Origin of the sequence: Acinetobacter radioresistens DSM 6976 = NBRC 102413 = CIP 103788, from assembly GCF_006757745.1 — a bacterium.
GTDB classification, from domain to species: domain Bacteria; phylum Pseudomonadota; class Gammaproteobacteria; order Pseudomonadales; family Moraxellaceae; genus Acinetobacter; species Acinetobacter radioresistens.
The window spans coordinates 2,761,068-2,818,738 of the sequence record NZ_AP019740.1 but is presented as its reverse complement, the minus strand read 5'-3'; the positions used below and the strand labels follow the sequence as shown (position 1 = coordinate 2,818,738).

Genomic DNA, 57,671 nt, shown 5'->3' with positions numbered 1-57,671 from the left:
TTTGTACTTACAGTATTTGAAGAGATGAATGCAGCACAGGCAGGTGAACTGGTGCCAGTACTTGAGCATCTGGGCAATGCACATTTGCCAGTTGCGGTGCCCTTAAAACAGGCTGAAGCTGCAATTGGCCAGATTGCCGGAAAGCCTGCCCAGATTGCACCACGACTGGTAGGAGAGCACCCTATACCGGCCAATACTGCCCAGACAGCTGAGGTTGCCAGAGCACAGGCAAAATTGCATGTCGCTTTACAGGATTTTGATTTTGAGCGCCAGAGCTACCGTAATCATAGTTACTGGAGTCAGGTTGCTGCTGAACTAAGGCCCGACATGGATGTACAAGACCAGCTTTTACTGGATAGTGTATTTCAGCAGTTTGAAATATTCCAGGCCAAATACCCGCAGCGCCCGCTTGGCTTCATTCATTCCGATCTGTTTCGTGACAATACCTTATTCGAGGGTGACACTTTAAAGGGAATTCTAGACTTTTATGAACTAAACCATGATGAATTGCTGTTTGATATTGCCATTACGATTAATGATTTCTGTAGCGATTATCCGGCGGTGAAACTTGATCAGATACGGGTACGAGCATATCTGGAAAACTATCAGACTGTGCGTATGCTGACAGAAGATGAAAGAGCCTGTCTGCCGGTTTATCTGACCATGGCAGCCTGCCGTTTCTGGTTAATGCGTCTGCAAGTAGCACAGAAGAATGCGCAGGAACAGCGAGGTGGAGAGGATATCTTGCAAAAAGACCCGCTAGAAATGCGTAATATGCTACAAAATCGTCTGGCACTTATCGGGAAGTAAGGCAAATGATGCGCGATCAGGGGCGACTGGTAGAGTGGTTTGATGAAAAAGACTATGGATTTATTCAACCCAATGAGCCTAATAAAGGACGGGTATTTTTACATATAAAGGATTTTGCCCGACCTGGACCCCGGCCAATTATTGGTTGTGCACTGGAATACTTGGTTATTCTGGATGCACAGGGCCGCTATCGTGCTCAGCAGGTGACCTATCTCACAGCTGCACAGGCCCGTAAAAAACCAGCCCGGCAGCAGACACGTTCACAATCTAAAAAAGCTTTGCAGCCCTTTCAGCTTCTGATCGCAGTCTATTTTATAATGTTGGGTATAGTGACTGCGAGTGGTCTTATAAATGGACTGCTTTTATTATTTACTATGCTCATGAATGTAGCAACTTACTGGTTTTATGCTCAGGATAAAGAAGCAGCACAGGCCGGACGGCGCCGTATATCTGAGCAGACTCTACATATATTATCCTTTCTGGGAGGGTGGCCTGCTGCCTGGTTAGCCCAACAGAAACTGCGACATAAAACACAAAAACAACCTTTTCGAAAAATATATTGGATTACTATAGTTCTAAATATCCTGTTGGTTTTATGGCTGATTTCTCCCTTGAATCCCTATTGATTCAAATTCATACTTAAAAAAGGAAAAATAAATGAATTCTGGTACTGTCATGAATGACTCAAGACGCAGTCTGACTTTCAGTCTGTATATTCTTTATATTCTGGCGATTTTCACAGCTGGTTTGCTAGCTGTAGTGGCGCTAGTGATCAATTATGTTAAACAAGACCAGATGCGCGGCAGTATTTATGAAAGTCATTTTACTTGGCAGATTCGGACATTCTGGTGGTATCTGATTTGGAATATTGTGGCTTTTATTCCTTTTATCTTTTTGCTGTTTACAGATAATAATGCCGATGCTTTTGCCTCAGTTCTGCTACTTGCCTCAGGTTTTTGTGTAGGAGTAATCGGGTTAGCATGGCTATGGATTGTATACCGTGCTATTAAAGGTTTATTACGTTTAAATGAAAATAAAGCCATGTATGAATGATTTTAAATTAATTTCAAAAGCCTGAAACATCAGGCTTTTTTATTATTTAAAGTATTTAAATCTTCAGTAACAGGCTCTATATCTTTTGAATTTAAAAACTTAGGTCGCCATTCACTTATGATAATGCTCAGAACGACCAAAGCACCGCCTATTAAAGCTAATGGCGCCAGACGCTCACCTGCCAGCCGGCCAAATAGGCTGGCCCAGATGGGTTCTCCTGCATAGATAATTGCCGCACGGGATGACTCTACATAACGCTGTGCCCAATTCATGACTAGTTGAATAATTGCACTGCTTATTCCTAAACCAAAAGCTGCTACTGCAAGCTGCCAGGAAAATACCGGGATACTGTGCTCTCCCAGAAATGGCATACTCATAAAACTTAACACCGAAGTAAAAACCAGCTGAATAACTGTTACCCGCCGCAAATCTACCTTTCCTGCAAAATAGCCGATCAGGATAATTTCCAGTGCAATGGCGATAGCACCAAATAATGTGAGCGCCTGTCCAAAACTAAAAGAGATCTGCGTAAAACCATTACCAGTCAAGAGTACCAATCCGCTAAAGGCCAGAATGACACCTATCCAGGTCATGATATGTGGTGTTTTGCGAAAAATAATCCAGAGTAAAAATGGAACAAGCGGAACATATACTGCCGTAAGAAATGCTGACTCACTGCTACTAATAGTATGTAAACCAATAGTCTGCGTACCATATCCAATCGCAATGGTGCAGCCAATTAGGAAGCCTGCTAACAACTCTCGCAGATTGAGGCCACGCATAATTCTCCAGGATAGCAGCAGCACCGCCAGAGCTGCGGCTGCAAACCGGCAGCCTACAAAAAACATTGGTGAACTATAATTCAGAGCAAACTGGACTGTCAGGAAAGTTCCACCCCAGATCACTGTTATCAGAATCAGGGCAAATTGTGGCAGCAGCGAAGAGGAAGCGAGTTTGGATAAATTTGCAGTATTCATTACATCTGGCTTGGTTTTAAGGCCTGCTTATATTGCGATAAGCCTGCACCAGATACAACCTTTGCTAGTTTCCAGTTAAACCCTATTCATAAGCAGATATTATATTTTTACTCTGTTTTACTTGCTGCTCATTTATAAAGCGGCAGTACACTATAAAAAGAGGTTTCAGTTAATATAAAAAAGAGGCCAGATGGCCTCTTTAAATCTGGCTGTATATTTACAGCACTACAGGCGATTGCTCGTCAAGAAGCAATTGTGCTTCACGCAGACTGAGCGTACCTTCATAGATTGCACGACCGGTGATTGCACCTAAGATGCCTGGCTGGTCTTTCAGCATACGGATATCTTCCATATTGGTTACGCCACCAGAAGCAATAACAGGTAACCCCGAGTACTGGGCCAAGGCTACGGTCTGCTCAATATTTACACCTTGCATCATCCCGTCACGCGCAATATCAGTATATACAATACTGGATACACCCGCATCTGCAAATCGTTTGGCCAATTCTGTCGCTTTAACATCAGTAACGTTAGCCCAGCCATCAGTAGCGACCATACCATCTTTGGCATCGATACCCACAATAATGCGTCCAGCAAATTTTTTACAGGCTTCTTCAACAAATTCAGGATTTTGAACTGCTTTAGTTCCAATAATAACGAAAGACACCCCGGCTTCAAGATAATGTTCAATCGTTTCCAGAGAGCGGATTCCGCCACCAATCTGCACAGGCAGTTCTGGTTGTGCCCGTACAATAGCTTCAACTACAGGTTTATGAATGGGTGTACCTGCAAAAGCACCGTTCAGATCGACCAGATGCAAACGACGTGCCCCTTCATTGACCCAATGCTGTGCAGTTGCTACCGGATCATCAGAAAACACTGTATCGTCTTCCATACGGCCCTGTTTTAAACGGACACATTTACCATCTTTTAGATCAATTGCCGGGATAATCAGCATGCTTTCGCTCCTTGCTTAACCTGTTGAATTTTATTGGTCTAATCTTAACAATAAACTTGAATTTTCTAAATGCTATATTTTTATCTATCAATAAAATAAGACTGACTTAAATTAGGCTAGATATTGTCAGCTTAGAGTTATGTTTTTGTATTATTCAGTATGGGATTCTATATAAAAACAAACATGTTATTAAGTGAATTCAGCAATTAACTTCAGGCTAAGTATCCAAATGATAAGGTGCGGTAATTGAGCTGCTATTACCAATCTGAACTAGTAACTATGTCCCGCAATTAAAGGGAATATCAAATCACTTATTTGATTCGCTGCTGATCAATTAAAATTCTATTCATAGATGCAGCTATCTTTACATAAGATACATAAGATCAGGCACATCATTTATAAAACAGGAAATCTGGATAACCATGACGCGGTCACTGGTCTAAACAGTTCACCTGTTCAAGCAGCCGTAAAGTATGCTCAGGCAATAGGCTACGTTTTCTGAGTTCCTGAAATACCAGCAGTGCTGCATAAACATCTGCTGCTGCATAGTCAATTTGTGCTGAGCTTAAACTCATATTAGACCAGTCAGACATACTGATTTTTTTAGATTTGGGAAAATTTTGCTGGAATAGCAGGGCCACAGCATTTTTTAAACCTACAGGCTGTTTAAAGCCAAATGCAGAAAAGCATTTTGAGAGTTCTACTGTACTTTGCAGTTCTATACCTTTTTTCTGAAAAAGATGGACATCATTTTTTAAACCAAAACCGACCTTCACCTGTTTCTGATTTGCCAATATTGGCTTGAGAAAATTGAGGATGTCTGGGTTAAGCTGAAACAGGAACACCTTTTCTGCAGTGGCCAGTTGGATAAGATGAGGACCCATTGAAATCTCGCCACGTCTAAAAGTCGGTTTAGATTCTGAATCAAAACCCAGTACAGTAGCCGTAACTAATTCATATTGCAGAGGTAGACAGTCTTTCAGACTGCTAAGCACATAGATATGTGAAGCATCTAAATTTTTAAAGAGAGGAAGCTTGTTGATTTCTTCTTTATTCGGGAGCAGAGGAAGTTCAGTGCTTTCAGGCATAAAAAAAGCTCCCGAGTAAAAGTATCAACTATTTATAATACTTCAGCCGATACATGGCTTGAGTATAGGCCTGCTATTCAGCCCGTTGCTGTATTTCAAGCTGGCTATATTGTGCTTTTTGTACATAGTCCTGATAAGCTGGAACAGCAATAGCTGTTAAAATTCCGAGTGGAACAATTACTATATATAACCAGCCTAGCACCTTTTCCCAAGTTGCGGTTGCACGCGGCGGTCCATAGTTATTTATGCCTTCATCACCACGGGCAAAGAACAGATATAATATTAAAAACAGATTCACCAGCGGTACTAGCATCAGCAGTGATAACCAGCCGGTATGATTGCGGTCATGCAGACGCCGAATGGTAAAAATAAAGCTAAAGTATATCAGGACAATATACAAGATCCCCATCATGATCAGACCAGGTATAGAGATGTTCTCTGCACCCTCAGCAGTATTAAATAAACCCGGTGCAAAAAGCCCTATTAAGAAAACAAGCAGGATAACGCCGAAACTCATCAGCATGTTCCATCCTAAAAAGGACAGACGTCCAAAACGGCCATGTGCTTTTAAAGGTGAATCTGTAGTTGAACTGAAACTGGAAGTCATTTTTTATAATCCTTAATGTTTTTATTAAGTTTTTGTTTAAAGCAGTAGGCATCATAAACAAGCTTGAACAAAAGGAAAAGTGAAAACTTCTAAACTATAGGTTTAAAGCTGAATTACAATAAAAAAGCCCACCTGATGATGAGCTATGGTAAAAGGTTTTAGACCTGTTTAAATCTTCCAGTCCACAAAGTTTTTAAGTAACTGTAGACCGGCAGTATGGCTTTTTTCTGGATGAAATTGGGTGGCGAATAGATTATCTTTTTGGATAGCTGTACAGAAGTCCAGTCCATAATGGCAGGTTGCCGCAACCAGTTCAGGGTTCTGTGGTTCGACATAAAAACTATGCACAAAATAAAAACGGCTATCCTGAGCAATATTTTTCCACATTGGATGACTTGGTTCAGTCTGCTTAACTTGGTTCCAGCCCATGTGGGGAACTTTTAAACCTTCAATCTCAGGAAAACGCTTCACTGCGCCTGCGAAAATACCCAAGGCATCGGCGCCACCATTTTCCTCAGAATATTGCATTAATGCCTGCATGCCGACACATATAGCTAGAACCGGTTTATTGAATACTGCATTTTTAACAACATCATCAATTCCGGCTTCATGCATACCTTGCATACAGTCACGCATTGCCCCAACACCGGGGAACACAATTTTATCTGCCTGAGCAATGAGTTTAGGGTCATTGGTGACATCAACAGTAGCACCCACATACTCTAGTGCTTTCGCGGCTGAGTGCAGATTGCCCATGCCATAGTCAAGTAAAGCAATACGGGTCATTACAGGCTACCTTTAGTTGAGGCCACAGTATTTTCTGCACGTGGATCGACTTCACATGCCATACGCAGGGCACGTGCAAAGGCTTTGAATACACTTTCAATCTGGTGGTGTGAATTTTTCCCTTTCAGATTGTCGATATGCAAGGTCATTAAGGAATGATTGACAAAGCCCTGGAAGAATTCAGAAAACAGGTCTACATCAAAACTGCCAATACGGGCACGGGTAAATGGAATATCCATAAACAGACCCGGACGGCCAGAGAGATCGACTACAACACGTGACAGTGATTCATCTAGTGGCGCATAAAAGTGTCCATAGCGGCGCAATCCCTTTTTATCACCCAGTGCCTGGGCAAAAGCCTGACCTAACGTAATACCACAATCTTCTACTGTATGGTGGTCATCAATTTCCAGATCACCATCACAATGAATATCAATATCAAAAAGACCATGACGCTTGATTTGATCAATCATATGATCTAAAAAGGGAATGCCAGTATTTAAGGTGCCCTGACCCGTACCATCAAGGTTGAGACGAACTCGAATCTTGGTTTCGTTAGTATTTCTTACCACTTCACTGATACGTTGCGTCATGGACACATTCCTCAAAAACGTCAAAAATGTTTGATGTGAAAACTTGCGCTGTGTTGATCAAGGTCAAAGCCACAGCATATTAGATTGCTCAGGAGGGTTAATCAATGCCTATTACCGTACATGCTCATACTTCTCTAGAAAATGCAGAAGTCCGCAGTCAGCTTGAGCGATTGTATGACACCAGTCCCGAATTCGGAGACGGGCAGGATGCGGTCGAGCAACTTGAACAGCATCTGGCCCAGTATACAACGTTGTATACAGCAGAGTTTAATACCAAAATTATAGGTGCAATCTGGTGTACGGGACAAGGGGAGAGTAAGACTCTGGAATATATCGTAGTACATCCGGCAAATCGCGGTCGTGGAGTTGCTGAACGTCTGGTCAGTGAAGTCTGCCGCTATGAAGAGGCAAAAGAAGTCAAAAGGTTTGACCCAGGCTGTGGGGCTATCCATCGTTGCTTGGCACATCTAGGTAAACTGTAAAGATATAACTAGGCAAATATAGCTTAAGAGGATGTTAAGTTTATTAGTCTCGCTATTACTGCTTGTTCAATCTTTTTGATTTTGCATGAAAAATAATCTTTTAAATATTTTTATAAAGGAAAGACTTGACGATCAGTTAATTAGATTGTTTAATACGCCCCACATCGGCGCGATAGCTCAGTCGGTAGAGCAACGGATTGAAAATCCGTGTGTCGGCAGTTCGATCCTGCCTCACGCCACCATATTTGTGTTTTCAGTCCCTGATCCCATCAGGGATTTTTTTTGCTTAAAATATATGCATTTAAACTAAAAAAAACTGATTTTTGTTGACTCTTGCCAGCAGATACGGCTTAATACACCTCATCGGCGCGATAGCTCAGTCGGTAGAGCAACGGATTGAAAATCCGTGTGTCGGCAGTTCGATCCTGCCTCACGCCACCATATTTGAAAAGCCCCATATACTGTATGGGGCTTTTTTTATGCTGATTAAAAATGATGAATATAGCTAAAGGGCAAAATCAGCGGTCTTTATTAATATTCAGATACTGATTTAACTGAGCGTAACAGAATTGATGGTTAATTCTTATACAAAATGAAAAAAATGAATCATATATTGAACTGATACCAGCTCTGGAGTGACATAGTTATGCACTTCTTTAAATACATTGTTCTGATGGTTTTTAGCATAAATGCTTCGACAGCAGTTTTTGCACAAAGTGTCGAACTGCCAGTATTAAAAGTCATGGCTGAGCCTGAGATGCGCCAGGAAACTGGGTTTATTCCCTATCAGGAGAGGAAAAGCGAGCAGCGTGCTTTACAGCATCGGATGATGCAGATTGAGGATGACTTGCAGAATATCACTGTTAATGCCCATCCGGTGCGGAATATTGAAGCGAGTGAGGGCAGGCCAGAGGTTAATATGGATCATCTGCCCTTAGCCTTACAACAGCATTTACTGGCGATAGCAGCAGGTTTACAGTCAGATAACCCGATGCGTGGGCTGGAGATCATGTTACAGCCATTTCGTAATGAATCAGGACAGATTCAGTGGGATTTGGGTAAGGTTTCGCTAGGTACACTAGAGACTCAGGCCCTTAGAGAGATAGACTTTAGTCAGCCAGTTACCACTACACCCCGCCTTCGCATAAATTAATCCAGTTCTTGCTATTGCAATAATTCAGACAAGAAAAAACGCCCAGATGGGCGTTTTTTAACTGAATGCTATTAAGCAGTTTTTACTGCAGGCTCAACAGCCAGCATATGTCCATTTTCTTCAAAGTTAATATGCCATTGCAGCGCTTCACGAAGCAGATGTGGTGTATGGCCACCTTTAGCAGTTGAACGATCAAAATAGTCGTTCAAGGCATCTTTATAAAGTGGGTGTACACAGTTCTCGATAATTACACGAGCACGCTCACGTGGAGCCAGTCCACGAAGGTCAGCTAGACCCTGTTCTGTAACCAGAATATCAACATCGTGTTCGGTATGGTCAACATGAGATACCATTGGAACGATTGAAGAAATATCGCCCCCTTTTGCAATCGATTTGGTTACAAAAATTGCCAAGTGTGCATTACGGGCAAAGTCACCTGAACCACCAATACCATTCATCATCTTGGTGCCACAAACATGGGTAGAATTCACATTACCGTAAATATCAAACTCAAGCGCAGTGTTAATACCAATAATACCTAAACGGCGTACCAGTTCAGGGTGGTTTGAAATTTCTTGTGGACGTAATACAAACTTGTCTTTATATGCTTCCAGGTTGCCGAAAACACGCTCACCACACTGGGTAGACAATGTCATTGAACAGCCAGAAGCAAATTTCATTTTACCGGCATCGATCAGCTCAAAAGTACAGTCTTGTAATACTTCTGAATACATCACTAGATCTTCAAAGTTTGAATCTTTAAAGCCGGTCAGTACAGCATTGGCAATTGAGCCGATACCTGCTTGCAAAGGGCCCAAATTTTTCGGTAAACGGCCATCAGCAACTTCTTTTTCAAAGAAATTAATCAAATGATTGGCAATTGCCTGAGTTTCCACATCTGGTGGTGTTACTGTAGATGGAGAATCTGGTGTTTCATTAAATACAATACCAACGATTTTTGCAGGATCAATTGGAATCGCAGTTGAACCGATACGGTCATCTACCTGAGTTAAAGGTACTGGTGTACGGGTTGGACGGTAAGTCGGAATATAAATGTCATGCAGACCTTCAAATTCTTCACTTACTGAAGTGTTAATTTCAATAATGACTTTTTCTGCAAAAATAGCAAAGCTTGCAGAGTTACCTACAGAAGTTGTTGGCACAATATGGCCATCTTTAGTAATTGCAACTGCTTCAATAACTGCAATATCCGGGCGTTTAAGCTGCAGGTTACGCATCTGTTCTACAGTTTCAGACAAATGCTGGTCAATAAACATTACTTCGCCATTGTTGATCGCACGGCGCAGTGTGTTATCTACCTGAAATGGCATGCGACGAGCCAGCACACCAGCTTCAGTCATCTGTTTGTCCAGATCGTTACCCAAGCTTGCACCGGTAATTAGGGAGATTTTTAAAGGATGCTGCTTGGCACGTTTTACCAGTGCCTGAGGAATTGCTTTGGCTTCACCTGCACGAGTAAAGCCACTCATACCGATAGTCATGCCATCTTGGATGAACTCGGCAGCTTGATCTGCACTGATTACTTTGTCATGAAGGGAGGCTAATCGAATACGATCTAAAGACATGGTTTACTCTCAATATGCTCGAAACTAGACGGATTGTACCGCCCAAAAAACAAATTGTGCATGCCTGTTAGGCTAAGGTCTAATTTTTTCAGAAAATGAAGGTATAAATATTTTTGATGCTTTTTAAACTACTATTTTTTAAATAAATATTTTTAAAGGCTAAGATAATTGTAAAATTCAAATGTCTAAAATTTAATCATGATTAAAAACGGTCACTTAGACTTTGCTTGATCTTTTCTAGCGGATTATGACTACTGTTTTCTTCAGTTTTCTCTTTAGGTATCAGCAGTGAGATAATAGCTTCTAATCCGCCTTCAGGACGATTATGGATTTTAAGCTCACCTTGATGGATATCAACAATACGTTTGACAATTGCTAAGCCCAAACCACTACCTTGTACGGTACGGGCGGAGTCTCCACGCACAAAAGGTTGCATCAGATCCTGAATCTGGTCTTCTGGAATCCCTTCGCCATGATCTGCTACCTTGATGATAATCCGGTCATTTTCTGTATAGGCAGAGAGTTCGATTGGTTCAGCACCATAACGCTTGGCATTATTGATCAGGTTGCCAATCAGGCGTTTCAATGACAGGCTACGTGCTGGAATGATAGGAACATCCTGTGCTTCAAAACGAATATCTAGCGGTTTGAACTGTACAATCAATTCCTGTAGCAAGATGTTGATATTGGTGTCTTTTAATTCTTCGTCAGAGCCATCACGCATATAGGAGATAAACTGATTCAAAATTGCATCCATATCGTCAACGTCATAAATCAGCCCTTCACGCAGGAATTCATCCGGTAACATTTCAGCAGTCAGACGAATTCGGGTCAACGGTGTACGTAAATCATGTGAAATACCTGCTAGCATGATCATCCGCTCGCGCTCTGTCTGCTCCAGTGTATAAACCATATGATTAAAGGCCTGATTTACCTGACGGATTTCTAGTGGACCATGATTAGTTTCTAGATAAGGTGCCTTCCCGGTTTTGCTGTACTGGTTTGCCGCATTTTGCAGCCGACGTAAGGGGCGATTTAACTGCCGAACCAATGTCAAAATAATAATAGATGCAATAATTGGAACACCGAGCAGCCAACCAAAAATCAGTTCAGGGCTATAGTTGGCATAAGTTTTTAATGGTTCACGGACCCAGTTTCCGTGCATTTCGGGGGTCTGTATCCAGATTCTTGGGCTTGGCTTAAACTGGAAATACACCGTAACATTATCGACTTTTAACTCTCTAGCCAGCTTTTCTTCAATATGGTTAGTAAAGAATTCGGCGATCACCTTTTCCCGAACATTGGGATACTCTTTAGGGTCAGTGACATATTCAATTCCGACCCGATTTTTGAGCCAGGTATCTATATCCATTTCAACATTGTCATGGAAGATACGCAGTTTGGGGTTGTTAATAATTTCAAGCTCAACAGCCAGATAACGGGCATGTTGCTGAATTTCAGGTAAATATAAAGTACGCCAGAAAAACCAGAGTGACATGACCAGACTGAACAGCACCACAAAACCGACCAGAACTGTAGTACGCATTGCTGCGGAGCGTGGCTTGATCTTGTCCAGGAAACGTTCCCCACGGGTGCGTTTTTTCTCTGAATAAGCTACATAGTCAGTAAATTCTTGCGGATCAATAGGGTCGAGTTTCACTCTGGATTCCTATAAGTGTATTTTATACTCAGACTGTAATTTTATGACAGAATTTTAGCGGCTTGTCTTGGCTCAAAGGCCATAGACAATACGGTTTTTTAAGCATTCTTATACGAACTAGCCATTCACTTTATTGGCAGATATAAAACCTCCCAGTAGTGAATGGCATGTACAAATCATTAGGATAATTCCGATCATAAAATAAACGGGTTATTCAGCGCCATCTGGTACAAAAACGTAACCTACGCCCCAGACTGTCTGAATATAACGTGCACGTGCCGGATTTTCTTCAATCAGACGACGCAGGCGAGACACCTGAACATCAATTGAACGCTCCATAGCGCCCCACTCACGACCGCGCGCCAGATTCATCAGTTTGTCACGTGTTAGTGGCTCACGTGGATGCTGAACCAATGCCTTAAGTACTGCAAATTCACCAGTGGTTAAAGTGACCACCTGACCTTCACGTGTCAGCGTACGGGTCGATAAATCTAGAGACCATGGTCCGAAACTTACGACCTCTACCTGCTGACTAGGAGCACCAGGTACTTCACGGACCTGGCGACGCAGAACTGCCCGGATACGGGCAAGAAGTTCGTTTGGATTAAATGGTTTAGGCAGATAATCATCTGCACCTGCCTCAAGACCGGCAATGCGGTCAGAATCACTGCCACGCGCGGTCAGCATAATAATTGGAATATCAATATTGGACTGTCGTAAACGACGGCAAATACTCAAGCCATCTTCAACTGGCAACATAAAGTCGAGTACAATCAGTGAAAACAGTTCACGTTGTAGCAGACGATCCATCTGGGTAGCATCGTGTGCAGTTTTAACAACAAAGCCTTTATCTTCCAAAAAACGTTGTAACAGAGTACGCAAACGCACATCATCATCGACCACGAGGATACGTTCAACGCGATCTGTATCGGCTTGTACAGCATCTGTATGTTCAGCAGGTACAACTAGACTCATGATGTGCTCCTTTATTGTTTATTGTCATCGTGATCAGACCCATATACAGTATTGAGTATACGATGCTTACAATGAGTTTTACTATGCTCTAAAGCACCAAATATTGCAGTAAAAATCAAGACATAGATACCAAATATATACAGGTAAAAAATAAACAGGAACGGCCAGATCTTGGCAATTTACGGGAATTTTGTCGTAAAATTGCATAAAAACCATGGAACTTCACTAAATTAGCATTATTGCTGATGTGTAATTTAGATAAAACAATAGTAGATTTTATGGCCTTGGTCTTTATAATCACAGCTTTTAGTATTTATCCTTGTGGAATCAAACACGATGACTGACTTAGTTCAGCAGCTGGCAAGCGAGCTTGCCGTACGTCCAGATCAGGTTGAAGCTGCCATCAAGCTTATAGATGAAGGTGCCAGTGTTCCTTTTATTGCCCGTTACCGTAAAGAAGTGACACAAGGCTTAGACGATACGCAGCTACGTCAGCTTGATACGCGTTTATCCTATTTACGTGATTTAAATGAGCGACGCGCTAAAGTCATCGAATCGCTGAAAGAACAGAATAAATTAAGCGATGACTTGCTGGCCCGGGTCGAGGCCGTCGAAACCAAAAATGCTCTTGAAGAAATTTATGCACCTTATCGTCCAAAACGGACCAGCAAATCTTTCAAGGCAAGAGAAGCTGGTTTAGGGCCGGTTGCTGAGAAAATATTGGCTGAACAGGTTGACCCGAGTGAAGCACTTGCAGGGTTCTCGCATGAAGAGTACCCAGACCTGGAAAGCCAGCTGGATGCCATTCAGCATATTATTATTGATGAGTGGGCACAGAATATTGCGCTGACGGCTGAGCTTAAAGCCAACTTTGCAAAAACTGCCGTTTTGAAAAGTGCAGTAGCAAGTGAAGAGAAGAAAGAAGTTGGCAAAAAATTCCGTGACTATTTTGAATTTTCAGAAAATTTGAACAAAGTCCCTTCACATCGTTTACTGGCCATGTTGCGCGGACGTCAGGAAAATGTGCTGGGCCTTAAAGTTGATGGTGAAAATGATCCGGCGATTCAGCGTATTGAGGTTGAATATCAGTTGGATCAAATTCAGCCACAGACACGTCAGGATTTTCTCAAGCAAACTGCAAAACTGTTCTGGATGGGTAAAGTACGTCCACAGGTTGAGCATTCATTACTGACCGAAAAGCGTTTAGCTGCTGAAAATGAAGCTATGCAGGTCTTTGCAGAAAACCTGCGTCATTTACTCTTGTCTGCACCGGCAGGTAGCCGACGTACATTGGGCGTAGACCCGGGTATACGTACTGGCGTAAAACTGGCAGTAGTGAATGAGTCAGGTGATGTACTCGCCCATAGTACGATTTATCCGTTTGCTCCAAAAGAAGATAAAGAAGGTTCAGTGGCCGAACTTGCGCGTTTGTGCCGTGAATTTGATATTGAACTGATTGCAATTGGTAATGGTACAGCCAGCCGCGAGACTGAAGCTGTAGTGGCTGAAATGATGGCAGCCAACCCGGATCTAAAACTGACCCGTGTGACTGTAAGTGAAGCCGGTGCGTCAGTCTATTCAGCGAGTGAGCTGGCTTCTCAGGAATTGCCTGAACTGGATGTGTCTATTCGTGGAGCAGTATCTATTGCCCGTCGATTACAGGACCCACTGGCTGAGCTAGTTAAAATTGATCCGAAATCAATCGGCGTGGGGCAGTATCAGCATGATGTAAATCAGGCCGGTCTTGCAAAAACGTTAGATGCGGTAGTTGAAGATTGTGTAAATGCGGTGGGCGTAGACGTTAATACCGCCTCTTCTGCAATTTTAGGTTATATTGCTGGTTTAAATAAAGCAATTGCCCAACAAATTGTAGAATACCGTAAAGAGAACGGTCGCTTCGACAACCGTCAGGACTTGAAAAAAGTTCCCCGTTTGGGCGATCGTACATTTGAACAGGCAGCTGGCTTCCTGCGTATTCAAGAAGGTAATCAGCCATTAGATGCATCTTCTGTTCATCCGGAAAGTTATGGTCTGGTTGAGAAAATTGTTGAAGCCAAAGCCACTACTGTAAAAGATATTATTGGAAATAGTGAAATTATTCGTCAGGTAGACCCTAACCAGTTTATTGATGACAAGTTTGGTCTGCCTACTATCCAGGATGTATTGGCCGAACTGGAAAAACCGGGTCGTGATCCGCGCCCTGAATTCCGTACTGCCAAGTTCCGTGATGATATTACTGATGTAAAACAGCTGACTGAAGGTATGCAACTGGAAGGCGTGGTAACCAATGTTACTAACTTTGGCGCTTTTGTTGATATTGGCGTACACCAAGATGGACTGGTACATATTTCAGAATTGGCAAACGAATTTGTTTCAGATCCGCACAAGATTGTAAAGCCGGGACAAATCGTACAGGTACGTGTGATTCAGGTCGATGCAGAGCGTAATCGCGTTAATCTTTCTATGCGACCTGAGGGTGCTGCTGCGCCGGTAAAAACATCACCACGTCCGCGTCGTGAACAAAATCAGGAGCAGCGTCCTGAGCGTAAGCCACAAGGTAAACGTCCTCAACATGCCCGTCCGCAAGGTGAACGCTCACAAGGGAAGAAACCACAGGCAGCTAAACCGCAGGAACAGAAAATTGGCGGATTAGGCGCTTTATTATTGCAAGCAGGTATTAAAGGATCTAAATAATCTCTGCGAAGTAAACGGAAACCTCCCAAGTGGGAGGTTTTCTTTTTTATCTAAAATAAATTGAAGAAAGTTTGGCTAAAAAGAATGGGTCTTGCACAAAGTTACTACCAGAATAATTTTTTAGAATTCAGGAATGAAAATGAAGAGGCTATATTAGGTTCACTGGCTTATCAGCATGAGTTCAGTCTTGATGAATTACAAAAAAGTGCATGGCTTAAGCAAATTACGATTTTAAAGAGAGCTCTTTGTATACTTGATCAAGGCGAGATCTTTTTTGAATTTCATATTCCACGTATGGGGAAACGTGTAGATAATATTTTGATCATTCAAGATTTAATTTTGGTCATTGAATTCAAAGTGGGAGATACGCAATACAGTCACTCAGCACAAATACAAGTAATTGATTACTGTTTGGACTTACTTAATTTTCATGCAGGTAGTCATAATCAGAAAGTAATTCCAGTTTTGGTGGCTACACAGGCAGCAGAAACTAGGCAGAATTGGGAGGAAATAGCCTCATTAAATGAGGTAGCATGCTGTAATGCAGAAAATTTTGGAGAGATATTTTCTGAAATTATTCAGCAATTTTCTCATAATTCAGTCATTAATACCCAATCTTGGCTGGAAGCTCCCTACAAACCGACACCGACAATTATTGAAGCAGCACAAGCTTTATATAAAGGCCATCAAGTCCAAGAGATTTCTCGTAGTGATGCAGGTACGATTAATCTTGAAATTACCTCTAATAAGATTGAGGAAATCATTGAATACTCCAAGCAGAATAACATAAAGTCGATCTGCTTTTTAACCGGGGTACCGGGTGCAGGCAAAACGCTTGCTGGTCTAAATATTGCGAATCAGCGATTGAAAAAGGATCAGACAGAGCATGCTGTTTTTCTTTCAGGTAATGGGCCATTGGTCGATGTATTACGTGAAGCATTGGTGCGCGATACAGTAAAAAATTTTAAATTGCAGGGCCTGTCAAAAAGTCGTCTAGCGGCAGAGCGTTCAGCAAAAGCGTTTATACAGAATATTCATCATTTTCGAGATTATTATTTACGCTCTACAGAAATACCTGTTGAGCAGGTAGTGGTTTTTGATGAGGCGCAGCGGGCCTGGCAAAAAGAACAGGTTTCCAATTTTATGAAACTCAAAAAGGGAATTGATAATTTTACTATGTCTGAACCCGAGTTTTTGATCAATGTGATGAACCGGCATATAGATTGGTGTGTTGTAGTCTGTTTAATCGGTGGTGGTCAAGAAATCAATACAGGAGAAGCTGGCGTTACTGAATGGTTAGAAGCCTTGAAACAGAAGTTTTCTGAGTGGCAAATTTATTATTCCGAAAAGATATTAGAAGACAGCGTTTATTTGGACTCTACAGAACATAGGAACTGGCTACAAACTACAGGCATTAATGAACAGGATTTACATTTAGCTGTCTCTGTACGTTCATTTAGAAGTGAGCGGGTATCACAATTAATTCAATATATTTTAGAGGGGAATTCTCAGGCTGCTCAACAGCTCTATTCAGAGATCAGTTCTGATTATCCTGTCGTATTGAGCAGAAATTTGAAGCAAGCTAAGCAATGGTTAAAAACCAGGGCAAAAGGATCGGAGCGTTACGGTATTGTAGCAAGCTCTGGGGCAAAGCGTTTAAGAGCAGATGGAATAGATATTAAAAGTAAAATTACTCCTGAACATTGGTTTCTAAATCTAGATACAGATGTACGCTCTTCATATTACCTAGAAGAGGTCGCTACCGAATTTGATATACAGGGTCTGGAAATTGACTATACCTGTGTTGCTTGGGATATTAATTTTTATTTTGATCAGGAGTGGAAGTATCAGGCTTTCAAAGGTAGTACATGGCAGAAAATTAAAAATGAAGCCAAGCAAAAATACTTGCTAAATGCGTATCGGGTTTTATTGACTCGCGCGCGACAAGGCATGGTAATTTATGTGCCTGAAATAGAGCAGGCCGACTGGACCCGGCCAGCGAAATATTATAATTCTACGTATCAATTTTTAATGGATTGCGGTTTCGAAACCTTAAAATGAAAAAGTAAGATGAAAAAAATCCAACTCTAGCAAGCATAAGGCAGAGTTAGATAAAAGTTAAATAAAATAGTGTAAAAATCACACATTATAGTAGCATAATCAGGCTTTAATTCAGAAAGATTGTCAGACAATATCAACTCGCTTTTTATAAAAACATCGATGTTAGTGTTACATCTGACCTCGAAGTCGATTCTAATTTTTATTCCAAACGGTTGTTTTATGTCAGTTTTAAATTTGAGAAAACCCTTTTATTTAAAAGATATACTCTCTGGACTTGTCGTTTTTCTGGTCGCATTACCCTTGTGTTTAGGTATAGCTTTAGCCTCAGGTGCACCCATTATTTCCGGTATTATTGCGGGGATTGTAGGCGGAATTGTCGTCGGGGTGTTGAGTGGCTCACACATCAGTGTGGCAGGCCCGGCGGCCGGGCTCACGGCAGTCATTCTGGTACAACTGGATCAATTAAGCGGCAATTATGCCGCTTTTTTATTGTGTATTATTTTTGCCGGTTTACTTCAAATTGGCTTTGGTCTATTCAAGCTAGGTTTTTTTGCTAATTTTATTCCCAATAACGTTATTTTAGGGCTGCTCGCAGCAATTGGCGTAATTCTGATAGCAACCCAATTACCTTATTTATTGGGTATCCATGATTTCTCATGGTCAGCAGTTTGGTCTGGAACATTTTTTTCAAATTTTAGCTCCCTTGATAAAGGCGCAGCACTGATTGGTCTGCTCAGTCTATTTTTAATTCTGGCTTGGGACAGTAGTCCTCTTAAAAAACTGGTTCTGCCATCGGCACTGGTAGCTGTGGTTGCCGCTGCGCTATTAAATTTTATTTTAATGTCGATGGGTTCTCCTTTGGCAGTTCAGAATCATAACTTGATTCAGTTACCTAATTTACTGGAAGCTCCAAGAGATGTACTGATTTTCCCGGATTTTGGCTATTTAGCAGAACCACTGATTTACACCGGAGCTATTACCCTTGCGGTAGTCGCTTCTCTGGAAACACTTCTGAATCTCGAAGCGGCAGACAAACTTGATCCACAAAAACGTTCATCACCACCGAACCGCGAGTTATGGGCACAAGGCACAGGCAATATTGTTTCCGGTTTAATTGGAGGTATGCCAATTACGTCGGTAATTGTACGTAGCTCCGTCAATGCCAATTCTGGCGCACGCAGTAAATGTTCGACCATTATTCATGGCATTTTCCTGCTACTGGCAGTGATGTTTTTTGTGCCATTGATGAATATGATTCCTTTATCAGCTCTAGCTGCGATTTTAATTTTAACGGGTTTTAAACTTACCCATCCAAAACTCTTTAAAAAGCTTTATCAGCAGGGCTGGAAACAGTTTTTGCCTTTTATTATCACATTAGTTGCGATTTTACTCACAGATCTGCTCACTGGAATTCTAATTGGATTATTGGTCAGTAGTGCTTTTATCCTATACGGTAATTTGAATAAGGGCGTACGTGTATATAAGGAAAAGCATTTGCACGGTATTGTTACACGGATTGAACTGCCTTCACAGGTTACTTTTTTAAACCGTTCAGCACTCATTTCAGCTCTCGAACATGTTCATAAAGATGAGCAGTTAATTCTGGATGCGACTCAGTCCGATTCAATCGATCCAGATATTTATCAAGTTATTCAGGAGTATCAGAATGAAACTGCCATTAAACGCAAGATTGATTTAAAACTAATCGGATTCAAACAGCATTATCATGAACTGGATGACGCAGTACTAGATATTGATATCAGTACTCGCGATTTGCAGCAGCAACTGACACCTGCCCAAGTACTGAACTTGCTTAAGGAAGGAAATGAGCGCTTTGTGAAAAATGAACGTTTACAACGTGATATTTACCGGCAGATCCGGGTCACTGCTGATCAGGGTCAACATCCGATTGCTGCCGTACTCGGCTGTATGGACTCAAGAGCTCCTACAGAGATGCTGTTCGATGTCGGAATTGGGGATTTATTCAGCCTGCGTATTGCAGGAAATGTGGCCGGACAGAAAGTCATAGGCTCTCTTGAGTTTGCCTGTCAGGCTAAGGGTTCAAAAGTAGTTGTGGTGCTGGGCCATACTGACTGCGGAGCAGTAACTAGTGCCTGCCAGCTGCGGTTACAGCATAAAAGTATTTCTGATATTAAAGAAATGCCGTATATTCAGTATATCTTGGGGCCGCTAATGCATTCGGTTCAGAGCGCTTACGATATTATGCAGCCGCGTGAGCTGAACCGGCCTTTTATTGATCAGGTAACTACCCTGAATGTTCATTACAATATCCAGTATATTGTTAACCACAGCTCTGTCTTAAAAGAGATGCTTGAACGTGGAGAAATAGCCATTGTGGGAGCAATTTATGATGTGCAGACCGGTCGGGTCAATTTTCTGGAATAAAAGAAACTAGCAAAATGCCTCCAGAATAGGAGGCATTTTTATTGATAAAGTAATTATATTTACCAGTGTTCACCTGGAAAAATACGGGCATAAGCGCGTTGAACCCAGTTAAGTTTTTCCTGTTTACCCACTGATGCGCTGGAACTTGGAAACAGATTAAAGCCAATTGACATAAACATATTGTTGATTTCAGGAGCAATCGAATAAGTAATGGATGCCAAACGGCCAAGATGCGTAGCCAAGCGTTTCGGACGCTTGATAATGGCATAGGCAATCAGATCAGCTGCCTGCTCAGGCGACAGCGTAGGGACATAACGATAAATTTTGGTCGGTGCAATCATGGGCGTGCGCACCAGAGGCATATAAATTGAAGTGATTGCAATCTTGTGTGAATGCACTTCTGCTGACAGACAGCGGCTAAAAGCATCTAGCGCGGCTTTAGAAGCCACATAAGCAGAAAAACGGGTTGCATTAGCCAGCACACCAATTGAACTGATATTAATAATCTGTCCGTCACGACGCTGCATCATTTGCGGCAATATATTTAGAATCAGACGGATTGCACCGAAATAATTCAGCTGCATGGTACGCTCAAAGTCATGAAAGCGGTCAATTGATTCATGGACGGCACGGCGAATAGAACGTCCAGCATTATTAATCAGGATATCAATATGGTCTACAGACGCCAGAATTTTCTGGGAACATGCATCAATAGCATCCAGATCATTTAAATCACATGGGAAAATAGTTGCTTTTCCACCTTCTGCTTCAATTTCGGCCTGAACTTCTTGCAAGGTAGATTCAGTACGGGCAACCAGCAGCACATGTGCACCCGCTTGAGCAAGTTTCTTGGCTGTAGTTAGGCCAATTCCACTGGAAGCACCGGTGATGAGTGCTACCTTGCCATTTACCTTGTCTTTGAAAAGTTTCTCTAATTTGTTGTTCACGTAGATCTTCCTGGCTGAAAATTTGCTGAGGCAAAATAAATATAATTTTTTTTAAATATGTTATAGCCATGACCTGCAATAGGCCAAGGGGCTCAGTCGGTTTTTATCTTAACGAAATGACAGGAAAAATCCAGAGTTAAGTGATTGAATCTAAAAATAATATTTAGAGTAATTACTCTAATTTGAGTATGTGTTTATACTGTGTTTTAACACAAGTTAAAATGGTTGAAAAGATAAAGCTTTAAAAAAGCAGTTCATAAATGAAAAGTAAAAGCATATACCGGATTAAAATAAAGCTATCAGGTAGGGCTAATTATCAGAAGCATTCGAGTTCAAGCTTTTTAGTCAGACTGACTGGTATTTGAGAGAATATAAACAGGGTCATGTATAGTGACCCTGCTTGTGTATAACTTAAACTGCGGCAAGTGCCTGTTCTAGATCGGCAATCAGGTCATCAGCATGTTCAATCCCGATAGATAAACGCACCATATCCTCGCTAACCCCTGCAGATTTCAACTCCTGTTCATTGAGCTGACGATGGGTAGTGGTTGCCGGATGACAAGCCAAACTTTTCGCATCGCCAATATTGACCAGGCGGGTGAAGAGCTGCAGTGCATCAATAAAACGGGTACCGCCAGCAAGTCCATCCTGTACCCCAAAGGATAAGATAGCCGAAGGTTTACCCTGAACATATTTTTGTGCCAGCGCATGCTGTGGATGGTCTGTCAGGCCTGCATAATTTACCCATTTGACTTTTGGATGAGCTTTCAAATACTCGGCAATTTTTAGAGCATTTTCGGTATGGCGCTCCATGCGCAGGCTTAAAGTTTCCAGTCCTTGCAGAATCATGAAAACATTCATCGGGCTAATGGCGGCGCCAGTATTACGTAAAGGCACAACACGTGCACGGGCAATATAAGCAGCTTCACCAAGCGCCTCGACATAGTTAACCCCATGATAACTTGGGTCGGGCGTATTTAACACTTTAAAACGGTCCGGATATTTACCCCAAGGGAATTTACCGCTATCGACAATCGCACCACCAATACTGTTACCGTGACCTCCAATATATTTGGTTAGCGAGTGCACCACAATATCAGCACCAAATTCAAAAGGCTTGAGCAAAACCGGTGTCGCTACCGTATTGTCAACTACCACCGGTATACCATATTCATGGGCAATTTTACTGATGGCTTCCAGATCAATGATATTGCCAAGCGGATTACCAATTGACTCGACAAATACCAGTTTAGTTTTATCATCAATCAGAGAGTGTAATGCTTCTGGATTCTGATAATCGAAGAAGCGCACTTCAATTCCCTGTTTGGGCAATGTATGGGCAAACAGATTATATGTACCACCATATAGGGTGGAAACAGAAGCAATATTATCGCCTGCTTCGGCAATAGTCTGAATCGCATAGGTAATTGCCGCCATACCCGAAGCAAGTGCCAGTGCACCTATTCCACCCTCTAGAGCTGCGATACGCTGTTCAAGAACCGCTGTTGTAGGGTTCATAATACGGGTATAAATATTGCCTTGGACTTTTAAATCGAACAGGTCGGCCCCATGTTGAGTATTATCGAAAGAGTAGGACGTGGTCTGGTAAATAGGTACCGCTACGGCTTTCGTCGTCGCTTCAGGACTATAACCGGCATGAATTGCCAAAGTTTCATCTTTATATGTCATATTATTTCTTCGATGTGGGTTAAAACCTAATCGAGTCTAGCATTTTTTAATATGAAATAAAGCTTTCCTATTCTTTGTCTATATCTATTTATTTCATAAGTATAGTGATGAGTTTAAGCAAACTCAAAATCTTGGTGTGAGTTTAATTTTTAGTCACAAAAGGCTATGAGATAACCCGCAGAATACCCAGAGTACGCCTTATGTTTTCATGGTATTCATCGTATAATACGCTGGTTATTTTTTCGCAGTTTGCGATATTCTGATTTTCAATTGAGGAGTCCTGCGTGGCCCAATATATTTACACGATGAACCGTGTGTCGAAGATGGTTCCGCCTAAGCGTGAAATCCTGAAAGACATCTCTTTGTCATTTTTTCCGGGTGCAAAAATTGGTGTGCTCGGTCTTAACGGTGCAGGTAAATCAACTCTGCTCCGTATCATGGCGGGCGTAGATAAAGATTTCTCTGGGGAAGCACGTGCGCAACCAGGTATTAAAATCGGCTATCTGGAACAGGAACCACCTCTGGATCCGAACAAAGATGTACGTGGAAATGTTGAAGATGGTCTGCGTGAACCGTTAGATGCATTAGCCCGCCTGGATGAAGTGTTTGCAGAATATGCAGCAGAAGATGCTGACTTTGATGCACTTGCAAAAGAACAAGAGAAACTTGAAGCCATCATCCAGACTTGGGATGCACATAATCTGAATAACCAGATGGAACAGGCTGCTGCTGCATTAAACTTGCCGGCTTGGGATGCTGACGTGACTCTACTTTCAGGGGGTGAACGCCGCCGTGTTGCACTTTGCCGTCTGCTTCTATCTAAACCGGACATGCTTCTTCTTGACGAACCGACTAACCACTTGGATGCAGAATCTGTGTCTTGGTTAGAACGTTTCCTAAAAGACTTTCCTGGTACCATTGTTGCTATTACGCACGACCGTTATTTCCTTGATAACGTTGCTGAGTGGATTCTGGAGCTTGACCGCGGACATGGTATTCCTTACCAGGGCAATTATACGTCTTGGCTGGAACAGAAAAATGCCCGTCTAGAACAGGAACAGAAACAGGAAGAGTCTTTTGCTAAAGCCTTGAAAAAAGAACTCGAATGGGTTCGTTCAAATGCCAAAGGCCAGCAGAAAAAGAACAAGGCTCGTATGGAGCGTTTTGAAGAGTTAAACTCTAAAGAATTCCAGCAGCGCAATGAAACTTCTGAAATTTATATTCCACCTGGTCCGCGTTTAGGTAATAAGGTAGTAGAAGTTGAAGGCATCAGTAAATCCTTTGATGGACGTCTGCTTTATGAAAACCTGACCTTTTCTGTACCACCAACAGCAATTGTTGGTATTGTTGGTCCAAACGGTGCGGGTAAAACCACACTATTCCGTATGATGACTGGGGAACAGCAGCCAGATACCGGAACAGTTACTCTGGGTGATTCAGTTAAAGTGGCCTATGTTGGCCAGATTCGTGACACCTTGGATAACAACAAAACCGTATGGGAAGAGGTTTCTGGCGGTCTGGACATCTTGAAAGTAGGTGATTACGAAATTGCGTCTCGCGCTTATATTGGCCGTTTTAACTTTAAAGGCCAAGACCAGCAGAAACGTGTAGGTGAACTTTCTGGTGGTGAGCGAAACCGCTTGCAGCTGGCAAAAATCTTACAGCAGGGTGCTAATGTAATCCTGCTTGATGAACCTTCAAACGATCTTGATATTGAAACTTTGCGTGCACTTGAAGATGCAATTTTGGTCTTTCCGGGTACAGTTATGGTGGTATCGCATGACCGCTGGTTCCTGGACCGTATTGCAACGCATATTTTGTCGTTTGAAAATGAGCAGCCTGAATTTTACACGGGTAACTATGCTGAATATGAAGCATATCGTCAGTCACGCCTAGGCGATGCAGCTGTAACCAAACGCGCCAAATATAAAAAAATCAGTGGATAATAGCCACAACTGAAAAACCAGCCTGAGGGCTGGTTTTTTTGTTTATAGGATTTTGACATCTCAGACCATACCAATAGAAAAGTCTGTAGTAACAATTAGTTACTATGGCTTTCAAATTAGTAAATTAAACATTGTTTTACTGTCAGAAGTGAACTGGATATCCCAGTAGCATACTGTTACCTTAGAGGATAAGAACTGTAGAGTAATCCACTAAGAATCGAGGAGACTGTCAATGGGCGCGCATCATGGGCACGATCACAGTCATGCAGTCGTCACTGAAGGTAATGCCAAAAAGCTTGGTTTTGCTTTGGCACTAACTACGACCTTCTTAATTATTGAGATAGTTGCGGGCTTTATAACCCAAAGTTTGGCTCTGTTATCAGATGCCGCGCATATGTTTACCGATGCCGCAGCGTTAGCTATTGCATTGGTTGCCATTAAAATTGCTAAACGTCCCGCTGATAATAAGCGTACCTTTGGCTATCAACGCTTTGAAATTCTGGCAGCACTTTTCAACGCCTGTATGTTGTTTGTGGTGGCTATTTATATTTTATATGAAGCCTACCAGCGTTTTAGCCAGCCACCCGAGATTCAGAGCCTTGGCATGCTCTCCGTGGCAATTATTGGTCTAGTGATCAATCTGATTTCCATGCGCATTCTGTTTTCAAGTTCGAAAGATAGTCTGAATGTGAAAGGGGCTTATCTTGAGGTTCTGAGTGATGCCTTGGGTTCAGTTGGTGTTATTGTTGGCGCCTTAATTATTTATTTTACTGGCTGGATGTGGGTAGATACCCTAATCGCAGTGCTAATTGGTTTCTGGGTATTACCACGGACCTGGATATTGCTGAAACAGAGTATCAATATTCTACTTGAAGGCGTACCTGAAGAGATCGATATTGAAAAGCTGCGTAATGACCTCTTGGAACTCGATAGTGTCGAGAGCATTCATCAGCTTAAAGTCTGGGCTATTACTTCTAAAAATGTGCATCTAACTGTGCATTTGTATGCACCACATGCAAACCGGAACCAACTTTATCAAAATGCTCTCGAAATGTTGACCCATGAGCATGGTATTACCGAAGTGACGTTACAGATTGAGGAGGACCCATGTCAGACACTTGCTCATGACCATCAGAATGATCATGAACACAGTCACTAAGTTATTTTAGGGTTTAGATCTGCCACTCATGGCCACATTCACGACACTTCCATTGTTTCTGGGATTGCATAAATGCCTGCATGGACAGTTTAAAGTCTGGCAAATCGCGCCAGAACAGGAATCCGGCTATAAGGCAGATAATAAATACAGCTACAGTCGCCATTTGCAATGTACTGCCGGCACCATCACCAAAAATCCACATGCCGATACTGATTACCACCAGTAGTAATAAAATAAAAATAGCTGGAATCAGGAACACCAGACTTTTGGGAACCACAGGACGGGGGGTATTGGTTCCTTGACTGACTGGTATGATCTTGGGACTCTGGCATTGCGGGCAGCGATATTGCATGGAAAACTCCTAAACTCTTTTGCTGTCTATTTTACTGAATAGTGTAGGTAAGCCGAAAGTGTAAGCATAAAAAAAGCCACTGAATAGGTCAGTGGCTTTTAGAATTTGGCGTCCCTACGGGGATTCGAACCCCGGTTACCGCCGTGAAAGGGCGATGTCCTAGGCCTCTAGACGATAGGGACTTATGAGGCAGTTACACAAAGTAGAACAGCTTCTGGTGGAGTCAAGCGGGATCGAACCGCTGACCTCTACAATGCCATTGTAGCGCTCTACCAACTGAGCTATGACCCCAGCGTTTGTGTGAGCGCAATATTAGGGGCATTGCGCTCATACGTCAACACAAATATTTACTCGCCTTGATCATCTGCTTCATTTTTCGGCAATTTCAGGCTTTCATTAAGTTTTTCCCAGGCTTTTAACTCTTTTTTGCTCGGACCACCTACAATTTCTAGTGCACGACGCAAACGGGCAAAGGTCAAGTCGGGACCTAAAATCACCATAGATTGCATGACAGGCGTGGATGAGGTTGAACCGGCAATCGCAATAAAAAAAGCAGGCATGAAATCACGTAGCTTGATGCCCATTTGGTTAGACAGATCCATTAGAGTCTGGCTGACCGTATCATTATTCCAGGTAAATAGACTTTCCAGCCGCCAGATGGCAAATTGCAGGCTTTGACGAACCTGCTCCTCAGTCAGTTTTTTACTTTCAAACTGTTCTTTGGAAATATTCGGGAACTGATTGAAGTAAAAGCCCGCCCAGTTTACTGCCTCAGAAAGCAGGTTAATTCGCGGCTGGATGGCTGCAGCAATCTCTTCAAGTTTATTACGGTCTGCCTTCCAGTTGAGCAGGGTATTTAACAATTCTGCAGGAGACAATGCCTTAATCCACTGACCATTTAACCAGTTAAGCTTTTCAACATCAAAAATCGGACCGCCTAGTGATACACGTTTAATGTCAAAGTGTTCGATCATTTCTGCCAGCGTAAACTTTTCACTTTCATCTGGCATAGACCAACCCATACGACCCAGATAGTTTAGTAGGGCCTCTGGCAATACACCAATATCACGGTAATAATTGATTGATGTTGGGTTCTTCCGTTTAGATAATTTGGACTTATCCGGATTGCGTAGTAGTGGCATATGACAGATTGTCGGCATATCCCAGCCAAAGTAGGAGTACAGCAACTGGTGTTTTGGTGCCGATGGAATCCATTCTTCGCCACGGATGACATGCGTAATTTGCATAAGATGGTCATCAACCACATTGGCCAGATGATAAGTAGGCAGTCCGTCAGTTTTTAACAGAATCTGCATGTCTACCTGAGCCCAAGGAATCTCAACTTCACCACGCAGCATGTCATTAAATTTGCATACGCCTTCAGCAGGCACTTTCATGCGAATAACATGAGGTTCACCAGCTGCCAGACGGCGTTCAACTTCTTCATGAGAGAGCTGCAGACCCCGACCGTCATAGCGTGGACTTTCACCACGGGCCTGCTGTTCGGCACGCATCTGGTCGAGTTCTTCTGGAGTTGCAAAGCAATAAAAAGCATGACCTTTTTCAACTAGTTCTAATGCATACTGTTTATAGATATGCATACGCTCGGACTGGCGATATGGTGCATGTGGGCCACCGATATCTGGTCCTTCTGACCAGTTCAGTCCCAGCCATTTTAATGAGTCCAGAATCATTTTTTCTGATTCAGGGGTTGAACGCAGCTGATCGGTATCTTCAATACGCAATATAAATTCGCCTCCATGCTGCTTGGCAAAGCACATATTGAACAGGGCGATATAAGCAGTACCAACATGGGGAAAGCCAGTTGGAGAAGGAGCAATACGGGTGCGGACGTTCATAACTCTTAATTTTCAATAACAGATTAAGACTATTATAACGAAAAAGCCTGACAGCTTAAGGGTTAATTCACCCCAGGCAGGTCAGGCTAGAAAAGACTATGAAAATTATAAAATTAAGAGGTTTGCTGTGGAAAAATAATCTGTACCAGACGGCTAAAACGCTGGTTCTGTGCCGCCAGAAAATTCTGGGTAGGAGCAGCACGCATAGAAGTCAACATTTTTAAATCCAGCTCAGATCTTTCAACTGAAGGCGTAGTTTTCTCAGATTGGCGCTGGTTTAAAGCTTTTTCGATAAGAGAGCCTGTTTTAGCAGGAGCATGGGTAGAACCAGATATTTTAGATAAATCCTGATTTTTAAGACTGTTGCCTTGTACAATAACTGCGCTATGCCCTATCTGGCTGAGTGTAAGCATACTCAAACTTAAGTAAAAAATCTTAAATAAATTCATGTTCATGTAAGAAGAGTCCCCTATAAATCGGCTAATTCTTATAAAGTTTGCCGAAAATCGCATGAATTAAAACAGCTTTGTCTTAACAGTTACAGTATAGACTCACAATTCATTACAAAATTTTAAACTAACTCTAGTTAAAAAATTACAATAAACCCTAAGCTGTATTGGAAGTGTATTTTTAACAGATAAATGTGTAGAGGAGGTGAAGAGAAAATAGGAGACTTAAGAGTGCCCAAGATACTTGGATTTTTTGACTGTACTAGAAGCTAAATAAAAGATGACAGTTTCAGTTAGAGAAAACCTGATAACTGTACCTAAAACAACGTTATATAAAAATCAGGAATTGTAGAACTTAATCAATTGAATGGAATGCAATACTCAACCGTATAATGAGTTGTTGTTTTATAAAAATTTTCAGTATATTGCAAATTGTTTATCAAGTGACCTAGAGAAGTAAATGAGAAAGCATTTCCAATGGGGTTTAAAAGGTGGCATGTTAGCCACCTTAATACTATGTGGTTCAGTTACACAAGCTGCTGACCGTCAATTTTTGAATGTCTCATATGATGCGACACGTGAATTTTATGATGAGTTCAATAAGTCATATGGTGCTTACTGGAAAAGCCGTACTGGACAAACAGTTGAATTTAAACAGTCACATGGCGGTTCAGGTAAACAGGCACGCTCAGTAGTTGATGGTTTAAAAGGTGATGTAGTGACTTTAGCCTTGGCAAATGACATTAATGAGATCGTAAAATCTGGCCAGATTAAAGCAGGCTGGCAAAAAGAATTTCCTTATAATTCTGCACCCTATACTTCAACTATCGTTTTTATGGTACGTAAAGGTAATCCGAAAAAAATTCAGGACTGGAAAGATCTAACCAGACCGGGTGTGCAGATTATTACACCTAACCCTAAAACAGGCGGCTTGCCACGCTGGATTTATCTGTCGGCTTGGGGCTATGCGCTGAAACAGCCGGGCGGTAATGATGCTAAGGCACGAGTGTTTGTTAAAAGCATGTATAAGAATGTCAAGGTGATGGACTCTGCTGCACGTGCCTCTATGACGACATTCGCCGAACGTGGCATGGGTGATGTACTGCTAACCTGGGAAAATGAAGCTCTAGTCACGCTTAAAACTTTAGGCCGTGATAAATATGATATTGTTTATCCATCAATTTCAATTTTAACGGAACCATCGGTTGCAATTGTTGACAAGACAGTTAAAAAAAATGGTAATAAATGGCTGGCTACCGGCTATATTAATTATCTGTATTCTCCTTTGGGCCAGGAAATGGCAGCAAAATACTATTATCGGCCACGTAACCAGAAAGTTATGGCGAAATATGCTGCTCAATTTCCTAAGCTGAAAACTTTCACTATTGATGAAGTATTCGGGGGATGGAGCAAGGCACAGCAAACCCATTTTGTAAATGGGGCAACATTTGACCAGATTTATAATGATCGTCGCTAACCATTCGTCGTTCAAGTAGTTCCTCTGGAAAAGCCCTGTAGCAGAATAATTCTGTCAGGGCTTTTTAATGATGCTTTAAAAAAGATCGGCAAAACGGTTTTCTCTATAGAAAATAATATTTCCCTACAAAAAGCCATTTGGAGCTTTATAAAAACAGGGTAATAATGTGCAGTTAAATTTTTAGCTGTCTGAACCGATCTTATGTCGCATATTTCTGTATTACTCCATGAAACTGTTGCTGCCGTACTGGCAGAGCGCAATACAGGAATTTATGTAGACGCAACCTTCGGCCGAGGTGGCCATAGCCGTGAATTACTGGCTCAGCTCAATACAGATGCTCAGGTTTATGCCTTCGATAAAGATCCTCAGGCTTTGGCTGTTGCTGCCGAGCTCGAGCAGCAGGACGCTCGCTTTAAAATTATTCATGCCAGTTTTGCTGACCTTAAACAGGAGCTTGAAAAAATTGGTATAACTGAAGTCGATGGGATCATGGCAGATTTAGGGGTTTCATCGCCACAACTTGACCAGGCTGAACGCGGTTTTAGCTTTATGCAAGACGGACCCTTAGATATGCGTATGGATAATTCCCAAGGCCAAACCGCAGCAGAGTGGCTGGTCAATATTGAAGAAGAGGCATTAGCCAATATTATTTATCAGTATGGGGAAGAGCGTTACAGTCGCCGCATAGCCCGCGCAATTAAACAGGCAGGCTACATTGCAACCACTGGCCAGCTGGCTGAACTCGTGAAAACTGCCCATCCAAAATGGGAAAAACACAAGCATCCTGCTACGCGTACCTTTCAGGCTATTCGTATTGCCATCAATAAAGAATTAGAAGATATTGAGCTGTTTCTACCACAGGCAGTCGATATTCTTAAACCATATGGACGCCTGGCGGTAATCAGTTTCCATTCACTGGAAGACCGTCTGATCAAACAGTTTATACAAAAAGAATCAAGTTTGGCCGAAGATTCAGGCTGGGGAATGCCGCAAATACAGCAGGACACTCGCCGTCTGAAGAAAATTTCACGTATTAAAGCCAGTGATGCCGAAGTTAAAGAAAACCCACGCTCACGTAGTGCTTGGTTAAGAGTAGCAGAACGCTTAGCATAGTAAGGCGCACAATGAAAAAAAAAGTTGTTGAAGAAAAAGCTGAACAACCTCTCTTGCAGAAACCGGCTCTCAAGAAAATTGTGGTTTACACAGTTCTGGTACTGCTGGTTTTTATGAGTGCGGTCATGGTGGTTTTTCAGGTTTTTCAATATCGTCATGATTACCGAGATCTGAGTTCCTATATGCGTGAAAGGGATGACCTGAACGCAGAATGGGGACGCCTGCTGATTGAACAACAGACTTTTGGTGCCACTGCCCAGATTGGAACCCGGGCAGTAACCCAGTTGCGTATGTATTCTCCGCCGGCTTCACAAACTGTGGTGATTTCCTTACCTATGACTTCTGAGCAAAAAAAATAAGGCATGCTGTATGGTAGACAAGCGAATTAAGCAAACACGAAGAAAACAGCAGTCGATTTCGGAAAAACCTACTCTTGCCTTTGATATGTGGCGCTTCTATTTAATGTGGGGCGTGGTATTACTGTGTTTTGTCATATTGATTGCGCGTGCATTTTATGTACAGATTATTAATAAGGACTTTCTGCAAAACAAGGCCAATGCCAATATTTTAAGAACTGAGTCTTTAAAAGCCATGCGTGGAGTCATCAGCGATCGTCATGGTGTACCTCTGGCGATCAGCACGCCAATTATGAAAATTGTAATTGACCCGCGTGATTATTTTGATAATAAAAAGCTCTACGACGAGATTAAAGCCGAGTTAAAAAAAGATCCGAATAACCGCAAACTCAAGCGTCAGTTACCTGATAAAAATCTTAATCTGGATGAGTTGGCCGATGCAGTCGGTATCGATCGGACCGAATTAAAAAGAAAATTAAAGGAGCGGCCAAGATCACGTTATCTGGTTCTGAAAAAAGAAGTACCACCACAGCAGGCAGACCTGATCGTCAAGCGAGATTTTCAGGGGGTATATGCCGAGAAAAACTATAAACGCTATTATCCGCAGCCACAGCCAAATGCTCAGATTATTGGTTTGACCAATAGTGAAGGGACCGGTATTGAAGGCCTGGAAATGCAGCTTAACAAACGGCTGGCTGGTGTCGATGGTGAGCAGAAAGTTATCCGTGATAAACGCGGTAACCGGTTGAAGGTAACCGAGGTTATTAAAGAAGTTGAACCGGGTGAAAATATTACACTGAGTATTGACTCGCGTTTGCAATATATTCTTTATCGTGAACTTACAGCTGCAGGCATCGCCAACAATGCCCGCTCGGCCAGCGCTATTGCAGTAGATGTTAAAACCGGTGAGATTCTGGCCATGACCAGTTGGCCCTCTTATAACCCGAATGATAAAAATGGACTGGCCAATAAAGATGCCATGCGAAACCGCGGTGCAATCGATATGTTTGAACCGGGTTCTACCATGAAGCCATTAAGTGTGGCTGCGGCGCTAGAAAGTGGTAAATATACACCAAATACCATTATTAATTTAGGCTCAGGCTCAATGCGGGTCGGTAACCATACTATTCGTGATACGCATAGTTATGGCCAGCTTAGTGTAACTGGTGTAATTATCAAGTCATCAAACGTTGGTGTGGCGAAGATGGCTTTATCTTTGCCCTATTCAACTCTTCCGACATTTTTTAAGCGAATTGGTTTCGGACAACGTTCAGCTGTGAAGTTCCCGGGTGAGAGTACAGGCCTGATTTTACCACCAAGTAAATGGAATGTTTCAGAAGTAGCCACTATGTCTTATGGTTACGGTATTAATGCCACTGTACTGCAAATGGTACAGGCGTATGCCATGCTGGCAAATCATGGTGTAAAAATGCCTCTTAGCCTTTATAAGCTGGATGAACCGCCTAAAGGTGAGCAGCTTCTTGAACCTAAAATCGCTGATCAGGTACTCCTGATGATGGAACAGGTAACATTACCTGGAGGAACTGCACGTCAGGCTAATATTCCCGGTTACCGTGTTGCAGGTAAAACAGGTACGGCCCATAAACTGCGAGCTGACCGTAAGGGTTATTCGAGTAATGAGTACCGCGCCCTGTTTTCTGGTGTAGCACCGGTAAGTGATCCACGACTGGCCATTTTTGTGGTCGTAGAAAATCCGAAAGGAAAATATTATGGCGGTCTGGTGGCTGCGCCAGTATTTGCCCGGGTAATGCAGGAATCACTCCGTTTGATGAATGTGCCATTAGATAAGCCGCTCGATGTTCCACAGGAACCGTAAATCAGGTGATGCATGACAATTACATTTAATGAAATATATCCAGGTAACGCCAACGTAGAGTGGGCGAATCAGCCATTTAGCGGTTTTTGTCTGGATAGCCGTAAAGTACAGGCAGGACAGATCTTTATTGCTTTAGATAGCTTAAGTCATTCTGATAAAACTCGTATTTTTGCGGAAAATGCATTAAGCCAAGGTGCTCTTGGTATTATTTCCGAATCTGATCTCGGGGTGACCACAGCATGGGTTTGTCCCCAGGTTAGACAATGGATGGGTGGGTGGCAAAAACAGTATTTACAGGCTACCCAGCCGGTAAATTCTGCCCGAATTCTAGCTGTCACAGGGACTAATGGTAAAACCACTATTTCCCGGCTGATAGCAGAACTGATCAGCTTCCAGAAGCAGCCCTGTGCTGTAATGGGAACAACTGGTAATGGTATTTTACCGCATCTGGTCGCTTCAACACATACCACACTAGATGCGTTACAGCTACAAAATGCCCTGCATGATTTTTCCTCTCAGGGTGCGAATTTTGTTGCTCTCGAAGCCAGCTCACATGGCCTGGAGCAGGGCCGTCTGAATGGCTGCGAGATTGAAATTGCTATTTATAGTAACCTGAGTCGAGACCATCTGGATTATCATGGAACCTTGGCAGCTTATGCAGATGCCAAGGCTTTGCTGTTCAAATTTGCTACGCTGCGTAGTGCCGTAATCAATCTGGATGATGATTATGCACCAGTGATGCTGGAAACAGCACAAGCCAATCCGGCCCGACCAAAGATTTTGACCTACTCATTACAACATCCAGAAGCAGATTATCGCGTATCTGATATTCACTACAGTCTGAAAGGAGCGAAGTTTAAGCTGATCGCCCCAACAGGTGAATATGTGGTACAGAGCCCGCTTTTAGGTCAATTTAATATTGAAAACCTGGTGGCTAGTCTGATTGCAGTAGAGCAGGCCGGTTTTAAACTGAGTGATATTTTAGCAACTGTACCTCAGCTCAAGGGAGCTCCAGGCCGCATGCAGGTGATCCGTGATGCAGAGCGTTTATTTGTAGTGGATTATGCTCATACACCTGATGCTTTAACACAGGTTCTGGTTACCTTGAAACGCCATGTCCAGAATCAGCTTTGGGCCATATTCGGTTGTGGTGGTGATCGCGACCGTGGCAAACGTCCGTTGATGACTCAGGCAGCTCTTAATGATGCTGACCCGGTGATTCTCACCTCAGATAACCCGCGAACAGAAAGTCCTGAACAGATTTTTGCTGATATGAAGAATGGGGTTGATTTTGGTAACCATCATGTGCAGGAAATTCGCGACCGGCGTGAAGCAATCAAATATGCAGTGCAACAGGCACAAGCTGGCGATATTGTAGTCATTGCCGGAAAGGGCCATGAAAACTATCAGGAAATTGATGGCGTCCGACACTGGTTTGATGACGTGGTCGAAGTGCAGTCCGCACTTGAAGCCCAACACTGCAATTTATCTCAAGCCTATTCTGCTGACTAGGAAAACTTATGCATACCTCTACAACAAGTACCGGGTCTTTGGAGCCTTGGACAGCCCAACAATTAATGGAAGCAACACAAGGCTACTGGTATCAGGAACGTTGCCCTGAGCAGCCAATCAAGCGGATTCTGACGGATTCACGGCAGGCAGAAGCTGGAGATGCTTTTCTTGCCTTAAAAGGTGAGCGTTTCGATGCCCATAATTTTGTGGCTCAAGTTTTAGATAAGGGCTGTCAGGTTGCAATTGTTGAGCGTCCTCTTGACCTTGACATGATGCAGCTGGTTGTTACAGATACACGGCAGGCACTAGGAAGGCTTGGAGCCTATCGTCGTCAGCAGAATCCACAGCTTAAAGTAATTGCGCTGACGGGGAGTAGTGGTAAAACGACTACTAAAGAAATGCTGGGCAGTATTCTGTCCCGTCTTGCACCTACCTTGGTCACACGAGGCAATCTGAACAACGACTTGGGCGTGCCTATGATGTTGCTCGAGCTTACAGCTGAACATCAATATGCAGTGATGGAACTGGGCGCCAGTCATCAGGGTGAAATTGATTATACTTCACAGCTGGTCCAGCCACAGGTGGCAGGTATCATTAATGTTGGTACTGCACATTTAGGTGAATTTGGAGGCCGTGAAGGCATTTGTCGGGCTAAATCGGAAATCTATGCTCATATAGCAAAAGATGGAACCTCAGTTATTCCGGCGGCTGATGATTTTACTGACGCTATCCGTCATGCTGTTCAGACAACGCAAGTCCTGAGTTTTGGTGAAGGCGGCGATATATATGCAACAGAAATGACGCTATTGGCTCAGTCTGCCCAATTCATGCTACATACACCACAGGGTGTGCGTGAAGTTAATTTACCTTTTGCGGGTTTACATAATGTACAGAATGCAACTGCAGCTACAGCTTTCGCGCTTGCGATTGGTATTTCTCTGGACGATATAGTTATCGGTCTCGAGCTGGCACAAGGGGCGAAAGGGCGATTAAATTTTATTAGCCATAAACAGCATTTGTTTATTGATGATACTTATAATGCCAATCCTACATCGATGCGGGCTGCCGGAGAGGTTCTGGCACAGCAATCCGGTATCAAAGTAATGGTCACTGGCGATATTGGCGAGCTGGGTGACGCTGCAGCTGTTGAGCATTACCGTCTGGGGCGTGATCTGGTGAGCCAGGATATCAATTTTTTAATAGCAGTTGGCGAGTTTGCACCCGCTGCACTTGAAGGTGCCCGTAGCACCCAGTACGGGAAAAAAATGCAGGCCTTTCTGACTCAGGCCCAAGCACTTCCTTTTCTAATGAGTCTGGTCGAAACACATCAACCACAGTCTATGAGTTTCCTGTTTAAAGGTTCTCGTTATACCCATATGGAGACGTTGATGGCTGATTTGATGGAGAAAATTTAATGCTGTTATGGTTGTTTGAACAGCTTGCGGGCTATCATAGTTCGTTTCAGGTGGTTCGTTATTTAACATTTCGCTCTCTATTGAGTGTCCTGACGGCCCTCAGTATTGGTCTCATTCTGGGACCAGTCATGATTCGCAAGTTACAGGCACTTAAATATGGTCAAGCAGTCAGCTCTTTTGCTCCTGAAAATCATGCGAAAAAAATGGGTACACCTACTATGGGTGGGGTGTTGATTCTATTATCGATTGGTATTTCAACACTACTCTGGGCAGATTTATCTAATCCTTATGTCTGGATTGTACTGGGCGTGATGGTAATTTTTGGTGCAGTAGGCTGGGCAGATGACTGGATCAAAATCCGTTATAAAGATAATGCCGGACTACCTGCGCGCAAGAAATTCTTCTGGACATCTATTGCCTCTTTAGGTGCCGGTATTGCACTGTATTATATTGCAACCCAGCAACCTAGTGCCGTACAGACAGCTAACATGCTGGATCTGCTTATTCCATTTTTTAAAAATCTGACGATTCCATTATCCGTTATCCCATTCGGTATCGCCTTTATTGTCTTTACCTATCTGGTTATTAATGGTGCTTCAAATGCGGTTAATCTGACTGATGGTCTGGATGGTTTGGCAATTATGCCTATTGTACTGGTTGCTGCAGGACTAGGTGTATTTGCCTATCTGGCAGGTGATGTACGCTTTGCTGATTATCTGCATATTCCTTATGTAAAATATTCTTCTGAACTGGTAGTTATCTGTTCGGCCATGATTGGTGCCGGTCTGGCTTTCCTCTGGTACAACGCTCATCCTGCTCAGGTGTTTATGGGAGATGTGGGTGCTCTGGCACTGGGAGCAATGCTCGGTACAATTGCGGTCATGGTTCGTCAGGAGATTGTTTTTGCAATTATGGGCGGTGTATTTGTCATGGAAGCAATTTCCGTCTTCCTGCAAATTGGCTCGCTACGTATGCGTAACAAACGAGTTTTTCTGATGGCACCATTGCATCATCATTATGAAAAGCAGGGCTGGAAAGAAACCCAAGTAGTAATCCGCTTCTGGATTATTACAATTATGCTAGTGGTTTTGGGACTAATGACCTTAAAATTACGTTAAGCAAATCTTTTTATAAAAGCCGGCATTTGCTAATAACTGCCGGCTTTTTTTATTCTGGAGAAAATAATGAACCTGCTCATGTGTCCTGTATGTCGGGAACAACTCAAATTGGTAGACAGGACATGGCGCTGCGTAAATCACCACAGTTATGATGTAGCCAAACAGGGGTATGTCAATCTGCATGTGGTACAACATAAACACAGTAAAAATCCGGGCGATACGCCTGAGTCGGTTCAGGCAAGACGAGCATTCTTGGCTGATGGTTTTTATGCACCGTTACAGCAGGCAGTGGTCAAGATAATCTCCAGTCTTCGTATTGAAAACCTGCTGGACATTGGTTGTGGTGAAGGATACTACACACAGGCCATGCAGTCTGAAGTCTTGCAATGTGTAGGAGTTGATATCGCTAAAAATGCGGTACAGGTTGCTGCAAAGACCAATCAGCAGGTAACTTGGGTGGTTGGTACAGGTGCAGTTTTACCTGTAATTGACCATTCAATAGATCTATGTACCAGTTTGTTTAGTCCCATTCCCCAGCAGGAAATCTTGAGGGTTTTAAAGCTAGGGGCTTATCTTATGGTAGTTACGCCAGGGCCTGAGCATCTCTACAGTATGCGTGAAGTATTATTTGAAGAAGTAAATGCTCATGAACCGGCCAAGTTTGTTGAGCAGCTGGCAGAACATTTTGAGCTGGTTGAACAGCCACTGATTGAAACCCGGCTACTGCTCAACCAGGCGCAACTCAAAAATCTGGTTGCCATGACCCCTTATGCTTATAAGGCAAAACCAGAGCGCCGCCAAAGATTAGAAGCACTGGAAAATTTTGAGACTCAAGGCAGTTTTCAGATTTATCTGTTCAAGAAAAAAGACTGACTTTAAGAATAAAGAAGCCACCTTTATGGTGGCTTCTTTATTTAAATCATTGGACCTCTTGAATCAGATTCTCCAGTGCATCACGTTGCTGAGGTTCAGTACGTGATTGCTGTGTTCGGGCAGGTTGATCCGGTGTATTAACTTGAGGTGGAGCTGAGCGTGAAGGAATCAGGATTTCTTCACCGGGCAAATCGGCAAAGTCATTAGTGACAGCAGCCGGAGGAGGAGCCGGACGATATAAAGGACGTGCCAGAGGAGGGGAAGCACGATCAACCTTAGGTTCTACTTGGCCCGCTGTTTCTTGTAGTCGGGGAGCTTTGGCATTTTTGTCTAGCTGTACCCAGGATGCTGGAGTACCCTTGAGCGCATTACCCATGAAGTTAATCCAAATCGGTAAAGCTGCTACCCCGCCATATTCACGACGGCCCAAAGTTGTTGGCTGGTCAAAGCCAACCCAGGCCACAGTCACTAGTTTGCCGTTAAAGCCCGCAAACCACGCATCTTTAGCATCATTTGTAGTACCGGTTTTGCCTCCAATATCACCACGGCCAATTTTTAAAGCAGCGCGTCCTGTACCATGCTGGATCACATCCCGAAGAATATTGGCCATATCATAAGCCGAGCTCGATTTTAAAATGCGCTGCGCCTGACGATAATCTGATTCCGGTTCTTTCTGCTCACTAATATTATTTTTTGATTGATCTAAAGACTGATTGGTCACTTCAATGACTTCATCATCAGGCGTCTGCGGAGTGTCTTCTTCAGTATCATCTTTGGCATTAATGCAAGGAATACAGGCATATTCCGGGTCAGCCTCAAAAATCACTTTGCCATAGGCATCTTCAATTCGACTGATAAAGTGAGGCTGGATTCGGTAGCCCCCATTGGCAAAGGTGGCATAGCCAGTTGCCATCTGTACAGGTAGAACCTGCGGTGTTCCCAAAGCAATCGTATAGTTACGTGGAATCTGGTCATCACGTAAACCAAAGTCCATAAGTAACTGTCGTGCACGCTCAATTCCTACATTTTGTAGTAAACGTACAGAGACCGTATTACGTGACAAATAGAGTGCACGGCGTAAAGGAATCATTCCCAGATATCGACCATCCGAGTTTCTGGGTGTCCATTTACCGATCGTAATCGGACTGTCATTTACCATCGTATAGGGGGTCATTCCACGCTCTAAAGCCAGAGCATAGATAAAGGGTTTAATTGTGGAGCCAGGTTGACGCCAGCCTTGTAAGGCCCGGTTAAACTTGGACTGATAAAAACTGTAGCCCCCTACAACTGCTTCAATCGCTCCATTATTTGGATTAATTGCAATCAGCTGGCCCTGTACTTTTGGTAACTGGACCAGTGCCCATGAAGTTTTACTTTCATTCGGGCGCAACCGGATAATATCTTTAACTTTCACAATCTGAGAGGCACGACTTGGCGCTCCCCCTACACTGTTAGCATTGCGGTAAGGCCTTGCCCAAGACATGCCAGACCATGGTACTGTCACTGTAGAACCATCCTGCATCAGTGCTTCAAATGAGTTGGAATTGACCTTGACTACCTGTGCAGGGTAAGTATTTGCAAATGCCCGAAATTTGTTTAAAGGCTCATCATGTGCCTCGGCACCGCGCCAGCCATGGCGACGGTCATAATCTTCCAGACCATTCTGGACTGCCTGTTCGGCATAGGCCTGACGTTTACTGTCAATGGTGGTGTACACCTTATAGCCTGAATCGATGGCCAGATCACCAAAGCGTTCTACCAGTTCAGAGCGAACCATCTCACCTACATAAGGAAAGCGGTTACTGATTCCACGATCAGGCATGTCCAAGTTGATCGGCTCGGCCACGGCAGCCTGATATTGTGACTGGCTGATATATCCAAGCTGTAACATACGGCCCAGAATCCAGTTGCGACGTTCCAATGCCCGTTCAGGGTTAGCAACCGGATTATATTTTGATGGAGCTTTAGGCAGGCCGGCCAGCATTGCCATTTGTGCCAGACTTAGCTCATCCAGACTTTTGTTATAATAAATTTTGGCAGCTGCGGCGATACCATAGGCATTTTTACCCAAGAAAATCTTATTGACATATAAGGTCAGAATTTCTTCTTTACTCAGGTTTTGCTCGATTTTTCGTGCCAGAAAAATCTCTGTCAATTTACGTTTTAAGGTGCGCTCCGGGCTTAAATAATAGTTCTTGGCCACCTGCATAGTAATAGTTGAACCGCCAGTCTGCACGTCAGATCCGGTAACACTCTCTGTAACAGCACGCCCCAAGCCTTTAAAGCTGATGCCACTATGCTCAAAAAATGAGGAGTCTTCTGCGGCAAGAAAAGCATGAATAAAGGCTGGCGGAATCTGTTTATATTCAACCGGTACAGACAATTTTCCACCGTACTCAGCCACCAGCTCGTTATCGGCAGTATAGACCTGTAACGGCTTAAGTAAAGGTGCTTTTTTGAGCGAACTCATCTCAGGCAGTGAAGGGGCAATATAAAGATAAATACCATAAAACCCCATTGGTATTGAGACTAGAATGATAATTAAAATAGAAAAAAAGGGGTGAACACGGCCTGAACTGGATAGCTTTTTCATAACAAGTAAGTTTTAATAAGAGCTAATGGCAAACTAATTGATGGTCAGTATAGCCGTTAGATAAACGGATTGTTAGATGAGATATTGTATCCGTGCAAAATTATACGCTGACTATTAGTTCGTTATTTTTTTTGGGGATAAAAAAATAATAGGAAAGCATTGTGCTCAGGTTATATCGTAAACCAAATAAAGGATTAGTCGGAATAGATGTAAGTTCTACTTCGGTTAAATTATTAGAGCTCTCTGTAAAAGGTGGCAGATACTGGGTTGAAAGTTACGGGCTTTATCCGCTTTCCGATGGAAGTGTCGTTGAAAAAAATATTCTGAATCCTGAAGCGGTTGCCGATGCTTTAGAGCGCGTAATTGACATTGCTAACCCTCAGGCGGCTAATGCGGCTTTTGCAGTACCTACTTCGGCGGTGATCAATAAAGTCATCGAAATGGATGCAGACATGAACGATGATGAACGTGAAGTTCAGATCCGTATGGATGCAGAGCAATATATTCCTTTTCCTTTAGACGAAGTCAGTCTTGATTTCGAAGTGTTGCCAGATATATTGGCAAATCCTGATCGAGTAAATGTACTGCTGGTGGCCACCCGTACTGAAAATGTAGATGCACGTGTCGAAGTGCTGGAAATGGCAGGTCTAACCGCGAAAATTGCTGATGTAGAAAGTTATGCGCTAGAACGTGCGTTTAAAGTGTTCGCTGATACATTGCCTATAGGGGTGAATACCGTAGGTATTCTAGATATCGGCCACACCATGACAACTTTGTCTGTCATGCAGCATGGCAAGATTATCTATACTCGCGAGCAGGTTTTTGGTGGAAAGCAGCTGACTCAGGACATCCAGAATCGTTATGGCCTTTCCTATGAAGAAGCTGGCCGGGCCAAAAAAGAGCGTAATTTGCCAGATGATTATGATATTGAAATACTCGAGCCTTTCTTAGAGGCCTTAGTGCAACAGGCTGCTCGTTCTTTGCAGTTTTTTTTCTCGTCTTCACAGTTTAATGAGATTGATCATATTTTATTGGCGGGTGGAAATGCCAATATACCGGGACTGGCCAAACTACTCCAACAAAAGCTGGGCTACCGGGTAACAATTGCCAATCCATTTTTACAGATGGGTTTTGCGCCGCAGGTTGATGTACAAAAAGTTGAAAAAGATGCATCTTCACTCATGGTGGCTTGTGGTTTAGCGCTGAGGAGTTTTGATTAATGACAACAATTAACCTGCTCCCTTGGCGTGATGAGCTAAGGGAACAACGGAAAAAGCAATTTATTATTATTTGTATTGGGGTGGCATTACTAGGTTTAGCCGGAGTGGTACTGACTTGGATGTACTATGACCGCAAGCTGGATGATCAGGAACAAGCTAATCAACTGATTATCAGTACTAACCAGAACCTGGATATACAGCTTAAATCTCTAGATGGCCTGCAAGAACAGCGTGATGCCATTATTGAGCGCATGAACCTGATTCAGGGCTTACAGGGTAAACGTCCGGTTACTGTTCGTTTGGTGGATGAGCTGGCACGTGTAATCCCAGCCAATATGTATCTGACCAAATTTGCACGGACTGGTGATAAATTCACTCTCGAAGGGAAGGCAGAAAGCCCGAACACTGTAGCTGAGCTTTTGCGTGGTCTAGAAGCTTCACCTTGGTATCGTAATGCCTTTATGAACTCATTCCTTGCCGCGGAAGAAAAGAAAGAGCAGACCCCAACTTCGCTGATACCTCGACCAGAAGAAAACTATGGCAGTTTTGTTGTAACTGTAGATGCAGGTGAGATTGCTGCTGATAGTCCGCCATCGGCTGATCCCAATGCACCAACCAATACAGCAGCAACGGGTCCTGCAGCGGGAGCAGCACAATGAGTCGTGAAGAATTCGATGATTTAAACCAGGAAGATGCTAAACCTGCTAAAAGAAAAATGACGCTAGAAGCCTTCCTGCAACAGTTTAATACGCTGGATACACATAATTACGGCAGCTGGCCTTTTTCAGTCAAACTGACCTGCTGGATATTTCTGTTTCTGCTGGTTTGTGCAATTGGCTATTTTTTAGCAATTCGCCCCAAACTTGAAGCTATTTCTAATGCGCAGGCACAAGAACAGAATCTGTTAAACGAGTTTCGTGAAAAGGACTCTAAACTGCGTAACTTACAGCAATACCAAGCACAACTACAGGAAATGGAAGCGAATTTTAATGAGCAACTGGAACAGTTGCCTAAAGAAACCGAGATTCCTGGACTGGTTGAAGATATTAACGTTGCAGGAGTAAGTTCTGGCCTGAAATTTAAAAATATTCGTCTAGAAAGTGAAATTCGGCAGGAGTTCTTTATTGAACAGCCAATTGATATTCAGGCAACAGGTGATTATCATGCCTTTGGTTCTTTTGTGAGCACTATTGCGGCGCTTCCACGAATTGTAACCCTGCATGACTTTGAAATTGCCAGTACACAGGCGCAGAACTCAGATATTCCAGAAGTAAATTATGCGGTGAAAGCTAAAACATACCGATATGTCGGTAATAATGAGCAGCCAAATACTACGGATACCCCAGCAGGAGGGCAGCCACAATGACTTGGAATAAGATCATTTTAGGCCTGTGCTGCGGCATGATTCTGGTAGGCTGTGATTCACGTATAGATGCAGTAAATGAAGAGATGACAGTCATTCGTAACCAACCACCTCTACCGATTGAACCGGCACCTGTGTTCAGTCCTGTACCTACATTTGCTTATGCAGCACATCAGTTCAGAAGTCCATTTTTACCTAGCTCGCTTGCAGCTGAGTTAAAAGTTATGGCCGGGAAGCGGGTTTATCCGAATTTTTCACGCCAACCCCAACCTCTTGAGAGCTATGCCCTTGAATCTTTAAATATGAAAGGCAGTATGCGTAATTCAAGAGGGCAGATTATTGCACTAATCCAGACGCCCGATGGCCAGATTGAACAAGTGCAGCGCGGGAACTATATGGGTATGCATCATGGGCGTATTGTTCAGATTACACCTACCCAGATTGATCTGGTTGAGATCATCCCGGATGGGCGCGAAGGCTATGTGGAACGTCCCCGCAGTCTAGTACTGATTGGGCCACAGCCTTAAGGATGAAAGGAATAAAAATGAAAAAGAGTTTTCAAGAATTTTTGATGGGGGATGGCAACAGCATGATTCATTTATATCGTCAATTTGCGATGGGAGCAGTTGCTGTAGCAATGATGCAGGTAGCAAGTGCAGCGGTCAATATTACCAATATTGTACCTATGCAGATTCCGGGACAAGGGACAGAAATTCGAGTCATGTTTAATGGATTGCCACCCCAGCCCCAGGCTTATCAGCTTGAACAGCCTTCGCGACTGATCTTAGACTTTGATCAGGCCAAGCAAAATCTTAAACAGCCTAGTATTCCAGTTGCTACCAATGAAGCAAGCGCAATTCATGTGGCCTCTGATGAACAACGTTCCCGAATTATTGTAAGTTTAAAAGATGCAGGTGCCTTTACTACCCGTGTAGAAGGCAATACTTTTATTTTAAAGATTAATCCGGTAACAGGCGCGCCTACAGTATTGCCTCAGCCAGTTGCTGTAGCACAGCAGCCTGCTCAGGGTATCTCGAACATTGGTTTCCAGCGTGGAAGTCAGGGCGAGGGACAGGTTTTAATTGATTTTCTGAACCCGAATACTCCTGCTGATGTACAGCAGCAGGGAAGTAAAGTCATAGTCAGGATGCTGGGAAATAAAATCCCTTCCCATCTAATCCGCCGCTTGAATATGAATGATTTTGCCACGCCGGTCTCGACTGTTGATGCCTATAATGAAGGCGGTAATGGTATTATTACTATTCAATCAACTGGCAGTTATGAATATATGGCGTACCAGACTGAGAACCGCTTAACAGTCAGTTTAAAGCGCCCGGAAGAAAAGAGTACGGTCAAAACCCGTTCTGCACCTAATTATAGCGGTAAAAAGGTTTCACTCGACTTTCAGGATATTGAAGTTCGTCGGGTATTACAGTTGTTAGCAGATTTCACTGGTATCAACCTGGTTGCAGCCGACTCTGTTCAGGGAAATATTACGTTGCGCCTGAAAGATGTACCATGGGACCAGGCTTTAGACATTATTTTAAAAACCAAAAACCTGGATAAACGTCGTAATGGTGATGTAATCTGGATTGCTCCGGTTGCAGAGCTGATTAAAGCAGAAGAGGAAGAAGCTAAGGCGATTGCGCAAAGTACCAGACTTATGCCTTTACAAACTGAATATATCCAGCTGAATTATGCAAAAGCTGTCGATATCGAAAAACTGATTACCCAAGGCAGAAATAGTGGTAATGGTAGTGCTAACGGTGCTTCAAACAATACGGAAGCACTGGGTGATAGCGTGGGAAGCCTGCTAAGTCCAAGAGGAACCATTTCAATAGACCCACGTACCAATACCTTAATCATTAATGATACGGCTCAGAAACTTGACCAGATCCGCCGTATGATTGATCTTCTGGATGTAGCGGTAAAACAGGTGATGGTTGAGGCCCGTATTGTCAGGGCTAGTACTGACTTCACCAAAGAAATGGGCGTGAAGTGGGGAATTCTTTCACAGGGTATTACCCGTAATAACAGCCTGCTGGTCGGCGGCAGTGAAACCACCTTATGGAATCTGCGTGATCCTGATGATGAAGGCAAATACACCATAGAGCGTCCACAAAACCTGAATGTGGATTTAGGCGTTACAGCTCCGGGTGCAAGCCGTATTGCCTTCGGTTTAATTAGTCTTTCTGATTTTATGCTGGATCTCGAATTGTCAGCCTTGCAGGCTGATGGTTATGGTGAAGTCATTTCTACGCCGAAAGTACTAACAGCTGACAAACAGCAGGCCCGAGTTGCTTCTGGTACCCAAATTCCCTACCAGTCTTCAGAGGGCGGTGGCGCCAATGCAGTCTCTACCACTGAATTTGTGGATGCTACTTTAAGTCTGAATGTAACACCAAGTATTACCCCTGATGGTAAAATCCAGATGTTGCTGAACATTACCAGCGATACTCCGGGGAACCCGACACCAACCGGACAGATTGCGATTAACAAGAATGAAATTAATACTAATGTGCTGGTTAACAATGGTGAAACTGTAGTCCTTGGCGGTATTTTTGAACAGGAAACCAGGAATACGCAAACGAAAGTACCTGTTCTCGGAGACCTGCCGGGTGTAGGCCGTTTATTCCGCCGTGATGCTAAAAGTGATAACAAGCGTGAGTTACTGATTTTTGTCACACCACGAATTGTTAATGACAGTGCGACTGGAAATCATTAATATATTTTTAATTCAAGTAATTCAATAGGTGACTCCTTGCCAAGCAAAGAGTTTGACACCCTGCCAAATATCTATTTGGTAGGGCCGATGGGAGCTGGAAAAACCACTGTGGGGCGACATCTGGCAGAGTTACTGGGCCGGGAATTTCTGGACAGTGATCATGAACTGGAGCGTAAAACAGGAGCAAATATCCCCTGGATTTTTGAAAAAGAGGGAGAAGCTGGTTTCCGAAGTCGGGAGACCGCCGTTATTGACCAGCTAACACTTCGGCAAAAGCTGGTGCTAGCTACAGGTGGTGGGGCTGTAACGCAGGTGCCTAACCGTGAATTCCTCAAGCAGCGCGGCATCGTAGTATATCTCTATACACCAGTAGAAATTCAGCTTCAACGTACCTATCGTGATAAAAACCGGCCATTATTACAAGTAGAAAACCCGGAACAGAAGCTTCGAGACCTGTTGGCTGCCCGTGACCCGCTCTACCGGGAAGTGGCACATTATATTATCGAGACCAATCAAGGGGCAGCACGAGATCTAGCCCAAAAAATATTGAAGATTATTAGCTCTGAAGAGTTACACTCCGCACCATGATTACGGGTTCCAGACTGTATGCAAACCTTATATGTTGAATTAGGCGATCGCCGTTATCCTATTTTTATTGGTAGTGATCTGAGTCCTCAGACTTTGCTTGAACCTTATATTCTGGGCAAGCAGGTTATGATTGTAACCAATACTACCCTCGAAAAACTTTACTTGAACCATTATGTAAGTGCGGTTGAATCTCTGGATAAAGTAGTCGCTACGTGTGTATTGCCCGACGGTGAACAGTATAAAAATATTCAGCATCTTAATCTGATTTTCGATGCACTTCTGCAAGCTGGCTTTAACCGGGACTGTACCGTTCTGGCGCTTGGAGGTGGTGTAATTGGAGATATGGCCGGATTTGCATCTGCCAGCTTTCAGCGTGGAGTTTATTTTATTCAGGTGCCAACGACCTTGCTTTCACAAGTGGATTCCAGTGTCGGGGGGAAAACAGGAATTAATCACCCGCTGGGTAAAAATATGATTGGTGCTTTCCAGCAGCCACAGGTAGTTATGGCAGACATGTCACAGTTAAAGACTTTACCTGACCGTGAATTATCGGCTGGCCTTGCTGAAGTAATCAAATATGCCTTACTGGGAGACCCTGATTTTCTGGAATGGCTAGAGCAGCATATGGATCAGCTGGTTGCTCGTAATCCTGAGCTTCTGGCCGAAGCAGTGTATCGCTCCTGTGCGCATAAAGCCCGTATTGTGGCGCGTGATGAAAAAGAGCAAGGCGACCGTGCGTTATTAAATCTTGGCCATACTTTTGGCCATGCGATTGAATCTTATCTGGGCTATGGAGTGTGGTTGCATGGAGAGGCAGTTGCCACCGGTATGGTCATGGCAGCAGATTTGTCTCAACGTATGGGCTGGATTTCAGCAGACGACTTGCAACGTACAAAAAATATTATTCAACGTGCAAATTTACCGATAGTATGTCCGCACATTCCGCTTGAGCAGTTTCTGGAATATATGGCACATGATAAAAAAGTTCTGAATGGCCAACTGCGTCTGGTCCTGCTGAAACAGTTGGGACAAGCTATAATTACCAGAGAATTTGACTTAAAGCTGATGAAGCAGGCAATTCTTGCAAATCAACAAGGAGCATAGGCAAAATATGGCAGCAGTTCGTATGCAACGGGACAATATTCAGCGGTATATCTGGCTGATGAGCGGATTGCTATGCCTGTTACTTGCTTTTATCTTTTGGCTGATGACAGATAAAGAGCAATTGGTTGAAGTGAAAAAAACGCCTGAGAGTGAAGCCCAAACTCAGATTCAGCCTGAGAAGGTTGGATCAATGACCCATCTTGGTGCATTGTTGGAAGAAGTTCGGCCACTTGAACTGACTACTCGAATAGTGGCTTCAGGCATTCATGAGCCTGAGTTCCGTGGTACTAAATTTATGCTGGAGAATAAGAAACTCTGGACCAATGAACTATTTCGCTCTTCTGAAGAAGATATTATTAAAAGCTTTCTGAAGAAACAGCCTCAACGTAATAATTTTATTTATTTCCGACTCAGTGGCGAAGAGCAGACAGAACAGTATGTGCTGGCTTATGGCAAGTATAAGACAGCTCAGGAAGCTGAGCAGGCGTTGGATCAATTAAATCTTGTACTCCCACCTTCGCTTAAGCCACATACACAAAAGTTTGAAGATTATGCAGCTTTTGTAAATGATTTAGGTTCAGAGGAGATGAGCGGAAGTGCAAAAGTACGTGAAATTGTCTTGAAACCGGCTGCCTTACCTAAAATTGATGAGAGCTTACTTAGCCGACCAAACCCGGCAGCTAATACAGCGCAAACCAATAATGCGCCTTCCACTGTAAAAACGACAATTACCAGAAGAGATCAAGAGGGTAATGTAGTTGATGTACAGCGTTCACAATCTAATATTCCTGTTTCGCAGCCATCACGTGCTGGTACCTCAGCTGATGCCTCTAGACCTGTTGAAAATGAAATTAGTGATCCTTTTAATTAATATTAAAATTCAGGACCTGTATAAAACTCTTCGCAATGATGCAAAATAGAGCATATTTTTTATATTTAAAATAATTTTGCACCATATTGGGTCGTAAATTGGTCTTAAAAATAAACTTACTATGCTTTTAAGTAGCTTAGATTTATGTTTTTTAAGTAATTAGTAATATTTTTAAAAGTTGGCATCTTTTTTGCTTTATTAAAAGGCTATTTGAATCTGATTTATCCGGTTGACACCAAAACTGCTCAGTTAAACTGCTAGATACTTCTCTTGCATGCTTTAAAAGAGTTCGTAGAAAGAAAAACAGAAGCCATAACCATATACCTTTCTTACAGAGTAAGCGTATATTTAGGCCGGTGACTGAGCTTTTTACATCTGCTGCTGGTTAAGAGAGCAAATTGCAAATTATAGAGAGAAAAATTGTTCGATGCCCATTAGGGGCCATGTTAAGAAGGGTACGCTATGCACATGCCATCGCCTAATACTGTAGCTCCCGCTCAAGGTTTATATCAACCCGATGAGTTTAAAGATAACTGTGGTTTTGGCCTGATCGCCCACATGCAGGGTGAAGCCAGCCATCATTTGGTCGAGACTGCAATTCATAGTTTAAGTTGCATGACTCACCGTGGCGGTATTGCTGCAGATGGTAAAACCGGTGATGGTTGTGGCTTGTTACTGGCGATGCCTAAACAGTTTTTCCGTGAAGAAGCACAAAAACTTGGCGTCAACCTGACTGAAATATTTGCTGCTGGAACCGTATTTCTAAATACTGATCCAGCCTTAGCTCACCATGCTAAACAGATTTTAAATAAAGAAATAGAAGCAGAAGGCTTAAAAGTTGCAACTTGGCGCGTAGTCCCAACAAAAACTGAAGTGTTGGGTGAAATTGCTTTGCGTTCTCTACCTGCTTTTGAACAGATTTTAGTGAACTGCCCGATGGGAGTTACTGAAGTCGAGTTTAACCGCAAGCTTTTCTTGGCACGTCGTCGTGCCGAACAGCAGGTCAATGATCCACTGTTCTATGTTACCACGCTGGCTACTACTGTCATTAGCTATAAAGGTCTGATGATGCCAGAAGCGATTGCAGATTTTTATACGGATCTGGCCGATGAGCGCCTACATTCACATATCGTGGTGTTCCATCAGCGTTTCTCGACTAATACGCTGCCGCGTTGGCCACTGGCTCAACCATTCCGCTATCTGGCACATAATGGTGAAATTAATACCATTACAGCTAACCGTAACTGGGCAATGGCGCGCACACCAAAATTTGAAAATCCGCTATTACCCGGCTTGACTGAGATGACGCCAATTGTGAACCGTACCGGTTCAGATTCATCAAGTTTAGATAATATGCTAGAAATTCTGGTGGGTGGTGGTATGGATCTGTTCCGTGCTTTGCGTATGTTGGTTCCACCAGCATGGCAAAATGTGGAAACACTCGATGCAGACTTGCGCGCATTTTATGAATTTAATTCTAAGCATATGGAAGCTTGGGATGGTCCTGCAGGTCTGGTTATTCAGGATGGCCGCCATGCGATCTGTATGCTAGACCGTAACGGACTGCGTCCGGCTCGTTGGGTAATTACCAAAAATGGCTATATTACCTTGGCATCAGAAATTGGGGTGTGGGGTTATGAGCCAGAAGATGTAATTTCTAAAGGTCGTGTTGGTCCTGGACAGATCCTCGTGATCGATACCCTGACCGGTAAGTTGCTGGACACTCAGGATGTCAACAAGCACTTGAAAAATATGCGTCCTTATCGTGCCTGGTTGCGTGACCATGCTATCCGGTTGCAAGGCAGTCCGGAGCTTGAAGAGCACCTGTGTGAAAAAGGCCTGAAAAATGAGCAGTTAAAAGCTGCACAAAAAATGTTCATGGTCAGCTTTGAAGAGCGGGACCAGCTATTGCGTCCGATTGCTGAAAGTGGACAGGAAGCTGTCGGCTCAATGGGTGATGATACTCCTATGGCCGTCTTGTCACGCCAGGTTCGTCATGTATCTGATTATTTCCGTCAGCAGTTTGCGCAGGTGACCAATCCACCAATTGATCCTTTGCGTGAATCAATCGTGATGTCATTGGAAACCTGTCTGGGTCGTGAACAGAATGTATTTGAGCAGGGACCAGAACATGCAGATCGTCTGATCATTTCAAGTCCAGTATTGTCTAACTCAAAAATGCATCAGATCCGTACATTGGGTCGCACAGGTTATGAGATTGCCGAGATTGACCTGAACTATGTTGCAGAAGAAGGTTTACAGGCTGCAATCGCGCGGATCTGTGCCGAGTCTGCTCAGGCCATTCGTGATGGTAAAACTATTCTGGTCTTATCGGACAAAAAGATTCGTGAAGGCTATCTGCCGGCAAATGCGGTCATGGTAACAGGTGCTGTCCATCATTACCTGATTCAGGCTGGCTTGCGTACCGATGCCAATATTGTGGTCGAAAGCGGCTTTGCACGTGATCCACATCAATTTGCAGTACTGTTAGGTTTTGGTGCAACAGCTATTTACCCTTATCTTGCTTATGATGTCATCAATGATCTGATTGCCAAAGGCGAACTGCTGGGTGATCCGATTCATGCGCAAGCAAACTTCCGTAAAGGTATTGAAAAAGGCCTGCTGAAAGTCCTGTCAAAAATGGGCATTTCTACCGTTGCATCTTATCGTGGCGGTCAGCTGTTTGAAGCTGTGGGTTTATCAAGTGAAGTGGTAGATACTTGCTTCGTTGGTGTACCAAGCCGTATTCAGGGCGCTACTTTTGTTGACCTTGAAAATGATCAGAAGAAACTGGCTGACTTAGCCTGGAAAGCGCGTAAGCCGATTGATCAGGGTGGTATGCTAAAATTCGTATTCGGTAAGGAATATCATGCCTTTAATCCGGATGTGATTAATGCGTTGCATAAAGCTGTGCGCTCTGGCCAGTATCAGGACTTTAAAGAATATGCACAGCTGGTTAATCAGCGTCCAATTGCCACTATTCGTGATCTATTTAAGCTGAAAACAGATAATCCGATCGCACTGGATCAGGTTGAGTCTGTAGAGTCGATTCTTCCACGTTTTGATTCTGCGGGGATGTCATTGGGTGCGTTATCTCCAGAAGCGCATGAGGCAATTGCTGTAGCAATGAATACCATTGGTGGTCGTTCAAATTCTGGTGAAGGTGGTGAAGATCCGGCACGTTACGGTACCATTCGTAACTCAAAAATCAAGCAGATTGCTTCTGGACGTTTTGGTGTAACACCTGCTTATCTGACCTCGGCAGAAGTTTTGCAGATTAAGGTAGCTCAAGGGGCGAAACCGGGTGAAGGCGGACAGCTACCAGGTGGTAAGGTCAATAGTCTGATTGCACGCTTACGTTACTCGGTACCAGGCGTTACCCTGATTTCTCCTCCACCGCATCATGATATTTATTCAATTGAAGATTTGTCTCAGCTGATTTTTGATTTGAAACAGGTTAACCCACAGGCTATGGTTTCAGTCAAACTGGTGTCTGAGCCAGGGGTGGGAACTATTGCAGCGGGTGTAGCCAAAGCATATGCGGACTTTATTACCATCTCTGGTTATGATGGTGGTACAGCAGCCTCACCATTATCATCAATTCATCATGCTGGCTCTCCATGGGAGCTGGGACTGGCAGAAGCGCATCAGGCCCTGCGTGTAAATGATTTGCGTGGCAAGGTGCGGGTACAGACTGATGGCGGCCTGAAGACCGGTCTGGATGTTATTAAAGCTGCAATTCTGGGTGCGGAAAGTTTCGGTTTTGGTTCTACACCAATGATTGCATTAGGCTGTAAATATCTGCGGATCTGCCACTTGAATAACTGTGCAACCGGTGTTGCAACTCAGCAGGACCATCTGCGTCATGAGCACTACATTGGTGAGCCAGAAATGCTAATTAATTTCTTCCATTTTATTGCGGAAGAAACTCGTGAATGGCTGGCTGCGCTTGGGGTCGCTTCACTCAAAGATCTGATTGGCCGTGTAGACCTGCTTGAAGTATTGCCTGGTGAAACTGACAAACATGCCCATCTGGATTTAAGTGCATTACTGACTTCACATCCGGCAGCAGAAGGCAAGGCGCAGTACTGTGAGGTGCAGGGCAATGAGCCATTTGATAAAGGTCTGCTGGCTGAACGTATGGTTGAAGAGATGCTACCAGCAATTGAAGCAGGAACTATAGGGACCTTTAACTATAAAGTAGTGAACTGTGACCGTTCGATTGGAGCACGTATCTCTGGTGAGATTGCCCGTCGCTATGGAAACCTCAGTATGGAAGCCCATCCAGTAGTCATGAACCTGAATGGTACAGCAGGTCAGTCACTAGGGGTGTGGAATGCGGGTGGTCTGCATATTCGCCTTGAAGGTGATGCCAATGACTACGTTGGTAAAGGCATGGCGGGTGGCCGGATTTCGATCTTCCCGCCAAAAGGTTCTCCGTTCCAGACTCAGAATACCGCAATTATTGGTAACACCTGCCTATATGGTGCAACTGGTGGTAAACTGTTCGCGGCTGGTACAGCTGGCGAGCGTTTTGCGGTACGTAACTCTGGTGCCTTTGCAGTAATTGAAGGCGCAGGTGATCACTGCTGTGAATATATGACTGGTGGCGTGGTCACTGTCCTGGGTAAAGTTGGACATAACTTTGGCGCGGGCATGACCGGTGGTTTTGCTTATGTGCTTGACCTCGACAATGATTTTGTTGACCACTATAACCATGAGTTAATTGATCTAAACCGTATTTCGACTGAAGCGATGGAAGATCATAAAGAGTTTCTGCTGCGAATTATTGATGAGCACATTGCCGAGACAGGTAGTGCCTGGGCCTACAAGATCCGCAATGAGTTTGATTACTACAGCCGTAAATTCTGGCTGGTGAAACCAAAAGCGGCGAATCTGTTGACGTTGTTAAAAACGACTCAGGCTGATCCTCAATAATTCCACGACTGCAAATAAACAGGCAGGTACAGACTCCTGAACACGGAGCTGTGCCCACCTACGGAGAGAGACATGGCAGAACGCCTCAATAATGACTTTCAATTTCTGGATGTAGCACGTCAGGATCCAGAAAAAAAAGATATTGCTGTCCGCAAAGCAGAGTTTGTGGAGATTTATAAACCGTTTAGTCAGGATGTTGCATCTAACCAGACTCATCGCTGTTTAGGCTGTGGTAATCCATACTGTGAATGGAAGTGTCCGGTACATAACTATATTCCAAACTGGTTAAAACTGATCGCTGAAGGTCGCGTATTCCAGGCGGCGGAACTGTGCCATCAGACCAATACCCTGCCAGAAGTCTGTGGACGTGTTTGTCCGCAAGACCGTTTATGTGAAGGTGCATGTACCCTAAATGACGGATTTGGTGCTGTAACTATTGGTAATGCTGAAAAATATATTAATGATACCGCCTTTGCACTGGGCTGGCGTCCAGATATGTCTAATGTCCAGTGGACCAGCAAAAAAGTTGCTATTATCGGTGCTGGACCGGCGGGTCTTGGCTGTGCAGATATTCTGGTCCGTAATGGGGTAAAACCGGTAGTTTTTGATAAACGCCCGGAAATCGGTGGCCTGCTGACATTTGGTATTCCTGAATTTAAGATGGAAAAAGATGTCATGAAACGCCGCCCTGAAATCTTCACCGGTATGGGGATTGAATTCCGTCTGAACACTGAAATTGGTACAGATATCACGATTGATCAGCTACTGAATGACTTTGATGCAGTGTTCATGGGAATGGGGACTTATACCTACATGAAAGGTGGCTTTGCAGGTGAGGAATATGAAGGTGTATATGATGCTCTTGATTTCCTGATTGCCAATGTTAACCGTTGTCAGGGCTGGGAAAAAGATCCATCTGAATACATTAGTATGGAAGGAAAAAAGGTGATTGTCCTAGGTGGTGGTGATACTGCCATGGACTGTAACCGTACATCAATCCGGCAGGGCGCAGCAGAAGTAACCTGTGCTTATCGCCGTGATGAAGCCAACATGCCAGGTTCACGTCGTGAAGTACAAAATGCCCGTGAAGAAGGGGTGAACTTCCTGTTTAACCGCCAGCCTGTCGAGATTGTAGGTGAAAATGGTAAGGTGACAGGTGTTAAAGTGGTGACGACTCAACTGGGTGAACCTGATAGTCGCGGTCGTCGTAGCCCAGAGCCAATACCGGGTTCGGAAGAGATATTACCCGCAGATGCCGTGTTGCTTGCTTTTGGTTTCCGTGCTAGCCCTGCTGACTGGTTTAAGGATGTCAATATTGGACTGGATGGTTCAGGTCGTGTAGTTGCTCCAGAACTTCAAACATACAAATTCCAGACATCGAACCCGAAAATCTTTGCAGGTGGTGATATGGTTCGTGGCTCTGATCTGGTAGTCACTGCAATCTGGGAAGGCCGCCAAGCTGCTGAGGGTATTCTGGACTACCTGGACGTTTAAGTTATTATTTTAATGCATCACCTCGGGCCAGTCTTGGGGTGATTTTTATATATCCGGTTTTTTGATCAATCGGAAAACTGGAAGAAATATTTATAATAAATCATATTATAAGTATTTGTATTTAAATAATTAAAATAAATATTTGGTCTTAAGGTAACTGTCTTAATAATTTTTCAAACCCGCTATGTTATGAGTCATAGGTACTACATATTTTTATTATAAATATTCTTTTCAATGCATAAAAGGTCTTGTATGCCATCTATTTAATTTATCAATTTGATAGTTTTGGCTAACTAAAGCAAGCAGTTTAGCCATGTGCGTTATAGTTTTCTAAACTCATACTAATGGTATCTTCGTTAGGCAGCCATTGTGATGAATGATTTAATGACAGCAAATCCACTGTACCGGAATCGGCCAAAGGCAACAGGAATTACTGTACGTAAGTTAGACTTCAATCCAGAAAAAATTTCGCGTTATTATTTTGCTCGCTCACCTTTAATGTCACATTTTCTCACAGCGTTGTCTTCTACCTTTCCGGTAGGTGAACAGTTTTTTGTACATAGTGTCCGGAATGTACGGGATCAGATTACAGATCCGGTTTTACAAACACAGATTGCTGCTTTTATTGGACAGGAGGCTATGCACTCTAAGGCCCATACTGAATTTAATCAGGCTTGGCGTAAAGATGACTATCAGCTGGATAATTTTCAGGCATGGCTGGAACGCCAGAATAAACATGTGCGCAATTTACCGCCCAAGGTACAGCTCGCGATTACCAGTGCTTTTGAGCACTTCACAGCTTTACTTGGTGGATATATCCTCAAACATCCTGAGGTATTAAGTACACTGGATGAGGATGCCATGAAGCTTTGGGTATGGCATGCCATTGAAGAGATTGAACACCGTTCTGTTGCATTTGATGTTTATCAGCAGTTGTATGCTGACCAGCGCTTGCGTCGTCGCATGATGAAACGGGTAACTGGTGGGTTTTTTAGTCTTGCAGTCTACTCAACCGGACGTTTATTTATGCAGGATAAATGGAAGAGCCTACCTCAAATTAAGGGTAATCTATTTGGTGCTTATCTGCTAGTTAAAATGCTGGTTCAGCTGTTTCCAGAATATTTGTCATATTATAAAAAAGACTTTCATCCTGAACAGAATGATTATTCTATTGAACTCGAATACTGGAAAAAGCATCTGGCACAAGATTATCAGATGACCGACTTTCAGTATTAACTCTCAGTTTAATATTGAAAGAGTAGCACGGTTTCATCTATCGTCTCTTATAAATTTTTACTAATAATTTTAATAAATTAAAGCTTTTTTAGGCTTTCCTAGCCTGTTCCTTCCTTGAGTTTCCTTGCTCATCTTTAAAATAAACCAACACAAATAGCTTAAATTATATTTACAATGGCTTTAAATAAACAAATACAAATAAATATTAGAGGATAGCTGCATGAAAATGCTGAGTAAAAGCCTAATCGCTCTCATTCTGGCCAGTACATTAAGCCTTTCAGGCTGTGGTTATAACACTTTACAGGTGAAAGATGAGGCAGTAACTGCGGCTTGGTCTGAAGTACAAAACCAGTACCAGCGCCGCGCTGATCTTGTACCGAATCTGGTCAATGTTGTTAAAGGCTATGCCAAACACGAAGAACAGGTACTCACTGAAGTAACTCAAGCGCGTGCCAATGTGGCCGGGCTAAAAGTAGATCGTGAAGTACTGGAAGATCCTGAATTATTTCAACGCTATCAGCAGGCGCAAAGCCAGTTGACCGGTGCGTTATCACGCCTGATTGCAGTTTCAGAAAATTACCCTGATCTGAAAGCAAATGAACAGTTTCGTGATTTACAGGTCCAGCTTGAAGGTACCGAGAACCGTATTGCTGTAGCACGTAACCGCTACATTAGCAGCGTGCAGGACTTTAACTCTTATGCCCGTCAGTTCCCGCAGGTTATGACAGCAAAAGTCATTGGTATGGAACCTAAACCAAACTTTACTGCTGAAGCTGGTGCACAAAAAGCTCCAACAGTATCTTTTGAATAAACTTAAAAAAGGGGGATGATAATGCAGAATAAATTTGCAGCTCAAGCGACCATCCCTTTTTGTATTATAAGGCTGTGTTTGCTCAGTATAGTCCTGCTAGGCGGTCAAGCAGTTTGGAGTGAACCTGTAGAAAATGACACAACTGAAGCTGTGGTGTTAGGTAAGGTTTTACAAAACCAGCAACAGGCCAGCCATACCGCGACAGACCCCGTGTCTACGACTGTACGAACTAAACCACCTGAAGTTAATAATGATATGGCGGAAGGTGAGTCTATTCGTGGGTTACCGACTTTAAATCAACCAGTAGTAGATCAGGCGGGCCTTCTTACTGCTGCTGAAAAGCAGGCAATTGACCAGAAAATTTTAAATCTGTATCAGCAGGGTAAGGCACAGGTTGGAATAATTATTGTATCCACTACAGGACAAGAAGATATTTTCGACTTTGCTATGCGTGCTGCAAACCAGTGGAAACTGGGTTCAGCCGAACAGGATAATGGACTGTTAATGGCTATCGCAGTAAATGACCATCGCATTCAAATTCTTTCAGGATATGGCCTTGAGGGAGTATTACCTGATATTGTGCTGAGTCGGATTATCCGTAATCAGATTACACCCTTTTTTAAACAGGGGCAGTATGTACAGGGAATTAATGCCGGTTTAAATGAGATTGAGCGTATTTTAAATCTTGATCCCGAAATTGCACAGCGGGCGGCCGAGCAGCTGAAATTACAACAAGA

The 57,671-nt window shown here is 43.2% G+C and carries 46 protein-coding genes and 4 tRNA genes (2 of these 50 cut by a window edge); 33 read left to right on the top strand and 17 right to left on the bottom strand.

What is annotated here, in order from left to right; genetic code table 11:
* The 3 genes in view from ACRAD_RS13330 to ACRAD_RS13320 are tightly spaced (at most 31 nt apart) and all read left to right on the top strand, a layout consistent with a single transcriptional unit that may run on beyond the window.
* Positions 1 to 810, top strand: partial view of a homoserine kinase gene (locus ACRAD_RS13330; protein ID WP_005024150.1) — the 3' portion only. 141 nt of this gene lie to the left of the window's left edge; the window shows 810 of its 951 coding nt (coding positions 142–951); its start codon lies beyond the left edge, outside the window; it ends in the stop codon at positions 808 to 810.
* An 8-nt stretch (positions 811 to 818) separates the two neighbouring features.
* Complete coding sequence (locus ACRAD_RS13325; protein WP_016801126.1) at positions 819 to 1,436, top strand: DUF1294 domain-containing protein; 618 nt, start codon at positions 819 to 821, stop codon at positions 1,434 to 1,436.
* Positions 1,437 to 1,467: 31 nt separating this feature from the next.
* Positions 1,468 to 1,863: a DUF4870 family protein gene (locus ACRAD_RS13320; protein WP_005024154.1), complete on the top strand. Its 396-nt coding sequence runs from the start codon at positions 1,468 to 1,470 to the stop codon at positions 1,861 to 1,863.
* Between the two features lie 29 nt (positions 1,864 to 1,892).
* Here ACRAD_RS13320 and ACRAD_RS13315 read toward each other — a convergent pair whose 3' ends face one another.
* The 6 genes from ACRAD_RS13315 to hisB all read right to left on the bottom strand — a co-directional run bounded on the left by ACRAD_RS13315 (position 1,893) and on the right by hisB (position 6,872).
* The gene (locus ACRAD_RS13315; protein WP_005024156.1) at positions 1,893 to 2,840 is read right to left on the bottom strand and encodes a DMT family transporter; all 948 of its coding nucleotides are present in this window, start codon (positions 2,838 to 2,840) and stop codon (positions 1,893 to 1,895) included.
* A gap of 217 nt (positions 2,841 to 3,057) precedes the next feature.
* Positions 3,058 to 3,798, bottom strand: coding sequence for a 1-(5-phosphoribosyl)-5-[(5-phosphoribosylamino)methylideneamino]imidazole-4-carboxamide isomerase (hisA, locus tag ACRAD_RS13310; protein WP_005017957.1), 741 nt, complete (start codon positions 3,796 to 3,798; stop codon positions 3,058 to 3,060).
* 431 nt (positions 3,799 to 4,229) lie between these two features.
* Entirely contained in the window at positions 4,230 to 4,886 is a 657-nt protein-coding gene (locus tag ACRAD_RS13305) for a 3'-5' exonuclease (protein ID WP_005024158.1), read from the bottom strand.
* Between the two features lie 73 nt (positions 4,887 to 4,959).
* Positions 4,960 to 5,493, bottom strand: a complete 534-nt coding sequence (locus tag ACRAD_RS13300; protein ID WP_005024160.1) for a DUF805 domain-containing protein — start codon at positions 5,491 to 5,493, stop codon at positions 4,960 to 4,962.
* 168 nt (positions 5,494 to 5,661) lie between these two features.
* Positions 5,662 to 6,279 carry an imidazole glycerol phosphate synthase subunit HisH gene (gene hisH / locus ACRAD_RS13295; RefSeq protein ID WP_005024162.1) on the bottom strand — a complete coding sequence of 206 codons (618 nt, stop codon included), beginning with the start codon at positions 6,277 to 6,279 and terminating at the stop codon, positions 5,662 to 5,664.
* The gene (gene hisB, locus ACRAD_RS13290) at positions 6,279 to 6,872 is read right to left on the bottom strand and encodes an imidazoleglycerol-phosphate dehydratase HisB (protein WP_005024164.1); all 594 of its coding nucleotides are present in this window, start codon (positions 6,870 to 6,872) and stop codon (positions 6,279 to 6,281) included. Before hisB ends, hisH begins: the two co-directional genes overlap by 1 nt.
* A 104-nt stretch (positions 6,873 to 6,976) precedes the next feature.
* Here hisB and ACRAD_RS13285 point away from each other — a divergent pair, with 104 nt between their 5' ends.
* From ACRAD_RS13285 to ACRAD_RS13270, 4 genes are all read left to right on the top strand, one after another.
* Positions 6,977 to 7,354 carry a GNAT family N-acetyltransferase gene (locus tag ACRAD_RS13285; protein ID WP_005024167.1) on the top strand — a complete coding sequence of 126 codons (378 nt, stop codon included), beginning with the start codon at positions 6,977 to 6,979 and terminating at the stop codon, positions 7,352 to 7,354.
* 166 nt (positions 7,355 to 7,520) lie between these two features.
* Positions 7,521 to 7,596, top strand: a tRNA-Phe gene (locus tag ACRAD_RS13280).
* A 123-nt stretch (positions 7,597 to 7,719) separates the two neighbouring features.
* A tRNA-Phe gene (locus ACRAD_RS13275) sits at positions 7,720 to 7,795 on the top strand.
* Between the two features lie 205 nt (positions 7,796 to 8,000).
* The gene (locus ACRAD_RS13270; RefSeq protein WP_005024169.1) at positions 8,001 to 8,507 is read left to right on the top strand and encodes a hypothetical protein; all 507 of its coding nucleotides are present in this window, start codon (positions 8,001 to 8,003) and stop codon (positions 8,505 to 8,507) included.
* A gap of 71 nt (positions 8,508 to 8,578) precedes the next feature.
* Here ACRAD_RS13270 and ACRAD_RS13265 read toward each other — a convergent pair whose 3' ends face one another.
* The 3 genes from ACRAD_RS13265 to ompR form a co-directional block, all read right to left on the bottom strand.
* The gene (locus ACRAD_RS13265; protein ID WP_005024171.1) at positions 8,579 to 10,093 is read right to left on the bottom strand and encodes an acetyl-CoA hydrolase/transferase family protein; all 1,515 of its coding nucleotides are present in this window, start codon (positions 10,091 to 10,093) and stop codon (positions 8,579 to 8,581) included.
* A 202-nt stretch (positions 10,094 to 10,295) separates the two neighbouring features.
* A complete protein-coding gene (locus tag ACRAD_RS13260) occupies positions 10,296 to 11,753 on the bottom strand; it encodes an ATP-binding protein (protein ID WP_005017989.1) in 1,458 nt (485 codons plus the stop codon).
* A gap of 210 nt (positions 11,754 to 11,963) precedes the next feature.
* Positions 11,964 to 12,728 (bottom strand): osmolarity response regulator transcription factor OmpR, encoded by a 765-nt coding sequence (gene ompR, locus ACRAD_RS13255; RefSeq protein WP_005017991.1) that lies wholly within the window; start codon positions 12,726 to 12,728, stop codon positions 11,964 to 11,966.
* A gap of 336 nt (positions 12,729 to 13,064) precedes the next feature.
* Between ompR and ACRAD_RS13250 the strand changes: the two genes are divergently transcribed.
* From ACRAD_RS13250 to ACRAD_RS13240, 3 genes are all read left to right on the top strand, one after another.
* Positions 13,065 to 15,422, top strand: coding sequence for a Tex family protein (locus ACRAD_RS13250; protein WP_005024174.1), 2,358 nt, complete (start codon positions 13,065 to 13,067; stop codon positions 15,420 to 15,422).
* Positions 15,423 to 15,506: 84 nt separating this feature from the next.
* The gene (locus ACRAD_RS13245; protein ID WP_005024177.1) at positions 15,507 to 17,483 is read left to right on the top strand and encodes a DUF2075 domain-containing protein; all 1,977 of its coding nucleotides are present in this window, start codon (positions 15,507 to 15,509) and stop codon (positions 17,481 to 17,483) included.
* 219 nt (positions 17,484 to 17,702) lie between these two features.
* Complete coding sequence (locus tag ACRAD_RS13240; protein ID WP_010699886.1) at positions 17,703 to 19,889, top strand: SulP family inorganic anion transporter; 2,187 nt, start codon at positions 17,703 to 17,705, stop codon at positions 19,887 to 19,889.
* A 59-nt stretch (positions 19,890 to 19,948) separates the two neighbouring features.
* On the opposite strand, the gene ACRAD_RS13235 is transcribed toward ACRAD_RS13240, so the two are convergent.
* Together ACRAD_RS13235 and ACRAD_RS13230 are read right to left on the bottom strand one after the other, a co-directional pair.
* Positions 19,949 to 20,836 carry an SDR family NAD(P)-dependent oxidoreductase gene (locus ACRAD_RS13235; RefSeq protein WP_005018003.1) on the bottom strand — a complete coding sequence of 296 codons (888 nt, stop codon included), beginning with the start codon at positions 20,834 to 20,836 and terminating at the stop codon, positions 19,949 to 19,951.
* 411 nt (positions 20,837 to 21,247) lie between these two features.
* The gene (locus ACRAD_RS13230; RefSeq protein WP_005024181.1) at positions 21,248 to 22,525 is read right to left on the bottom strand and encodes an O-acetylhomoserine aminocarboxypropyltransferase/cysteine synthase family protein; all 1,278 of its coding nucleotides are present in this window, start codon (positions 22,523 to 22,525) and stop codon (positions 21,248 to 21,250) included.
* 284 nt (positions 22,526 to 22,809) lie between these two features.
* On the opposite strand from ACRAD_RS13230, the gene ettA reads away from it, so the two are divergent.
* Positions 22,810 to 24,471, top strand: coding sequence for an energy-dependent translational throttle protein EttA (ettA, locus tag ACRAD_RS13225; RefSeq protein ID WP_005018007.1), 1,662 nt, complete (start codon positions 22,810 to 22,812; stop codon positions 24,469 to 24,471).
* A 232-nt stretch (positions 24,472 to 24,703) separates the two neighbouring features.
* On the top strand, positions 24,704 to 25,630 hold the full coding sequence (locus tag ACRAD_RS13220) for a cation diffusion facilitator family transporter (protein WP_005024183.1): 927 nt from the start codon (positions 24,704 to 24,706) through the stop codon (positions 25,628 to 25,630).
* A 13-nt stretch (positions 25,631 to 25,643) separates the two neighbouring features.
* Here ACRAD_RS13220 and ACRAD_RS13215 read toward each other — a convergent pair whose 3' ends face one another.
* The 5 genes from ACRAD_RS13215 to ACRAD_RS13195 form a co-directional block, all read right to left on the bottom strand.
* Positions 25,644 to 25,982, bottom strand: a complete 339-nt coding sequence (locus ACRAD_RS13215; RefSeq protein WP_005024185.1) for a zinc-ribbon domain-containing protein — start codon at positions 25,980 to 25,982, stop codon at positions 25,644 to 25,646.
* Between the two features lie 106 nt (positions 25,983 to 26,088).
* Positions 26,089 to 26,164, bottom strand: a tRNA-Glu gene (locus tag ACRAD_RS13210).
* A 33-nt stretch (positions 26,165 to 26,197) separates the two neighbouring features.
* Positions 26,198 to 26,273 (bottom strand) — tRNA-Ala (locus ACRAD_RS13205).
* A 56-nt stretch (positions 26,274 to 26,329) separates the two neighbouring features.
* On the bottom strand, positions 26,330 to 27,841 hold the full coding sequence (gene gltX / locus ACRAD_RS13200) for a glutamate--tRNA ligase (RefSeq protein ID WP_005024187.1): 1,512 nt from the start codon (positions 27,839 to 27,841) through the stop codon (positions 26,330 to 26,332).
* 113 nt (positions 27,842 to 27,954) lie between these two features.
* The gene (locus ACRAD_RS13195) at positions 27,955 to 28,296 is read right to left on the bottom strand and encodes a hypothetical protein (protein ID WP_005024189.1); all 342 of its coding nucleotides are present in this window, start codon (positions 28,294 to 28,296) and stop codon (positions 27,955 to 27,957) included.
* Between the two features lie 454 nt (positions 28,297 to 28,750).
* On the opposite strand from ACRAD_RS13195, the gene ACRAD_RS13190 reads away from it, so the two are divergent.
* From ACRAD_RS13190 to ACRAD_RS13155, 8 genes are all read left to right on the top strand, one after another.
* On the top strand, positions 28,751 to 29,767 hold the full coding sequence (locus ACRAD_RS13190) for a sulfate ABC transporter substrate-binding protein (protein ID WP_005024191.1): 1,017 nt from the start codon (positions 28,751 to 28,753) through the stop codon (positions 29,765 to 29,767).
* Positions 29,768 to 29,968: 201 nt separating this feature from the next.
* The gene (gene rsmH / locus ACRAD_RS13185) at positions 29,969 to 30,880 is read left to right on the top strand and encodes a 16S rRNA (cytosine(1402)-N(4))-methyltransferase RsmH (RefSeq protein ID WP_005024193.1); all 912 of its coding nucleotides are present in this window, start codon (positions 29,969 to 29,971) and stop codon (positions 30,878 to 30,880) included.
* 11 nt (positions 30,881 to 30,891) lie between these two features.
* Positions 30,892 to 31,239: a cell division protein FtsL gene (gene ftsL / locus ACRAD_RS13180; RefSeq protein WP_005018026.1), complete on the top strand. Its 348-nt coding sequence runs from the start codon at positions 30,892 to 30,894 to the stop codon at positions 31,237 to 31,239.
* A 10-nt stretch (positions 31,240 to 31,249) separates the two neighbouring features.
* Positions 31,250 to 33,073: a penicillin-binding protein PBP3 gene (gene ftsI, locus ACRAD_RS13175; protein WP_005024195.1), complete on the top strand. Its 1,824-nt coding sequence runs from the start codon at positions 31,250 to 31,252 to the stop codon at positions 33,071 to 33,073.
* Between the two features lie 12 nt (positions 33,074 to 33,085).
* Complete coding sequence (locus ACRAD_RS13170; RefSeq protein WP_005024197.1) at positions 33,086 to 34,585, top strand: UDP-N-acetylmuramoyl-L-alanyl-D-glutamate--2,6-diaminopimelate ligase; 1,500 nt, start codon at positions 33,086 to 33,088, stop codon at positions 34,583 to 34,585.
* Positions 34,586 to 34,593: 8 nt separating this feature from the next.
* Complete coding sequence (locus ACRAD_RS13165) at positions 34,594 to 36,000, top strand: UDP-N-acetylmuramoyl-tripeptide--D-alanyl-D-alanine ligase (protein WP_005024198.1); 1,407 nt, start codon at positions 34,594 to 34,596, stop codon at positions 35,998 to 36,000.
* Entirely contained in the window at positions 36,000 to 37,118 is a 1,119-nt protein-coding gene (gene mraY / locus ACRAD_RS13160) for a phospho-N-acetylmuramoyl-pentapeptide-transferase (protein WP_005018035.1), read from the top strand. The genes ACRAD_RS13165 and mraY overlap by 1 nt, the downstream gene beginning before the upstream one ends.
* A gap of 66 nt (positions 37,119 to 37,184) precedes the next feature.
* Entirely contained in the window at positions 37,185 to 37,991 is an 807-nt protein-coding gene (locus ACRAD_RS13155) for a putative RNA methyltransferase (RefSeq protein WP_005024201.1), read from the top strand.
* Between the two features lie 46 nt (positions 37,992 to 38,037).
* Here the strand turns inward: ACRAD_RS13155 and ponA are convergent, their stop codons facing one another.
* Positions 38,038 to 40,584, bottom strand: coding sequence for a penicillin-binding protein PBP1a (gene ponA, locus ACRAD_RS13150; protein WP_005024203.1), 2,547 nt, complete (start codon positions 40,582 to 40,584; stop codon positions 38,038 to 38,040).
* 161 nt (positions 40,585 to 40,745) lie between these two features.
* Here ponA and ACRAD_RS13145 point away from each other — a divergent pair, with 161 nt between their 5' ends.
* The 13 genes from ACRAD_RS13145 to ACRAD_RS13085 all read left to right on the top strand — a co-directional run.
* Positions 40,746 to 41,804: a pilus assembly protein PilM gene (locus tag ACRAD_RS13145; RefSeq protein ID WP_005024205.1), complete on the top strand. Its 1,059-nt coding sequence runs from the start codon at positions 40,746 to 40,748 to the stop codon at positions 41,802 to 41,804.
* On the top strand, positions 41,804 to 42,463 hold the full coding sequence (locus tag ACRAD_RS13140) for a PilN domain-containing protein (protein WP_005018044.1): 660 nt from the start codon (positions 41,804 to 41,806) through the stop codon (positions 42,461 to 42,463). The genes ACRAD_RS13145 and ACRAD_RS13140 overlap by 1 nt, the downstream gene beginning before the upstream one ends.
* Positions 42,460 to 43,170, top strand: a complete 711-nt coding sequence (locus ACRAD_RS13135; protein WP_005024207.1) for a type IV pilus inner membrane component PilO — start codon at positions 42,460 to 42,462, stop codon at positions 43,168 to 43,170. The genes ACRAD_RS13140 and ACRAD_RS13135 overlap by 4 nt, the downstream gene beginning before the upstream one ends.
* A complete protein-coding gene (locus ACRAD_RS13130; RefSeq protein ID WP_005024210.1) occupies positions 43,167 to 43,694 on the top strand; it encodes a pilus assembly protein PilP in 528 nt (175 codons plus the stop codon). The genes ACRAD_RS13135 and ACRAD_RS13130 overlap by 4 nt, the downstream gene beginning before the upstream one ends.
* 17 nt (positions 43,695 to 43,711) lie before the next feature.
* Positions 43,712 to 45,892 carry a type IV pilus secretin PilQ gene (locus tag ACRAD_RS13125; protein ID WP_005024212.1) on the top strand — a complete coding sequence of 727 codons (2,181 nt, stop codon included), beginning with the start codon at positions 43,712 to 43,714 and terminating at the stop codon, positions 45,890 to 45,892.
* Positions 45,893 to 45,928: 36 nt separating this feature from the next.
* Positions 45,929 to 46,480, top strand: a complete 552-nt coding sequence (gene aroK / locus ACRAD_RS13120; protein ID WP_005024215.1) for a shikimate kinase AroK — start codon at positions 45,929 to 45,931, stop codon at positions 46,478 to 46,480.
* Positions 46,481 to 46,498: 18 nt separating this feature from the next.
* Positions 46,499 to 47,584: a 3-dehydroquinate synthase gene (gene aroB, locus ACRAD_RS13115; RefSeq protein WP_005024217.1), complete on the top strand. Its 1,086-nt coding sequence runs from the start codon at positions 46,499 to 46,501 to the stop codon at positions 47,582 to 47,584.
* 7 nt (positions 47,585 to 47,591) lie between these two features.
* Complete coding sequence (locus ACRAD_RS13110; protein ID WP_005024218.1) at positions 47,592 to 48,455, top strand: hypothetical protein; 864 nt, start codon at positions 47,592 to 47,594, stop codon at positions 48,453 to 48,455.
* A 468-nt stretch (positions 48,456 to 48,923) separates the two neighbouring features.
* On the top strand, positions 48,924 to 53,393 hold the full coding sequence (gene gltB, locus ACRAD_RS13105; protein WP_005407101.1) for a glutamate synthase large subunit: 4,470 nt from the start codon (positions 48,924 to 48,926) through the stop codon (positions 53,391 to 53,393).
* A 72-nt stretch (positions 53,394 to 53,465) separates the two neighbouring features.
* Positions 53,466 to 54,887 carry an FAD-dependent oxidoreductase gene (locus ACRAD_RS13100; protein ID WP_005024224.1) on the top strand — a complete coding sequence of 474 codons (1,422 nt, stop codon included), beginning with the start codon at positions 53,466 to 53,468 and terminating at the stop codon, positions 54,885 to 54,887.
* Positions 54,888 to 55,259: 372 nt separating this feature from the next.
* Positions 55,260 to 56,123 (top strand): metal-dependent hydrolase, encoded by an 864-nt coding sequence (locus ACRAD_RS13095; protein ID WP_005024226.1) that lies wholly within the window; start codon positions 55,260 to 55,262, stop codon positions 56,121 to 56,123.
* A gap of 220 nt (positions 56,124 to 56,343) precedes the next feature.
* A complete protein-coding gene (locus tag ACRAD_RS13090; RefSeq protein WP_005018078.1) occupies positions 56,344 to 56,934 on the top strand; it encodes a LemA family protein in 591 nt (196 codons plus the stop codon).
* A gap of 21 nt (positions 56,935 to 56,955) precedes the next feature.
* Positions 56,956 to 57,671, top strand: partial view of a TPM domain-containing protein gene (locus ACRAD_RS13085; protein WP_005024227.1) — the 5' portion only. The gene runs 349 nt beyond the window's last position; the window shows 716 of its 1,065 coding nt (coding positions 1–716); it begins with the start codon at positions 56,956 to 56,958; its stop codon lies beyond the right edge, outside the window.

Bases quoted from the DNA above. Each gene is read 5' to 3' on its own strand.
- ACRAD_RS13325 (WP_016801126.1), top strand. From the start codon at position 819: ATGCGCGATCAGGGGCGACTGGTAGAGTGGTTTGATGAAAAAGACTAT.
- ACRAD_RS13320 (WP_005024154.1), top strand. From the start codon at position 1,468: ATGAATTCTGGTACTGTCATGAATGACTCAAGACGCAGTCTGACTTTC.
- ACRAD_RS13315 (WP_005024156.1), bottom strand. From the start codon at position 2,840: ATGAATACTGCAAATTTATCCAAACTCGCTTCCTCTTCGCTGCTGCCA.
- hisA (WP_005017957.1), bottom strand. From the start codon at position 3,798: ATGCTGATTATCCCGGCAATTGATCTAAAAGATGGTAAATGTGTCCGT.
- ACRAD_RS13305 (WP_005024158.1), bottom strand. From the start codon at position 4,886: ATGCCTGAAAGCACTGAACTTCCTCTGCTCCCGAATAAAGAAGAAATC.
- ACRAD_RS13300 (WP_005024160.1), bottom strand. From the start codon at position 5,493: ATGACTTCCAGTTTCAGTTCAACTACAGATTCACCTTTAAAAGCACAT.
- hisH (WP_005024162.1), bottom strand. From the start codon at position 6,279: ATGACCCGTATTGCTTTACTTGACTATGGCATGGGCAATCTGCACTCA.
- hisB (WP_005024164.1), bottom strand. From the start codon at position 6,872: ATGACGCAACGTATCAGTGAAGTGGTAAGAAATACTAACGAAACCAAG.
- ACRAD_RS13285 (WP_005024167.1), top strand. From the start codon at position 6,977: ATGCCTATTACCGTACATGCTCATACTTCTCTAGAAAATGCAGAAGTC.
- ACRAD_RS13270 (WP_005024169.1), top strand. From the start codon at position 8,001: ATGCACTTCTTTAAATACATTGTTCTGATGGTTTTTAGCATAAATGCT.
- ACRAD_RS13265 (WP_005024171.1), bottom strand. From the start codon at position 10,093: ATGTCTTTAGATCGTATTCGATTAGCCTCCCTTCATGACAAAGTAATC.
- ompR (WP_005017991.1), bottom strand. From the start codon at position 12,728: ATGAGTCTAGTTGTACCTGCTGAACATACAGATGCTGTACAAGCCGAT.
- ACRAD_RS13250 (WP_005024174.1), top strand. From the start codon at position 13,065: ATGACTGACTTAGTTCAGCAGCTGGCAAGCGAGCTTGCCGTACGTCCA.
- ACRAD_RS13245 (WP_005024177.1), top strand. From the start codon at position 15,507: ATGGGTCTTGCACAAAGTTACTACCAGAATAATTTTTTAGAATTCAGG.
- ACRAD_RS13240 (WP_010699886.1), top strand. From the start codon at position 17,703: ATGTCAGTTTTAAATTTGAGAAAACCCTTTTATTTAAAAGATATACTC.
- ACRAD_RS13230 (WP_005024181.1), bottom strand. From the start codon at position 22,525: ATGACATATAAAGATGAAACTTTGGCAATTCATGCCGGTTATAGTCCT.
- ACRAD_RS13220 (WP_005024183.1), top strand. From the start codon at position 24,704: ATGGGCGCGCATCATGGGCACGATCACAGTCATGCAGTCGTCACTGAA.
- ACRAD_RS13215 (WP_005024185.1), bottom strand. From the start codon at position 25,982: ATGCAATATCGCTGCCCGCAATGCCAGAGTCCCAAGATCATACCAGTC.
- gltX (WP_005024187.1), bottom strand. From the start codon at position 27,841: ATGAACGTCCGCACCCGTATTGCTCCTTCTCCAACTGGCTTTCCCCAT.
- ACRAD_RS13195 (WP_005024189.1), bottom strand. From the start codon at position 28,296: ATGAACATGAATTTATTTAAGATTTTTTACTTAAGTTTGAGTATGCTT.
- ACRAD_RS13190 (WP_005024191.1), top strand. From the start codon at position 28,751: ATGAGAAAGCATTTCCAATGGGGTTTAAAAGGTGGCATGTTAGCCACC.
- rsmH (WP_005024193.1), top strand. From the start codon at position 29,969: ATGTCGCATATTTCTGTATTACTCCATGAAACTGTTGCTGCCGTACTG.
- ftsL (WP_005018026.1), top strand. From the start codon at position 30,892: ATGAAAAAAAAAGTTGTTGAAGAAAAAGCTGAACAACCTCTCTTGCAG.
- ftsI (WP_005024195.1), top strand. From the start codon at position 31,250: ATGGTAGACAAGCGAATTAAGCAAACACGAAGAAAACAGCAGTCGATT.
- ACRAD_RS13170 (WP_005024197.1), top strand. From the start codon at position 33,086: ATGACAATTACATTTAATGAAATATATCCAGGTAACGCCAACGTAGAG.
- ACRAD_RS13165 (WP_005024198.1), top strand. From the start codon at position 34,594: ATGCATACCTCTACAACAAGTACCGGGTCTTTGGAGCCTTGGACAGCC.
- mraY (WP_005018035.1), top strand. From the start codon at position 36,000: ATGCTGTTATGGTTGTTTGAACAGCTTGCGGGCTATCATAGTTCGTTT.
- ACRAD_RS13155 (WP_005024201.1), top strand. From the start codon at position 37,185: ATGAACCTGCTCATGTGTCCTGTATGTCGGGAACAACTCAAATTGGTA.
- ponA (WP_005024203.1), bottom strand. From the start codon at position 40,584: ATGAAAAAGCTATCCAGTTCAGGCCGTGTTCACCCCTTTTTTTCTATT.
- ACRAD_RS13140 (WP_005018044.1), top strand. From the start codon at position 41,804: ATGACAACAATTAACCTGCTCCCTTGGCGTGATGAGCTAAGGGAACAA.
- ACRAD_RS13135 (WP_005024207.1), top strand. From the start codon at position 42,460: ATGAGTCGTGAAGAATTCGATGATTTAAACCAGGAAGATGCTAAACCT.
- ACRAD_RS13130 (WP_005024210.1), top strand. From the start codon at position 43,167: ATGACTTGGAATAAGATCATTTTAGGCCTGTGCTGCGGCATGATTCTG.
- ACRAD_RS13125 (WP_005024212.1), top strand. From the start codon at position 43,712: ATGAAAAAGAGTTTTCAAGAATTTTTGATGGGGGATGGCAACAGCATG.
- aroB (WP_005024217.1), top strand. From the start codon at position 46,499: ATGCAAACCTTATATGTTGAATTAGGCGATCGCCGTTATCCTATTTTT.
- ACRAD_RS13110 (WP_005024218.1), top strand. From the start codon at position 47,592: ATGGCAGCAGTTCGTATGCAACGGGACAATATTCAGCGGTATATCTGG.
- gltB (WP_005407101.1), top strand. From the start codon at position 48,924: ATGCCATCGCCTAATACTGTAGCTCCCGCTCAAGGTTTATATCAACCC.
- ACRAD_RS13100 (WP_005024224.1), top strand. From the start codon at position 53,466: ATGGCAGAACGCCTCAATAATGACTTTCAATTTCTGGATGTAGCACGT.
- ACRAD_RS13095 (WP_005024226.1), top strand. From the start codon at position 55,260: ATGAATGATTTAATGACAGCAAATCCACTGTACCGGAATCGGCCAAAG.
- ACRAD_RS13090 (WP_005018078.1), top strand. From the start codon at position 56,344: ATGAAAATGCTGAGTAAAAGCCTAATCGCTCTCATTCTGGCCAGTACA.